The 57,671-nt window shown below is 46.6% G+C and carries 45 protein-coding genes and 1 pseudogene (2 of these 46 running past the window's edge); 15 read left to right on the top strand and 31 right to left on the bottom strand.

The window, feature by feature from the left end; genetic code table 11:
* Nucleotides 1-840, top strand: the 3' portion of a protein-coding gene (locus BN1360_RS07815) for a Gfo/Idh/MocA family protein (protein ID WP_068779318.1). It extends 267 nt beyond the left edge of the window; the window shows 840 of its 1,107 coding nt (coding positions 268-1,107); its start codon lies off the left edge, out of view; its stop codon occupies nt 838-840.
* An 88-nt stretch (nt 841-928) separates the two neighbouring features.
* Here the strand turns inward: BN1360_RS07815 and BN1360_RS07810 are convergent, their stop codons facing one another.
* Nucleotides 929-1,795, bottom strand: coding sequence for an EamA family transporter (locus BN1360_RS07810; protein ID WP_068779317.1), 867 nt, complete (start codon nt 1,793-1,795; stop codon nt 929-931).
* Between the two features lie 210 nt (nt 1,796-2,005).
* Between BN1360_RS07810 and BN1360_RS07805 the strand changes: the two genes are divergently transcribed.
* A complete protein-coding gene (locus BN1360_RS07805; protein WP_068779316.1) occupies nt 2,006-2,647 on the top strand; it encodes an HD domain-containing protein in 642 nt (213 codons plus the stop codon).
* A gap of 27 nt (nt 2,648-2,674) precedes the next feature.
* On the opposite strand, the gene BN1360_RS07800 is transcribed toward BN1360_RS07805, so the two are convergent.
* From BN1360_RS07800 to BN1360_RS07765, 8 genes are all read right to left on the bottom strand, one after another.
* Nucleotides 2,675-3,451, bottom strand: a complete 777-nt coding sequence (locus tag BN1360_RS07800) for a ChbG/HpnK family deacetylase (protein ID WP_068779315.1) — start codon at nt 3,449-3,451, stop codon at nt 2,675-2,677.
* Nucleotides 3,452-3,505: 54 nt separating this feature from the next.
* Nucleotides 3,506-4,342: a carbohydrate ABC transporter permease gene (locus BN1360_RS07795; protein WP_068779314.1), complete on the bottom strand. Its 837-nt coding sequence runs from the start codon at nt 4,340-4,342 to the stop codon at nt 3,506-3,508.
* Entirely contained in the window at nt 4,342-5,214 is an 873-nt protein-coding gene (locus BN1360_RS07790; protein WP_068779313.1) for a carbohydrate ABC transporter permease, read from the bottom strand. The genes BN1360_RS07795 and BN1360_RS07790 overlap by 1 nt, the downstream gene beginning before the upstream one ends.
* Before the next feature lie 176 nt (nt 5,215-5,390).
* The gene (locus BN1360_RS07785; protein ID WP_068779312.1) at nt 5,391-6,668 is read right to left on the bottom strand and encodes a sugar ABC transporter substrate-binding protein; all 1,278 of its coding nucleotides are present in this window, start codon (nt 6,666-6,668) and stop codon (nt 5,391-5,393) included.
* A gap of 215 nt (nt 6,669-6,883) precedes the next feature.
* Nucleotides 6,884-8,431, bottom strand: coding sequence for a response regulator (locus BN1360_RS07780; protein WP_068779311.1), 1,548 nt, complete (start codon nt 8,429-8,431; stop codon nt 6,884-6,886).
* A gap of 77 nt (nt 8,432-8,508) precedes the next feature.
* Complete coding sequence (locus BN1360_RS07775; protein WP_068779310.1) at nt 8,509-10,248, bottom strand: sensor histidine kinase; 1,740 nt, start codon at nt 10,246-10,248, stop codon at nt 8,509-8,511.
* A gap of 97 nt (nt 10,249-10,345) precedes the next feature.
* On the bottom strand, nt 10,346-12,253 hold the full coding sequence (locus BN1360_RS07770; RefSeq protein ID WP_068779309.1) for a TolB family protein: 1,908 nt from the start codon (nt 12,251-12,253) through the stop codon (nt 10,346-10,348).
* A gap of 3 nt (nt 12,254-12,256) precedes the next feature.
* Nucleotides 12,257-12,757, bottom strand: coding sequence for an RNA polymerase sigma factor (locus tag BN1360_RS07765; protein ID WP_068779308.1), 501 nt, complete (start codon nt 12,755-12,757; stop codon nt 12,257-12,259).
* A gap of 194 nt (nt 12,758-12,951) precedes the next feature.
* Here BN1360_RS07765 and BN1360_RS07760 point away from each other — a divergent pair, with 194 nt between their 5' ends.
* The gene (locus BN1360_RS07760; RefSeq protein ID WP_068779307.1) at nt 12,952-15,264 is read left to right on the top strand and encodes a helix-turn-helix domain-containing protein; all 2,313 of its coding nucleotides are present in this window, start codon (nt 12,952-12,954) and stop codon (nt 15,262-15,264) included.
* 108 nt (nt 15,265-15,372) lie between these two features.
* On the opposite strand, the gene BN1360_RS07755 is transcribed toward BN1360_RS07760, so the two are convergent.
* The 5 genes from BN1360_RS07755 to BN1360_RS07735 form a co-directional block, all read right to left on the bottom strand.
* Nucleotides 15,373-16,644, bottom strand: coding sequence for a Gfo/Idh/MocA family protein (locus tag BN1360_RS07755; RefSeq protein ID WP_068779306.1), 1,272 nt, complete (start codon nt 16,642-16,644; stop codon nt 15,373-15,375).
* 67 nt (nt 16,645-16,711) lie between these two features.
* Complete coding sequence (locus BN1360_RS07750) at nt 16,712-18,307, bottom strand: hypothetical protein (RefSeq protein ID WP_068779305.1); 1,596 nt, start codon at nt 18,305-18,307, stop codon at nt 16,712-16,714.
* Between the two features lie 34 nt (nt 18,308-18,341).
* Complete coding sequence (locus BN1360_RS07745; protein ID WP_229520903.1) at nt 18,342-20,009, bottom strand: extracellular solute-binding protein; 1,668 nt, start codon at nt 20,007-20,009, stop codon at nt 18,342-18,344.
* A gap of 33 nt (nt 20,010-20,042) precedes the next feature.
* Nucleotides 20,043-20,942, bottom strand: coding sequence for a carbohydrate ABC transporter permease (locus BN1360_RS07740; RefSeq protein ID WP_229520902.1), 900 nt, complete (start codon nt 20,940-20,942; stop codon nt 20,043-20,045).
* A gap of 12 nt (nt 20,943-20,954) precedes the next feature.
* The gene (locus tag BN1360_RS07735) at nt 20,955-21,920 is read right to left on the bottom strand and encodes an ABC transporter permease (RefSeq protein WP_068779472.1); all 966 of its coding nucleotides are present in this window, start codon (nt 21,918-21,920) and stop codon (nt 20,955-20,957) included.
* Between the two features lie 266 nt (nt 21,921-22,186).
* On the opposite strand from BN1360_RS07735, the gene BN1360_RS07730 reads away from it, so the two are divergent.
* Complete coding sequence (locus tag BN1360_RS07730; protein ID WP_195714242.1) at nt 22,187-23,134, top strand: hypothetical protein; 948 nt, start codon at nt 22,187-22,189, stop codon at nt 23,132-23,134.
* 34 nt (nt 23,135-23,168) lie between these two features.
* Here the strand turns inward: BN1360_RS07730 and BN1360_RS07725 are convergent, their stop codons facing one another.
* Complete coding sequence (locus tag BN1360_RS07725; RefSeq protein ID WP_068779471.1) at nt 23,169-24,152, bottom strand: AraC family transcriptional regulator; 984 nt, start codon at nt 24,150-24,152, stop codon at nt 23,169-23,171.
* 190 nt (nt 24,153-24,342) lie between these two features.
* Between BN1360_RS07725 and rhaB the strand changes: the two are divergent.
* The 3 genes and pseudogenes from rhaB (at nt 24,343) to rhaM (ending at nt 27,474) form a co-directional block, all read left to right on the top strand.
* Nucleotides 24,343-25,793, top strand: a pseudogene (rhaB, locus tag BN1360_RS07720) (rhamnulokinase).
* A gap of 16 nt (nt 25,794-25,809) precedes the next feature.
* A complete protein-coding gene (rhaA, locus tag BN1360_RS07715) occupies nt 25,810-27,063 on the top strand; it encodes an L-rhamnose isomerase (RefSeq protein WP_068779303.1) in 1,254 nt (417 codons plus the stop codon).
* A 96-nt stretch (nt 27,064-27,159) separates the two neighbouring features.
* Nucleotides 27,160-27,474, top strand: a complete 315-nt coding sequence (gene rhaM / locus BN1360_RS07710; protein ID WP_068779302.1) for an L-rhamnose mutarotase — start codon at nt 27,160-27,162, stop codon at nt 27,472-27,474.
* Nucleotides 27,475-28,220: 746 nt separating this feature from the next.
* Here the strand turns inward: rhaM and BN1360_RS07705 are convergent.
* The 4 genes from BN1360_RS07705 to BN1360_RS07690 all read right to left on the bottom strand — a co-directional run bounded on the left by BN1360_RS07705 (nt 28,221) and on the right by BN1360_RS07690 (nt 31,819).
* Nucleotides 28,221-29,237 (bottom strand): SPFH domain-containing protein, encoded by a 1,017-nt coding sequence (locus tag BN1360_RS07705; RefSeq protein ID WP_068779301.1) that lies wholly within the window; start codon nt 29,235-29,237, stop codon nt 28,221-28,223.
* Between the two features lie 129 nt (nt 29,238-29,366).
* A complete protein-coding gene (locus tag BN1360_RS07700) occupies nt 29,367-30,173 on the bottom strand; it encodes a TPM domain-containing protein (RefSeq protein WP_068779300.1) in 807 nt (268 codons plus the stop codon).
* On the bottom strand, nt 30,170-31,201 hold the full coding sequence (locus BN1360_RS07695) for a primosomal protein N' (protein WP_068779299.1): 1,032 nt from the start codon (nt 31,199-31,201) through the stop codon (nt 30,170-30,172). The genes BN1360_RS07700 and BN1360_RS07695 overlap by 4 nt, the downstream gene beginning before the upstream one ends.
* Before the next feature lie 39 nt (nt 31,202-31,240).
* Nucleotides 31,241-31,819, bottom strand: coding sequence for a PspA/IM30 family protein (locus BN1360_RS07690; protein ID WP_082789987.1), 579 nt, complete (start codon nt 31,817-31,819; stop codon nt 31,241-31,243).
* 258 nt (nt 31,820-32,077) lie between these two features.
* Here BN1360_RS07690 and BN1360_RS07685 point away from each other — a divergent pair, with 258 nt between their 5' ends.
* The 7 genes from BN1360_RS07685 to BN1360_RS07655 all read left to right on the top strand — a co-directional run bounded on the left by BN1360_RS07685 (nt 32,078) and on the right by BN1360_RS07655 (nt 41,417).
* Nucleotides 32,078-32,986: a helix-turn-helix domain-containing protein gene (locus BN1360_RS07685; protein WP_068779298.1), complete on the top strand. Its 909-nt coding sequence runs from the start codon at nt 32,078-32,080 to the stop codon at nt 32,984-32,986.
* A gap of 197 nt (nt 32,987-33,183) precedes the next feature.
* On the top strand, nt 33,184-35,010 hold the full coding sequence (locus BN1360_RS07680; protein ID WP_068779297.1) for a class I mannose-6-phosphate isomerase: 1,827 nt from the start codon (nt 33,184-33,186) through the stop codon (nt 35,008-35,010).
* Nucleotides 35,000-35,932 carry an ROK family protein gene (locus BN1360_RS07675; protein WP_068779296.1) on the top strand — a complete coding sequence of 311 codons (933 nt, stop codon included), beginning with the start codon at nt 35,000-35,002 and terminating at the stop codon, nt 35,930-35,932. Before BN1360_RS07680 ends, BN1360_RS07675 begins: the two co-directional genes overlap by 11 nt.
* A 13-nt stretch (nt 35,933-35,945) precedes the next feature.
* Nucleotides 35,946-38,393 (top strand): glycoside hydrolase family 38 N-terminal domain-containing protein, encoded by a 2,448-nt coding sequence (locus tag BN1360_RS07670; protein WP_068779295.1) that lies wholly within the window; start codon nt 35,946-35,948, stop codon nt 38,391-38,393.
* Nucleotides 38,394-38,584: 191 nt separating this feature from the next.
* Nucleotides 38,585-38,800: a heavy-metal-associated domain-containing protein gene (locus tag BN1360_RS07665; protein ID WP_068779294.1), complete on the top strand. Its 216-nt coding sequence runs from the start codon at nt 38,585-38,587 to the stop codon at nt 38,798-38,800.
* Between the two features lie 20 nt (nt 38,801-38,820).
* Nucleotides 38,821-40,686, top strand: a complete 1,866-nt coding sequence (locus BN1360_RS07660) for a heavy metal translocating P-type ATPase (protein WP_068779293.1) — start codon at nt 38,821-38,823, stop codon at nt 40,684-40,686.
* A 23-nt stretch (nt 40,687-40,709) separates the two neighbouring features.
* Entirely contained in the window at nt 40,710-41,417 is a 708-nt protein-coding gene (locus tag BN1360_RS07655) for a Crp/Fnr family transcriptional regulator (RefSeq protein WP_068779292.1), read from the top strand.
* 54 nt (nt 41,418-41,471) lie between these two features.
* On the opposite strand, the gene BN1360_RS07650 is transcribed toward BN1360_RS07655, so the two are convergent.
* From BN1360_RS07650 to BN1360_RS07620, 7 genes are all read right to left on the bottom strand, one after another.
* Nucleotides 41,472-42,671 (bottom strand): ABC transporter permease, encoded by a 1,200-nt coding sequence (locus BN1360_RS07650; protein ID WP_068779291.1) that lies wholly within the window; start codon nt 42,669-42,671, stop codon nt 41,472-41,474.
* The gene (locus BN1360_RS07645; protein ID WP_068779290.1) at nt 42,668-43,357 is read right to left on the bottom strand and encodes an ABC transporter ATP-binding protein; all 690 of its coding nucleotides are present in this window, start codon (nt 43,355-43,357) and stop codon (nt 42,668-42,670) included. Before BN1360_RS07645 ends, BN1360_RS07650 begins: the two co-directional genes overlap by 4 nt.
* Entirely contained in the window at nt 43,354-44,415 is a 1,062-nt protein-coding gene (locus BN1360_RS07640) for an efflux RND transporter periplasmic adaptor subunit (RefSeq protein ID WP_068779289.1), read from the bottom strand. The genes BN1360_RS07645 and BN1360_RS07640 overlap by 4 nt, the downstream gene beginning before the upstream one ends.
* 29 nt (nt 44,416-44,444) lie before the next feature.
* Nucleotides 44,445-45,083: a YIP1 family protein gene (locus BN1360_RS07635; protein ID WP_068779288.1), complete on the bottom strand. Its 639-nt coding sequence runs from the start codon at nt 45,081-45,083 to the stop codon at nt 44,445-44,447.
* Between the two features lie 249 nt (nt 45,084-45,332).
* Nucleotides 45,333-46,052: a 3-ketoacyl-ACP reductase gene (locus BN1360_RS07630; RefSeq protein WP_068779287.1), complete on the bottom strand. Its 720-nt coding sequence runs from the start codon at nt 46,050-46,052 to the stop codon at nt 45,333-45,335.
* Between the two features lie 150 nt (nt 46,053-46,202).
* Nucleotides 46,203-50,285, bottom strand: coding sequence for an NACHT domain-containing protein (locus tag BN1360_RS07625; protein WP_068779286.1), 4,083 nt, complete (start codon nt 50,283-50,285; stop codon nt 46,203-46,205).
* A 595-nt stretch (nt 50,286-50,880) separates the two neighbouring features.
* On the bottom strand, nt 50,881-51,174 hold the full coding sequence (locus BN1360_RS07620) for a DUF6809 family protein (protein ID WP_068779285.1): 294 nt from the start codon (nt 51,172-51,174) through the stop codon (nt 50,881-50,883).
* 167 nt (nt 51,175-51,341) lie between these two features.
* Between BN1360_RS07620 and BN1360_RS07615 the strand changes: the two genes are divergently transcribed.
* A complete protein-coding gene (locus BN1360_RS07615; protein ID WP_068779284.1) occupies nt 51,342-51,575 on the top strand; it encodes a helix-turn-helix domain-containing protein in 234 nt (77 codons plus the stop codon).
* A gap of 231 nt (nt 51,576-51,806) precedes the next feature.
* Here the strand turns inward: BN1360_RS07615 and BN1360_RS07610 are convergent, their stop codons facing one another.
* From BN1360_RS07610 to BN1360_RS07590, 5 genes are all read right to left on the bottom strand, one after another.
* The gene (locus tag BN1360_RS07610) at nt 51,807-52,748 is read right to left on the bottom strand and encodes a hypothetical protein (RefSeq protein WP_068779283.1); all 942 of its coding nucleotides are present in this window, start codon (nt 52,746-52,748) and stop codon (nt 51,807-51,809) included.
* 2 nt (nt 52,749-52,750) lie between these two features.
* Complete coding sequence (locus BN1360_RS07605) at nt 52,751-53,425, bottom strand: DNA-binding transcriptional response regulator (protein ID WP_068779282.1); 675 nt, start codon at nt 53,423-53,425, stop codon at nt 52,751-52,753.
* Nucleotides 53,426-53,429: 4 nt separating this feature from the next.
* Entirely contained in the window at nt 53,430-55,406 is a 1,977-nt protein-coding gene (locus BN1360_RS07600) for a sensor histidine kinase (protein ID WP_195714241.1), read from the bottom strand.
* A gap of 40 nt (nt 55,407-55,446) precedes the next feature.
* Complete coding sequence (locus BN1360_RS07595) at nt 55,447-56,703, bottom strand: DNA cytosine methyltransferase (protein ID WP_068779280.1); 1,257 nt, start codon at nt 56,701-56,703, stop codon at nt 55,447-55,449.
* A 678-nt stretch (nt 56,704-57,381) separates the two neighbouring features.
* Nucleotides 57,382-57,671, bottom strand: the final stretch of a protein-coding gene (locus BN1360_RS07590; protein WP_229520893.1) for a hypothetical protein. Its footprint extends 1,264 nt past the window's final position; only the last 290 of its 1,554 coding nucleotides appear in the window; its start codon lies off the right edge, out of view — the gene reads right to left on this strand; it ends in the stop codon at nt 57,382-57,384.

The raw sequence follows: 57,671 nt of genomic DNA, 5'->3' as shown, positions 1-57,671 counted from the left end.
ATCCGTGCCAATAAGCATATTTACTGTGAATGGCCTCTGGCTGTTACTGCGAGCGAAATCGACGAGATCATGGCGCAGCTCCATACCTCTCGGGTCAAGCATGCCATCGGTCTACAATCCCGTCAGGCCGACGAGGTACGCAGGGTTAAAGAAATGATCGATCGGCATGAAATCGGCAGAATACTGTCCGTTAATATCAAGTCCTCCACACAGGCCAAGGGCAATTGGACGGACTCCGGCAGCAGCTATATTCTGGATCGCAGCAATGGAGCGACACTACTGACAATCAACGGCGGTCACATTTTGGATATGGTCAGCTACCTGTTCGGGCATTTTACCGAAGTTCAGGCCAGCCACCATACGCACTATACCGAAGCCCGCTTCACGGATCAGAGTCGTACTATCGCAAAAAATATAGAAGATCAGTACATCATTCAAGGTAAAATCAACCGGGAAATCCCCCTTTCGGTCCATCTTCAGGGCGGAGCCTACCCTCAATTTATATTGGAGGTTCAGGGCGAACAGGGGATCATCCGCCTCTATCAGAACCGTTCTATCGGTCATCCGCAATACGGTGGTCTGAGTGTGTCCTTGGTAAAATACGAATCAAGTCAAGCAATTGCTTCGAGCCGGCCCGATGATTTCACATTGGTAATGGAGGATACGAAGGAGTTCCCCCTTACCAATGTAGCCCGAGCCCACCAGTCTTTTGCCGAAGACATACTTTCGAATTCAGATAATCCCAAGACGCCGGACTTTCATTATGCCGCTTACTTGCATCGATTGATTCGTGCTATAGAGGAATCGGCAAGAACCGGCAAGCGGATATATCTGAATTGAGGAGAATGCTTCTCCGCGAAATCAACTTCAATAAGGACACCTCCTGAGGTGTCCTTATTACGTAAGACATGGTCTGATGTCTCCTTCCCTAGAACAACAACAGTAGAGTCCCCCCTACGACGAGCAGCAGGCCAATAAAGGATCTGGCCGACAGCCTCTCTCTAAGAAATATGTACGAAAAGATCACGGTAACTACAATGCTCAGCTTGTCGATCGGCACCACGAGACTGGCCTTGCCATCCTGCAGAGCCCGGTAGTAGCATAACCAGGATAGGCCGGTTGCCAGGCCGGACAGACCGATGAACAGCCAGCTCTTCCTGTCGATCTCCCTCATCAGCGTATGCTTCTTCTGGAACAACACGATGCCCCAAGCGATGACTAATACAACAACCGTACGGATAGCGGTGCCCAGATTGGATTCGATATCCTGAATCCCTATTTTGCCAAGGATCGAAGTGAGAGCAGCGAAGATCGCGGATAACAGCGCATAGATCAGCCAGGTTCTTCGTCCCGAAGCAGAAGATCCCGCAGCCTCCGTCTTCTTCTCGATCATCAGATAGGTCCCCATCCCAAGCAGGATGATCCCGATTCCCATAAATAACGTCGGCACCTCTCCCAGGAATAAAAAAGCGAGCAAAATCGTAAGAATCGTGCTGCTCTTGTCGATCGGTGTAACTTGATTAACCGTGCCCAGTTGTAAAGCTCTGAAATAACATAACCAGGAAGCCCCGGTCGCAGCGCCGGACAGAATCAGAAATAAAAGCGTCCGGGCGGAGATGGAGTCTATCGTATTCTGTGAACCAACCACAAACACCATCACCCAGGAGAACAGCAGCACGATTATCGTGCGCAGCGCCGTAGCCAGATTGGAGTCCGTATTCTTAATGCCGATCTTGGCCAGAATGGAGGTCATGCCCGCAAATAAAGCCGATCCGCACGCATAAAGCAGCCACATAAATCCCACTTCCTTATGAACTATGAATGATATCGTTTCATGAATGGAGTCTAGGTTCAAGTATATTATAACTTTCCGCTATTTTCTCCCCCACGCTTAACAAATCGCCAATAATTCCAAGTTCGAGTTAACGATCCATTAACAAACCGGATGTATACTGTTCGTACAGCAAAGTAAAACACATCATTCGAAGAAAGGGATGTAAAAGAGATGGGAATCCATACGTACTTTCAGTCGTTAACGGATCTGGAGCGGATTATCCGTTGTCCGGGCAGATTCAAATTCCAGGAGCATAGCGTATCCGAACATTCCTGGAAGGTCGTGCAATACGCCAAGACGCTTGCGGACATCGAGGAAAGCCATGGAACCACTGTGGATTGGAAGAAGTTATACGAGATTACGAGCAGCCATGATTACGGCGAGATCTTCATCGGGGATATCAAGACACCTGTGAAGCACTATTCCTTGGAACTGCGGGCGATGCTGCAGAAGGTTGAAGAGGGAATGGTCGCTCATTTTATTGATGAGCATATACCTGAGGAATTTCAAGCTATCTTCCGCAGACAGCTGCGCGAAGGGAAGGACGATTCCGTTGAGGGGCAAATCCTTGAGGTGGCCGACAAGCTGGATCAGATCTATGAAGCATTTGCTGAGTTGCAACGGGGGAACACCGAGAAGGAGTTCATCACGATGTACCGGAGCGCTTTGATTAAGATCAAACAGATCAAGCTGCACTGTGTCGATTATTTCCTGCATCAAATTCTGCCGGATCTGGTTCGTGAAGGCTCACAATCCCCGGTCGACATTGAACAGATTACAAATGAAGCACTGGCCTCTGTCTCCCACACTTAACCCCCGCTTCAGCCTCAAATGACAATTTCAACCTGGATTCAGCTTAACTGCCTCATCATAGCGGATCGGCCTGATCCCTCTTTGCTTGTATTGGACGGATAGTCGCGGATTGGACCAGAACTGGCTGTCATATTGCCGGGTTCTGGCAATTTGCTGTCCCGACTCATAGGCATTGCCTAATGCTCTCATCTCCTCCGAGTCCACAGCCGGATGGGTAACCAGTAAATATCGCCCGGCCCCAAGGGCTTCAATCTGCTCAAGATGCTTGGTTACAACGTCGTCAGCCGCGCTAATGCTTATATTTTCGAATAAGTAGTCCCACCAATAGACCAGTCCTCGAGCAGTACACCAGGCACGGAGCTCATCTTCCAGACCAGGGATCGCTAACTCGGGTACCATATGCGTATCAACATAGGCGATACGGAAGCCCAACTCTGTTAGCTTGGCGAACTGAGCCTCAAGTTCGAGCATGACCTCCCTCATGAGGGGCGGATGCTCTTTGAAGTAATCAGGATGCGGACTGAACCAGCCATCTGCCTCAATTAAAGAAGGAACCGACGCAGGGTCCGCCATCGGACCCCATTTGATATCGTTCCATTCGGCATTCAGGACGAAATGCAGTCCGAAGCAGACGTCAGCCCTCCCTGCGAACATCTGCGCCGCTTCGCGGACGGCTGGACAGGTCGCCATAATGGAGACATTCTTCAACACGCCACCTTCCAGCGCTCTCTCAATACCCAGGTTCGCAGCATGGTTGCTTCCGCCATCGTCAGCTCTCGTGATGATGCAGATCTCTTTATCCATAGGTCACCTCCTGCGTTATTACGGAGCAAGCCTTTTTCGCTATTTCAGCCTCTATTACTTTACAGCCCCTTCGGCAATCCCCTTGATAATATACTTCTGGGCGATAGCATAGAAGATGACGACAGGAATAATGGTCAAGGTCAAACCCGCCATAGCCTGGTTCCAGACGATCGTGAACTCTCCGAAGAAGTAGAACGTCGACAGTTGAATCGTCCGCAGTCCCTTATCAGACAGCGTCAAGGAAGGCAGCAGGTAGTCATTCCACGTACTGATTACATCCAGTATTGCAACAGTAATCGTTATCGTCTTCAGCATCGGGAACACGATTCTCCAGAACACGCCAAACTTGCTGCAGCCGTCCAGCGTAGCGGCCTCCTCCAATGCAATCGGAATCGACTTTATAAATCCATGGTACAAAAATACGGCGATACTGGCATGGAAGCCGACATTCATGAAGATCAGACCGCCATGCGTATTCAGCATCGGAATATGAAGGTAGGTGCGAATCCAGTCCATTACTTGCATCAACGGCATCATCAGCGTCTGGAAAGGAATCAGCATCGTCGAGATAAAGGCCATGAACATCAATTTACTGAGTTTATTATCCGTTCTCACCAGCATCCATGCGGTCATGGAGGCAAGAACGACCACGAAGATCACGGTCAGCACGGTAACGAAGGTGGAGTTGCCCAGAACCGTCAGGAAATTCATCTTCTTCATCGCGGCTTCAAAATATTGAAGGCTGAAGGATTCCGGCAATGCCAGCGCATTATTATACAATTCCGCCCGCGTCTTGAAGGAGTTCACGAGCATAATGTAAATCGGCGACAGGAACAGGAGGGCAAGAAGGGCCAACAGAATGGAGCTGATTGCTCTGCTAGTTCGTCTCATTACATCTGCACCTCTTTCTTCTTCGTGATGATTACCTGCGTCAATGTCACCAGGGCCACGATCAAGAAGAACAGGATCGCCTTCGCCTGACCCACTCCATATCGTCCGTAACCGAAGATCTCATTAAAGATGTTCATCGCGAACATCTCTGTCGAGTGAACCGGTCCGCCGTTCGTCAAACTCAGGTTCACGTCATAAATCTTGAACGCACCGGATAACGTCATGAAGAAGCAGATTGTAAAGGATGGCATAAGCAGCGGGAAGGTAATCTTCGTCAGCCTGTGCCAGATATTCGCACCATCCACCTTGGCTGCCTCCAGCAGTTCATCAGGAATCCCTTGAATCCCGGCAATATAGATGATCATCGTATATCCGGCCATCTGCCAAGTAAATACGATAACCAGGGCATATAAAGCAAAATCAGGGTTGATCAGCCAGTTGAAGAAGATTCCTTCAAGCCCGGTCTTGCCACCGAGGAACTTGAAGGCATCTGTGAAGATAAACTTCCAGATGTAACCAAGGATCAATCCGCCAATCAGATTCGGCATAAAGAAGAACGTACGAGCCAGCTTGCTAGTACGCAGCCCGTTCGTAACCAGCAATGAAAAGGCTAAGCCCAGCAGATTCACACTAATGAGTGCCAGCAGTGTGAATTTAAGTGTATGCCCTGCGGAAGAGAAGAATCGCTCATCCTGGAATATCGTTACGTAGTTGTCCAGACCGACAAATACTTTCGGATTAGCCGAGATTCCATCCCAGCTAATGAATGAATAAGCAATCCCGATAATAAACGGAATAATGACGACGATCGTAAAAATGGTGAACAAGGGCATCGTAAATAACCCGAACCAAAGTTTGTCTTTTCTTTTCATTACCACACGCCCTCTCCAGTTCAGTCTAATTTGATACAGGGTTGATGAAACACAAAAGCCTAACACTAGGGAGTAGGCTAGGCTTTTTAGAAGGTGGTTCAAAAAGTCCGCTTTGGATAAGCAAACCGGCCTTTTTGAACGCACTTTTCATGTCTCATCCTCGATGTTCAAATCGATTATTTAGCGGCTTTTGCCCATGCATCATCCAGATTCTTCAGATACTGCTCTCCGGTTATACCATTATCCAGGAAGAATTCAGAGGTTACCGGTGTCAGATCGTTTACGATAATGCCTTGCGGGAAGTAGTTCATCGCCCACGGAATGGTATTGCCACTCTTCGTTGCCTCGAATACGGCTTGAGACAATGGGTCCAGTCCCTCTGCTTCAATATTGGTCATTGCCGGAATGAACTTGAATTTATTCACGATCGTATCCTTACCGGTCTCACTGTTATAGAGCCAATCCAGGAACGCGTTAGCCGCCTTGATCTCCTCTGGTTTCGCGCCGTTGTTGATCACCCAGCCGCCCGGAATATCGACGGACAGCTTGCTATTGCCAGCGATCGGCAGCGCCATCATGCCGATGTCGAGATCGCCATAATCGGCCAGCATGCCATAGCTCCAGTTGCCTTGGTGTACCATTGCCGTCTTGCCCGTAGCAAAGTCACCCATTTGCGTATCATAAGTAACTTCCATCGGATTCACAGAATTCTGTCTGATCACTTCCATAAACTTGGCGAACTCCTGGAATTCCTTCGTATCAGCCATCTTGACTTCGCCGTTATTCAGCTTATTGATATAATCAATCGGATCGGCCTGAAGGGCAAACGGTGTATTCAAAATATGTCCGATCAGGAAGTAAGCTTCCTGGGATAGGCTCAGCCCGTTAATTCCTTCAGCCTTCAAGCTCTCCATCTTGCTCGTAAAGGAAGCGAGATCGGTTACGTCCTTCGGATCAACCAGACTCTTGTTGTACACCAGACCGAAGCCTTCAACCCCGATCGGAACGCCAACAACCTTGCCGTCGACTTCCAGAGCCATATTCGGCGCGATATTTTTAACATAGCTCTCATTGCTCATGTCATAATAGTAAGACTTAAATTTCTCCGCTTCTGCCCCGGACGCAATACTGAAGATTGTAGGACCTTCCTTCGCGGCCAGCTTCGCTTGGAGTTGAGTGATATAGGCATCGCCAGCGGAGCCCCAAACCTCAACCTCGTTCCCGGTCTCTTCTTTGTATTTGTTGGCCAGCTCCTCCAATGCTTCAGCAATCTCAACCTTGCTCTGGAAGAGCGAGATTTTCGCTTGCTTCTCCGTGCCTCCGGATGTATTCGAAGAATTTGTGTCTGTGCCTGAATTTGCAGTATTTCCATTAGTCTTGCCGCCGCAAGCGACGAGAGATGCGATCAATACCATCATCGCCAGGAAACCAAATGCCTTTTTTGTCTTCTTCATGCTTTCGCCCCCGTTAGATATTTTTGACCAGATCGATTCATATTAAGCAGATTCCCTCAGAGATCATAGTCTGAAAATCTTGCCGCTTCAACTTGACAACGTTTTCAAACTATTATGCCCTTACTGCTGCTAAGTTAATTATATTTCGCCAAGATCTGTCTCCAATAGGGAAACTCTTCGCCAGTATAGGTAAAATCTGAATCATTCCGAGCCGTTCAACGTTCCTGCTGCTTCTTGCGATATTGAGAAGGAGATTCACCGACATGCTTCCTGAACACTTTGCCAAAGTAATTATCATCCTCATAGCCTACGATCCGGGAAATCTCGATAATGCTAATGTCCGAATGGCCCAGCAGCGATTTGGCCTTCTCCATCCGCAGCTGCGTAAGATAGCTCATGATCGTCGTATCATAGTTCTCCTTGAACTTCTTGGAGATATATTGCGGACTGAAATAGAATCTGTCAGCGAGTGAAGTCAGGCTGATATCCTCGCCAAGATGGGATTCAATATAATGCCGGATCGCATGAATACTGCGCAACGAGGCCAGATTCTCCCCCTCCGATTCAATCATCATCCAGAAGGTATGTGTCAGAGCCTTCTCCCACTCCTCCAAGTCGCTAAGCCACAGCGATAAAGGATCGATATGCGGCTCCAGCTCAAGCTGCCGAGAAATACGCATAATGAGCAAATTGGCCTCGATGGTGTAATGCTGCAATTCTTTTAACGATAAATAACCCCTGGCTCGCAGTTCCTGCACAAAGGAGCGGATCAATTCCCCCAAATACTCCTTGTCCTGCTTCTTCAACGCCTCCAGCACCAATAGTTCCCGATCCATGAGTCCAGGCATTTGCCGCTGATCATTCTCTATCCGCTGCCCATCCAGCATGTTGGATTTCAGAATTTCCCTCTTCGCCTCTTTCAATCCGGTCAGAATATCCCGGTAGCCAAGCTTCAGTCGGGACAACCCTGAGAAGGTCTCTATCCGGATGGTGGAAGCCCAGGATTCCTCCAGCTTCCGGCGATAATAATCCATCTCGGCGGCTGAAATATTCCCTGCTGTAAATACGCAGAGGAAGGATTCCATACGGAAGAAATAGTGATGGGTTAACGGATTTAGTACATCGCGCAAAATGTTCCTGACGGAGAACAAGAGCAATGACTCATCCCCCATAAAATGCCGATCCACGACCTCGCCGGCATTCCGGGGCAGGAAGAGCAGAATATAGAAGTCTTCCAACGGGAAGCCTTCCTCTGTGAGCAATTGCCGGACTCCTTCGTGATTCGCCGTCTCGCTCTGCAGATAAGTCGCCATCTTCTGTTCATTAAGCAGCGCTTGCGCCTCATTTACCTGATGGCTCCTTCTCCATTCCTCGCTTTTATTCTGCTTGCTCTCTACAATCGCTTCAACCGCCCGGGCAATCGCTTTATCCAGATCGTCGATTTTAAAGGGCTTCAGCAAATAATCCACACCATCAGCCAGCAGAGTAGCCCGGGCGTAACGGAATTCCTGGTACCCGCTCAATACGATAACTTTAGAATCCCAGCCCTCCTTGCGGAGTGCTTCAAGAAAGCCAATCCCATCCATCCGTGGCATGCTCATATCGCAAATAATCAATTCCGGAGTCTCCCGCCGGACGATGTCCAGCGCCTCGATTCCGTCACCAGCCATATATATCTCAGTAATGTCGTAATTGGCCCATTTGATGGACAGCTCTACACTCTCCCGAACAGGCTGTTCATCGTCTACAATCAGTACTTTCACTTTCTTCACACTCCTTGTTCTGTATAAGTTGAACTACAGATTGCACCGAGGAAGACGGCCGGGTGTTCTCTCTTAGTTCAACTCCCCTGCTGATATGGAATTTCCAGGGTTACCGTCGTGCGGACGTATGGCTCGCTTTCGATACTCCAGACGAAGCCCTCGCCACAATATAATTGCAGGCGCTTAAATACATTGATCAGACCGATCCTCGGTCGGGAGGCATGCTGGATCAACTGTTCCAAATACTGATCGCGAATCTCCCGGATCGTCTCTTCACTAAATCCGCGCCCATTATCAACAACACGAAGGATCAGCTTCTTAGCCGCCTCAATCTCTACATGGATCTCGCCGGTGCCTTCACCCCTCTCAATGCCATGCACGATGCTGTTCTCAACGAGCGGCTGCAGCACCATCTTGGGAACAGGGATGGCTAATGCTTCCTCCTGACAGCTCTGTTTGAACTGTATCCTATCTTGATATCTGCCAATCTGCAACGAAATATAGTAATTCAAGTGCTCCAGCTCATCCTGCAGACGAACCTCCTCCGTATCGATATCCATACTGTAGCGGAACATCGCCCCTAGCTCCGCCAGCTTATCGCTGACCTCCGGCACATTCTTCTTAATCGCGAGCGAACCGATCGATTGCAGCGTGTTGAACAGGAAATGAGGATTAATCTGCGCCTGCAGCATTTTCAGACGGGCCGTCGAGACCTCCAGCTGATAGCGGTACTGCTGATTCCAGAGGATATCAAGCTGCTTAATCATTTCCTGGAACCGATCCTCCAGAACCCCCAGCTCGTCAGAACTGGTCGATTTCGCCTGGATATCAAAGTTCCCCATCTGAATATGCTTAATATGCTTGAGAATCCGCTTAATCCGGAACAGCATGAAGTACGAGATCAGACCTGCCATCACCGTGATGAACACGGTTACAATCAATTGAATGGTGAAGGATTCATTGAGCGCCTGCTTTCCCGCCTGGTCAATAACCGCTTGTGGGATAAACCTTACCAGTGTAATCGGAAGATTATAGGCATCATCCTTATAGTAGATGTATATTCCCTTCGGATCATTAAGCAGCCCCTTGACCGCTCTGGGCTCCTCGCGCAGCCGCTTTATCCAGTCCTGATCTTCATCCGGACCCGGTGTCGCATACAATAGCTGCAGATCATCCTGGAGGAAAATATACGTCCTGCTATCTTCGTCTGTTCCTAAAGGATTGGCCAGCTGCTTCAATTCCGCGTCGCGTACGATCATCGTCGTCATCCCGAGCAGCTCCCGGTTCGACGTATCGATGAAGGTCTTGTTAATCCGCAGTCTCCTCTCTCCTCCCCACTCCACAACCGAATATTCCTGACTGAATTCACCGCCGTCCTCCACTGCCTGAGGCTGCCCGGCAAAGTCCGGCATCGGAATTCGCTCATTGAGATCGGATTTAACAATGAATGGCTTGTTCGTTAATGCACTTTTGTAGACGATCGACCTGATCTCCGGAAAAGCTGCATAATTTCGTCCTATTCTCTGCTTGATATATACGGATTCCGCTGGCGTCTGCGTCTCCCGCTTGGTCAGAAGCCGCATTAATTCAGGGTCTCCATAATACGTATAGGAGAGCAGCGATACGTCATGAATATACTTCGTGATGCCCGACATCTTGATCGCCATTGAGCTCTGGTTCAATTCGACCAGCTGCTCTTTGACGGCGCGCCCGATCGTATGATAGGACATATAATTGGTGATTAACAGGGGAACTGTTGTTGTAATCAGCATACTTAGCAGGATTTTGGCGAACAGACTCCGCTTCATCAAGAACATCCTAATCCTCTCCTATAACCAAATAAGTTACCTCTATTCTAAAACAAAAAAGATTCTCCCGTAACGGAAGAATCTTCTATTGCTATCAAACAATTACTTATTTCTGCGGTGTCTCTATATCCGCATTATAATTATAGAATACGTCTCGCTTGTTCCATTCCACGTAGAAGCTGAGACTCTTGCCCCTCCACAAACGGGTGCCTATAATCTGATCATGCTCCAGGCCCTGCAATTGGGCAGATAGATACCTCGGCTGGGAAGCGGCTTCTGTAAGCGGCAGCACCGCGATATCATTCTTATCTGCGCCCAGTGCAACATCGATGGCGGCCCATAACCCCGCTTCGTCAATTATCATCATCGACGACTCCGTTGCCCCGTCAAGAATACCTAGCAACGTGAACGTCCCCTTATCCCAATCGTAACGCATCAGGCGCATCCGATGATGGTCACCCTGCTGCTGTTTGACCAGAAACCAGATCGTTCGGCCGCCGCCCGATTCACGATAGACGATATTTCCGAAGCCGATATTTGACCAGCCACGATCCACCGGAACTTGATCAACACGGAAAATCAGTTGATCACGCTGATCATCCACCGTCGTTGTGACCATTTGGTCGTTCCAGTCCGTTATGCGGGTGCTGTCGATCTCCTCCATATTGTCGATCAAATATCCTCCACTTCCTCGCGAGAGGGAGAAGCGATAAGTATCAACCCGATAATACGGATCGTAATTGGAGTAATCAATCTTTGCCGTGACCACCGCCTTGCCGTCCGCTTCAGTTGTCGTATTCACAATGGTATAGCCGACCTGACGCGGAGATGTCCCTTTTAAATATCCGGGATCATTACTAAAAAACTCATGGGCATGCCGTTCGTCCCGGTAAATAAGCGCCTCGATCGCCTGTCCAACTACTTCTTCCGGATCGGCCTCCCGCTCTGCTAGCGTATACTGGACAAGCTGCCTCCACTCCATATTGGTCTCTGTAACCTGATACATAGCAACGCTCTGTCCATCGGTGCTCCAGACGAGACCCTCCAGGCTGTAGGAAGCCTGAACCTCCCCTTCCTTCGGTTGGCCCTTCTCCCATGCATCCATCGGGCGGTTACGGGTAATCATCTGCTCGGTCTGACGATCCAGATCGGATACCCAAGCATCCTCCAATTGGGGGACGCCGCCATCCTTCCGGATATAAAGCACATACTTGCCATCCGGAGAGATCACTGGCGAATATCCATCGCTCCATCGCTCCTCTGTACCGGATTCCAGATCAAGCGTGTAAATCTGCTCCTGCCGGGTATACAGTATTTTTTCCGCATTCGGAAAATAAGACGGAGAGCTTCCCTTGGTCAAATACCGCTGTTCGCCGGAGGATAGCTGCGCCTCCCAAATGGTATCCGTAGCCGGATCATGCCGCACGTAAGCAAGCCGCTTCCCATCCTGTGACCAGGCTAATTCGCCGAGCGACACCGGTGCTTCCAAGACCCGCTGCGTCTGTTTCGTATCCGTCTCCCAGATAAGAAGCTCATGTCCAGCCACATAAGCCAGCCGCTTCCCATCCGGGGAGATCGCAAGCTCCGACACTTTTCCCGCTATGATCTGTTCATAGCTAAATCCATGCTGACGGTAGACTCCCTCCGTAGGTATCGCATAATAAGTCGTGTCCTGATCGATCGCTACAGCTATACTTGTCTCCTGTCCGAGCTGCTGCACCGTATTAAATTGCAGCTTCAGCTTCAAGTCGGCGGCGTTAACACGCAGCATGTTCTGAACGGGCAGCAAGTTCCAAAGCAGCACTATTGTCGCAACCATTGCTGCGGCAGCGCCCCAAGCTAAATATTTTCGCCATCGCTTGTCTTGTGGACGCCTATAATGCCTAGCTTGCGGATAGCCTTGCCCTTCCTCCATAAGGGAGCGCCGCAGTTCCGCCTTGAAATTCTCATCAACCTGCAACCGATCATGAATCTTCTTCAGATCATCCACCCACTTCGGATTCTGCTCAGACATGATTCATCCCTCCTCCAGACAGCGATCAATGTCGACAGCAAGTCTCTTCCGTATCCGATGCATGCGCGTACGCAACCAACCTTCCGTCTTGTCCAGCATCCGGCTCATCTCATGGTAAGCGAAGCCAACCATATACTTCAGATGCACCATCTCGCGATCCTTATTTCCTAGCTGCAGCAGCGCTTCCTCCAAACATTCGTTCTGAACTGACGTCTCCTGGAACATCTTCCGGATATGCCCGTAGCCCCCCTGTTCCGGATCAACGCCGTAAGCGGTCTCCTTCCTGCGACGATAATGGTCAACAATCCGATTATGTGCAATGGCAAACAACCAGGCCCGGTCGTATTCCGGGATCGTTCCGCCATGCTTACAGCTGTATTCCAGCGCCTTGCGAAAAATATCGCTAACTAGATCGTCCGCGTCCCAGCGATTGCCAACCCGGAACAGCACATACCGGTACAAGTCGTCGAAATAGTCATCGTATATTTTCAGAAATGCGTCCACCCTTTCACTCCCTTTCCTCTCCTCATGGGAAGTAACGATAAAGCCTTTATATTTGTATCATTTAGAAAAAAAATATACTGCACCCTTAGCAGCATAGATGAATATAGACGATTTAACGCTTTGAAAACGCTTTAAAAGCGTGGTACGCTAAATTTGTTCTTGATTCTATCATTTTAACGCTAGGAAGTGAGCCATTGTTCCAATTCCGTAAGCCGAGACTCAAAAAGAAGAACAGCGTCTATATCATCTTTGTCTTGTCTTATATCTCCATCCTTGTTCTTACGCTCTCCAGCGCGTTCGTCTACTATGCTGAGATCAACCAGCGGATTACGAAGCAGACCGAGCTATCCACGGTAACCCTGTTGAATCAGCTTAAGACGGGAATCGAAGACGACCTTCTCTATATCAGCGAGCTGAGCAATGAGATTGTGTTTAATAAAAAGCTGGAACTCGCCGCCAAAGGGGCTACGGACAGCTACAGCGAGCTGATGAAGGACATGGCCAGCAAAAGAAAGCCCCGCGAGCTTCTGTTCGACTATTTCGTCTATATGAATCGTACAGATGAGATTGTTACGCCTAATATTCAAATGGATGCCCAGCGGTTCTTCCATCTGATGTATGAATTCAAGGATTTGGATTATGGCACCTTTGCCAAGGACTATTTACAAGGCAATCACTTTCAGGAATATATGGAAATCCAGACGATGAATCAATACGAGAGCAATACGATTGAAGTGCTGCCCTATATCCAGTCGTTCCCGATGACAACAAGCTCCCGGCCGCTGGGACAGGTCATCTTCTTCATCGATGCTAAGAATATGTTCACCCTCGTCAATCAGCTGCGCCAGGTGACTAATTCGGATGTGTATATCCTGGATGAGAACAACCACCTGATCATCAGCTCGGATAACGCGCCGGGCATCGATATGCAGAAGATAGACGGGCTGGTAAATGGCAGAAGCTCACATGAAGAAATTATTAATAAAGTTGTATCCGAGAAGAACGGATGGAAATATATCTCTTCTACACCAAAAGGCCTGTACTTCAAAGAGAATACAAAATACTTAATGAATTTTATCGCTATCTTCCTTATCTATCTGGTCGGAGGGCTGTTTATTGTCCGCTTCTTGGCTAAACGAAGCTATAAGCCGCTGAAGGAGATCCATGATCTGATCCAGTCGCATGCTCAAGCTCCGGGAGACAGCCGGAACGAATACGAGAATATTAAAAATACGCTGCTGGACCAAATCAAGAATGGCAAAGAGCTGAACGAGATCATTGAGAAGCAAATCCCCATCGTACGGCGCGATTATCTACTGAACTTAATTCGGGGCATGATGACGAATTATGATGAAGCCGCTCAGCAGATCGCTTCGATCGGCATCCATTTCGCCAGCGACACCTTCTTAATTGGCGCGCTGGAGATCGATATGGACAGCTCATTTTTTATGGACCATGTAAATTTGTCCGAGAAGAGCCTGTCCCTCACGCGCGTCGTAGCGGAAAATGTCGGCTGCGAGCTGATGAGCGAGTACTTCATATGCTATTTCCTCGACGCCGGTCGCAATCAATCGATCTACCTGCTTAATCTGCGGGAAGGTCGCAATCCTGCTGAAGCGGTTGCGTTGGCCAGGCAGCAGGCGAATACGTTGATCCAATTTGCCGCCAGGCATTATCGGCTGAATTTAAACCTGGGTATCAGTTCCCCTCATTCAAGGCTGATCAATCTGCAGAATTGCTATGACGAAGCCAAGAAAGCGCTGGAGTACAGCAAGCTGCGGGATATTTGCGAAACCGTCTGCTTCGGAGATCTGGGTCATCTGCATTTTGACTATTATTATTCGATGGAGACCGAACATCAGCTCATAGAACTGCTGAAGAGGGGGCAATACGAAGAGGCCAAGGAATTTTTGAATACGATCTTTGAGATTAATACGTCCAAAAATATCGGAGTCGGAGCAGCCAAGCTGCTGCTCTACGAGGTTGCTTCCACGCTGCTGAAGGTGATGAATTTCTCCCTTGTCACCAATGGAAATGATCCGGTGACCGATGAACGGATCATTGAGCAGATGATTGACCACGCTTCACTCGATGTGGCCAAGAGGCGCTTCCTCGAAATGATCGACAACATCGCTGAGCTGTCGGAGCATCGGGTGATCAGCAAAACGGAGAAGCTGGTTCAGCAGATTGCCGAATATATCGATCAGAACGCCGGAGAGCACTGGCTTGACCTGAACCGCTTGTCGCAGGAGTTCGAGGTAACGCCCCAGTACATCTCCAATGTATTCAAGAAGTATAAGCATGAAAATGTCAAAGATTATATCGCCAGGCATATGCTAGGCAGAGCGAAGGAACTGCTCGTAAAGACGGATTTGTCCATCAGGGAGATTGCCTTGCAATTGGGGTATGCAAGCGAGGTTGGCATTACCCGACTGTTCAAGAAATACGAGGGCGTAACGCCGGGCGATTATCGGCAGGAAAACAAAGAGAACCGGAATGGGTCATAGCTTTTCAAGGCTTGCATCTGTCTGTTGCTGCTGCCCAAAAAAGAGACCGCCATCTCTACATGTCAAGTGTAGAAATGGCGATCCTTTATGTTTCCGGAATAAACATAGCTACACACTCACTGGTTGGGCGTTCATCACCCGTTTCTCGAAATCAGCGATCTGTACGATTCTCCCGGTCAGGCGCGACTCCTCAACAGCAAAGGCCATCACATGGCTGTGAACCGATTGCTCGATCAGGTTGGTGTTATTCCTCTCCCCCTTAATCATTGCGACCAGCTCCTCCATGATGCCTTCGTCTCCGCCGCTGTGCTTGGCGCTGCCCGGATTGATCCTGTATTCATTCGTTGTACCGGTGGCAAATTCCGTAACCTCGATCACGTTCTTCTCCATCGAAGCCCGGATCTCCCCCTTCGTTCCCATGAATTTCATCGTCCTGTCGCAATCGTTCGTGAAGGCGCACATGGTGAAGGCAACGGTTACGCCGTTATCGAATAGCAGGGTCGCAACCTGGTGATCAACTACATCATTATCATTATGGAATACGCATTTGCCATAAGGCCCTTCCACCAAGGCCCGCTTCCTCGCTTCGTAGCTCATATCCGAGCCAAGACAGGAGGTCGGCCAGCTGGTATCTTCAGTCAGATAAATGTCAGGCGCATAATACGGGCAGGTGCCGCTATGACTGCATCCGTCGGTACAACGCTCCGGCGAGCCTTCGGGCGCGTTCTCCTTCTTGAAATACTTCAGATCGCCGAAGGAGGATACGGCGCTGCATTTTGAATCCAGCAGCCAAGCGAGGATGTCCATGTCATGGCAGCATTTGGCCAGAATCATCGGCGAAGAGTTGGCCGTCACATGCCAATTGCCTCGTACATAGCTATGCGCATAATGCCAATAGGCCACGTTCTCCGCATGGGTCACGGAGACGATGTCGCCGATGATCCGGCTGTCGATCAGCTCCTTCATTTTGCGGTAAAATTTCGTATAGCGCAGCACATGGCATACCACCACCGTCGTCCCGTATTGCTCCGCCATTCTCTGCAGCTCCAGGCATTCCTGCAATTTCGGAGATATCGGCTTCTCCAGCATAAGGATATAACCCTTGCGAATCGCCTGACAGGCGTAATCGAAATGCTGGTTATCCTGCGTGCAGATCAGCACCGCATCCGCCAGCTTCGGTTGGGCCAAGAGCTGCTCGCCTGAGGCGAACGCCATCTCATCCTTAATATGATATTCCTTCTGGAAGGACGCACGTCTGCCCGCATTGGGATCGGCCACCGCCACAAATTCAAGCTCATATTCATGTGTTCTGGCGTAAGGAGCATAAGAGAACTGCCCCCGTTCACCTGCTCCAACCAGAGCCAACGTAATTTTTGCCATGATGCAACCCTCTCCTCAAGTCCTGAAATGATTGATTCCTATTTAACAAGCATGAAGTTGCGCTGCTCTATAATTCATCCCGAACCCTAATTTTGTTCGTTACTGCCTGGGCCCCTTCGCGCGCAATTTCGATCCCGTCCGCGAAGGCACAGTCCTGTACGACATTTGGACGCCGGGAACGCGAACTCCGCTGCGTAAAAATCAGCTTATCGGCGGTGCAGCCGCGGATTTGCACGCCATCGGTATTAATCAGCATCGTACCGCACTGGGGATAATTCTTCGTCTTCACGATGTGCACATCCTCGAGCGTCAGGTCAGAGACCTTGGAGCGGGCAATCATCCAGCAGCCGGAGTGCCGCTTCACAGCAATCCTTCTGGCGCTCTCCCCCCAGGTTGGCCCGCTGTTGGCAAAGGAAATCAGGCCGGAATTTCCGATATAGGTCAAATCGTGCTCGAACTGGCCGTGCGTGACAAAGGCGCCATGATAGTCGCCGTCGCCGTGGCAGTTCTCGACCATACAATAGGCGCTGCCAGTAAAGTCGTTCAGATGGCGCGCATTGCTGGTCGTACAGTCACGTACCTTGCCATACAAACAATGAATTTGCTGCGTTAAATAACCCGTGCCGCCTACGATCACCTCCACGGGATTAACAAGCGTGCAGCCCTCGGTCACATAATGGGTATTGTGCCTGCGCATAATGACAGGCCAATAGGTATGATAAGCCTTAAGCCCGGAGGCGTTGCATTCCACCGCATACTCGAAGGCTAAGGGCTGGGCGCCTTGCTGCTCGCCTCCAGCATTTCCCCAGAACACCATATTGCGCACATGGATCTGGCGCACAGGCTGGGCTTTCTGATAAGTAAGCAGGCGTCCTTCAGCAAGCTCCCAGCCCATTTTATAGTTAAACCGGACATGTGTCGCATCGATAATCTCCGTCACCATCAGCAGCTTGTCGATCTCCTTTTCTTCCTTGCCGGCCAAAGGATTTACCGTCACCACCCACCATTCGTATAGCCGGAAGGCGCTGCTGTCCGCAACCTCGAAGATATCCTCCAGCTCCCGCAGCGGTTCGGTCAGTGTTAACTGCTGTGTGCTCCCGGTAAGTCTGCCGCAGAAATGCATAATAGCGCCAAAAGGATCATTAGGCTGTGCGGGCTCGATGCCATCCGCAGTAACCGTGCAGTTGTTGAAGTCCAGCTCCAGCCCGCTGCGGTGAAATTTGTGCCGCTTCGTAAAGCGCAGATCCGTATAGCCCTCAATCCGCTTGATCTCCGGATCGTTCACCATCGCCTCAAGCGCCTGATCTGCAGGCCGCTCGGGGCCAAAGATACCAAAGTAGCGAAAATCGCCTACGCCGCCATGCAGCAGCCGCCATCTTCCAGGAGGCAACGGGGCGCTCACCTCACCTGGAGACACGCCGGGGATCCTGGCGGCCCCCTGTCCCGCAAGCCCGGCTTCGTCAGCACGCCGCATGTCCTCAGGCGCGATCACCGTGCCGCCGTTATGGCTTAGCATACAATCCGGCTGCCACTCCAGCCTTGCAGCGATTCCCCCTGACCCCACGTGCTCAGGCAAGCAGGACAGAACGGCGGTATCGCCGTTCTGCAGCTCCTCCATCGGCAGAGCCATTAACTCATCAATCGAATCGATATGATAGATCACAAGTATCCCTCCGTTCGCCCGATAGAAGGCAACGTTATTTTATCGCTTCGTTCCATCTTTGCAGCGCCGCCGTTTTAATTTCCATCAGCTCCGGCAGCCCCATTTTGTCCAGTGTCCCAATATAGCTGTTGAAGTTATCCAGGCTCTCCTCGCCAATAATGAACTTCGTCGTCATCAGATTGACATATGAGAACAGATCGTTCTCAATGACATTTCCTCTCTCCGATTCCTTCGTTGTGTAGCGGGCATTCACCGGATACGCATCCCGGTAATACGGAACCTGATTCTGGTTGACCTGATTCACCTTCATCTCCATGAGAGGGTAGTTCGCCGGGATAGCCATGAAATCCAGCAGCCCAGGCAGCTCCATATTGACGGAGACCGATTTGTTAATATCCCCGAAGCCCGTAATCGGTGGAATCCATTCATATTGGGCCTTGCTGTCGTCTGTATATTTCCAATGCTCGCCTTCATAACCCAGGAAGACTGTATTGCCATAGAAGCCGTCTACCGCGTTCTCCTCTGTCGCGTAGAACATATCGAGCAGCCGGATCGCAGCCTCCGGATATTTGCATTTATCCGTGATAACAGCACGGCTGGTGTATAGATTATCCGGCGTCTTCACAACCCGCTTATCATTCGTCGGAGAGGTGAGCGGAACCAGGCTAAGCTGCTCCGTTTTGGTCGTCTCAGGGTCAAGCAGGGTTGGAGAAGCGTTGTATACGCCCACCAATCCGCCCTTCACCTTGGCTTGCCACTGCTGTGAGGTTTGAGTGGAGAACTCCCGGTCGATCAGGCCCTCTTTATACAGCTTGTTGGCGTAAGCCAGAAACTCCTTATACTCAGGCATCGCCGGCACATAGACAACTTCGCCCGCATCGTTAACATCAAAGCCGATGCCGCCGGTCATTCCGGTAAACGCAGGAATCAGCAGGTTCTGCATGGCGATCAGGCCAACGCCGGAGAACGGAATCTCGTCATTCGGATCGCCGTTGCCGTTCGCATCCTGCTCCTTGAACGCCTTCAGCATCGTATAGAGCTCATCCGTCGTCGTTGGAGGAGTCTCGATACCGACATTCTTCATCCACTGCTCATCAAAAAAGCTAAGATGCCCCTGTGTAGTCGCCGTCTTGAAGTAGTAAGGCAGACCGTAGATTTTCCCATCCATCGAAGTTACAGCAGCTCGGACAGACGGCTCCTTAGCAAGCAGCGCCTTAATATTCGGCGCATACTTATCGATCAGATCGGTTAGGTCAAGGAAAATCCCCTGTGGGCCATAGGTCTCTTCATCGGTCTTCTCCGCGCCCCTCAGGATAATGTCGGCATATTCCCCGCCAACCAGCGCGATATTCTTCTTCTCATTAAAGGTGTCGCCCTCAGCCAGCTCGAACTTCAGATCAATGTTGGTCTTCTCCGCCAACCGTTTGAAGATCTCCAGCTCGCTCCATTCGGTGCCGCCCGGGTCCTTCTTGCCCATCACCGTCAACGTAATTCGGTCCTTTGTAATCGGATATTCGCCAACCGGATTCATATAATCCGGCCCTGCACCCGCCGGCCCTTCGTTGTTCGAGGCCGAGGAATTATTCTTCGTCCCTGTACCCGAATTCGAGTTGGATGATGCAGAACAGCCCATCATTGAGGCGAACATCAGAATCAGAACCATAAACCCTGCGAAGCTTCTTGCTTTTACCCCTCTTTTCATTCCCTTGCTCCTCCTTTATTTAGGTTTATATTGTCAGCCCTTGACCGATCCAAGCGTGACCCCTTTGACAAAATACTTCTGGACAAAAGGGTACATCGCCATCACCGGCAAAGACGCAATGACGATCAGGGCATACTTGATCTGCTCCGCCGCCCACAGCTCCTCCTGCAGCAATCCTGCCGTATCGCCGCCCTGCTGCAGCAGATTGGCGTTGAATTGACTCTTCAGCAGCGTCTCACGCAGCACAATCTGCAGCGGCTGCCACTGCTCATCCCGAATGTAGATCAGAGCGGTGAAGTAGCCGTTCCAGTGAGCGACGGCGCTGAACAAGGCCATAACGGCCACGATGGCCGAGGATAGCGGGAGCACGACCTGCAGGAACAAGCGAATGTTGGAGCAGCCGTCAATCTGCGCCGCCTCCTGAACCTCCGTCGGGATCGTTGTCTGAAAGAAAGTCCTTGTAATAATGATGTTAGTCATGGATGTAGCCCCCAGAATGACCATCACCCAGGGTGAGTTGTATAACCCTACGCTCTTCACCGTCATAAACGTCGGAATAAGTCCGCCGGAGAAGAACATCGTGATGAGGAACATAATGGTAAAAAATTTGCCCCCTACAAAATCCTTGCGCGATAGCGCATACCCCGCCAGCACGGTCACCATAACATTGATTGCCGTTCCGCCAGCCGTATAGAGAATCGTGTTGAAGTATCCTCTGAGTATGCTGTTATCATGGAAAATGCTCTTATAGCCGGCGAAGGAAATATCCTTGGGCCATAGCAGCATTTTGCCGGAATTGACCAGGTCCGGATTACTAATCGAAGCGCTTACAATAAACCATAACGGATACAGCGTGAGCAGCAAAATAGCAACCAGGATAACCATGTTCGTTGTATTAAAAAGCTTATCGGCCTTCGTCTCTTGTACTTGCACAAAAACTCCTCCTTACCACAATGAGGTCTCGCCGACTTTGCGGGCGATTCTATTAACCATGATGAGCAGAGCCAGATTGATGAGGTTGTTGAACAGGCCGACCGCGGACGATAAGCTGTATTGCGCCTTCTGAATCCCCAGCTTGTACACATAGGTGGAAATGACCTCCGAGCTGGCGATATTGATATCCTTCTGCATCAGCAGCACCTTCTCGAAGCTCAGGTTCATAATCCCGCCGACACTGATAATCAGCATAATAATGATCGTCGGCATGATCGCCGGAATATTGACGTGGATGACCCGCTGGAGGCGTGTCGCTCCATCGATCGTAGCTGCCTCATGCAGCTCGGGCGATACTCCGGCCAGCGCCGCAAAATAGATGACCGAACCGTACCCTGTCGCCTGCCATACGCCTGACCATACATACATATGATCGAATAACGCTTCCTTTTGCAGAAATAATACCGGTTCGAGGCCAAATAATCCTGTCAGTTGGTTGACCAGCCCCGAGTTGGAGAAGAACAGATCGATCATGCCTACCAGAACAACGGTGGAGATGAAGTAGGGCATATAAGTAATATTCTGCACCAGCTTCTTGAACCGGGTACCGCGAACCTCGTTGATCATCAGCGCCAGTATAATCGGAGCCGGAAAGCTGATAAGCAAATAATACAGGGAGATCCGGATGGTATTCCAGAAGATTTCACCGAACCGCACCGAGCTAAAGAAGGTTATAAAGTGCTTCAATAGGGGATCGGCCCACGGACTGCCTCCAAAGCCCTTCGTAGCGATAAAATCCTTGAACGCGATCTGCACGCCGTACATTGGAATATAAGCAAATATAAAAAAGTACAAAAATGCCGGTAGTATAAATAAGTATAACGCCTTGTTGCGTTTCACCATCAGCCATTTATAATTCCTGCCCGCTGCCGTCCTTGTATGGGTTGCACCCGCAGGAGCCCGCTGCTTCTTGGCTATTAACAAATTGTTCCCCTCCTGTTGTAAATGAATGAGGCTGCTATCCGTCGACGATAACCTGCCCTAATCATAAGAGGAGCCTACCCATCCGTAAATCGCCGTTATTTAATTCCGACACTCAAAATTTATAATCTTAAAAAATGAATGCCCAGCTTAAATGATGATCGTTTACGAACAGAGACCCTCCGCATATACTGTCCTTACTGTGTAAGCCGGGCTGTGGATAGTTCGTTACGTCAAGAGCAATCCCCGGCTTGCTGATTACTGTGAGATTGTTGCTGGGGGGGCTGGAGTTGAACATTCTGCTTATTATTGTCGCCATTCTGCTGTTCGCAGGGCAGACGCTGTCGATGAAGCTGATCAGGGCACAGCATTTACGAGACAGATTACTGATCAATGCCGGGTTTACACTAATCGCATCTGCGGGATTGCTGTTGTTCAGTCTCGTTCAGCCCGATATTCGGCAAATTAGTGTTAATACGTGGGTGTTAGGAAGCTTGTTTGGCCTTTGCTTCACGCTGACGATCATTTTCTATAATCTGGCGATCAGCACAGGGCCGCTCTCTTACACGGCCTTCTACTTCTCGGCAAGCATGATTATCCCGGCGCTCACCGGCATAGCTGCTTTTGGCGAAGCGCTGAAGCTTACCGTCGTCGTGGCGGTGCTGCTGTTCCTGGCCGCCTTTTATTTCATTAGTAAAAATCCCGATAATAGCGAGCCAAGGGGCCATGCAGATCCAGTGAGGAATGGGAGTCGATCAAGGTGGAAATTGTACTGCCTGTTAACCTTCTTGAGCAACGGCATGTTAGCGGTTATTCAGCGGTTCCATCAATTCAGAATGGAGGGCACCGAGTCCAAGGGGCTGATGCTGGTTGGCTTCTTATTTGCCTGTCTGTTTTATACATTGACTTATACAGTACTGGCCGTTAGGGGGAATAAAAAAGAACGCCTCTCCCTATCCCGGGAAAGCGCTCTGCTGTATCAAAATATATTGCCGCTCCTACTGCTGGCAGCTACTTCGCTAATGGGCAATCTAATCCTCACCTATTTGGCCGGAGTGGTCCCCAGCTCCTATTTGTTCCCGCTCGTGCAAGGAAGCATGATCGTGTCGATTACCCTATGTTCGATGTTTATCTTCCGCGAGAAGCTCAGCCGCCTGGGCCGGATCGGCATCTCGCTTGGTGTGCTGGCGATTGTGGTCATCAACTTATAAAAAAATATACGACCTCGTGACCGATTGCTGCAGCTCAGACGCCAGCTCGCTTCTGCAGCGGAAGCATTCGATATTCCCTCTTATATAAAACATAGAAGTGTGTTTTATTCTGAAAGCCCACCTGTTCGATGATGTCATTCACCGGCATTTGAGTTGATTCTATGAGCAGGTTGGCGGCCAGAATCTTTTGCTTATTCACTAATTCCGTAAAGGTGGAGCCCGTCTTCTTCTTGATGATATTGCTCAAGTAATTTTTGTTATAGCCCAGCTTTTGTGCCGCCGTGCTCAACGTAATATCGCGATATTCCTGTTCGATGAGCTGCAGCGTGTTAAGCGCTACGTTATGGGTCTCTGAATAGATGCTCTGGACCTCATCAGACAGATATGTGTCGCACTTGCGAACCAGCTCGGTGAAAAGAATAGGCAGGTACAGCGTGATAATCCTGGTAGAAAACTCCTCATCCCGGAAATATTCGGTGATGATTTGTTCCAGGATTCGCCGGATATGCGGAATACTCGCACTCTTGAAAATAATATATTTCTTCATCGGATTGCCATCAACCGCTGATCGCAACAGGAAATCAAAGACCAGACTATTCTTCTTCTTGATTCCCGTAAGCCATTCCAGATTGATATTCTGATCACGGAACAAAATGTTGATAAGAATATCATCCTCCCCCAGCGCCTGAATCGAATGACTGGAGCTTGTATCAAGCAGCAGCAATTCGCCCTCCTGCAGCAGTTCCTCCTTGCCCTCAATGACCTGACAGCAATTCCCCTGCAGCATATAGTTCAGCTCCAGAAATTGATGCGAGTGAAGAGGGTAATCGGCAAAACGATTATGCCGGCTAACATAAATATCCTTGTTCCTGAAAAAATACTCATTCAGCAAATTCATATGGCCATCTTCTTTGGAGAACGAGTAGTGCGGGTAGTCCATAATGAACTGGCCGGTTCCTTTCTGCTGTCTCTCTATGCTGTTGATCTGGTAGATCTGTCTCCTGATCGCCTCATCCATCCCGATCACAACCTGTAAATTTGATACTTTTATCATAATCTCCCGTCATTGTAAACGCAATTTCCCAAACATATATTGGTGGTAATCACTTTAATAAACGTGAATATGCGTTATTACGCTGCGGTGATCCTGGCACATGAGTGGACAACGGGTCAAAAGAACCGCTTTACCAAGAGGGGACGGGATTGACATGAAGAGCTACCTTGCAGTGGATATCGGCGCTTCCAGCGGACGGCTTATGCTTGGCAACGTGGTGGAAGGCAAGCTGCGGGTTCGCGAGGTGCATCGCTTCAAGAATAGCTTCTCCCTTCGCGACGGGCATGAGCGCTGGGATATCGACGGACTTATTGGCGGGATCTTCACCGGATTAGAGAAGCTGCGGCAAGAAGGCCTCACAGAATGCACGTTAGGCATCGATACCTGGGCGGTGGATTACGTGCTTGTTGGGCCGAATAGCGAGAAGCTGGCCGACCCGATCAGCTATCGGGACCGCCGCACCGCCGGCAAAATCACCGAGCTGACCGCAAAAATACCGAAGCAAGATATTTACGAGAGAACCGGCATCCAATTTCTTGAGCTCAACACGTTGTACCAGTTGTATGCAGAGGAGCCGGAACGCATCAGGCAAGCGGAGCAAATTCTGCTCATCCCCGATTATATCGGCTACGTGCTGACCGGCAGAAGAGTTGCTGAGGCGACCAATGCTTCCACCATGCAAATGCTGAATTTACGCGAACAGAACTTCGATCGGGAGTTATTGAATTTTCTAAAAATAGATCGCAATCAATTTGCGGAGCTTACCGATGCAGGCACCTATCTGGGGAGCTCCAATCAAAATGGCATGAGAGGTACGATATCCCCGCTTGCCATGTAATTACAGTGGCTACTCATGATACCGCCTCTGCGGTAGTTGGAACCCCGGCTCTGGGCAAGAACTGGGCCTTCCTGAGCAGCGGCACCTGGTCGTTGATTGGAATGGAGCTGCCCGAGCCCGTGTGTGAGCCGATAGCTTTTGCAGAGAACTATACCAATGAATGGGGCGCATACGGCACCTATCGCTTCCTGAAGAACATTATGGGGTTATGGATGGTGCAGGAGATCGCCAGAAATACGGATTACAAATACAGCTTCGCGGAAATGGCCGACCAGGCCAGCCAATATCCGCCCTTCAGGCAGTTGATTGACGTTAATGATCCGCGCTTCAACCATCCGGGTCATATGATCACCGAGATTCAGGACTACTGCCGCGAGACGGGCCAGGAGATTCCCGGGTCAATCGGTGAATTGACCCATTGCGTGTACGGCAGTCTGGCGCTGCGTTATGCCAAGGAGCTGGAACAAATGAAGCGAATGACCGGGCGTGAAATCGATTCGCTCTACATCGTTGGCGGCGGCAGCCATGTGGCGATGCTTAACCAATGGACCGCCAATCTGGCAGGGATCACGGTCTACGCCGGCCCTTCCGAAGCGACAGCAATCGGAAACCTATGCGTGCAAATGATTGCTGACCATGAGCTGGGGAATGTGCGGGAAGCGCGTGAGCTGATTCGGAATTCTTGTGCCATCGAAGAGTACCCACCACAACAAGGGGATACATCCCTTATCCTAAAAGCCTATAACGAGATCATCAGCAATAAATAAATGGGAGGCCATATTGATGAGTCAAGTTGAAGCATGTTATCAAGCAGCGAAGGAACGTTATGCAGCCATCGGAGTCGACACGGACCAAGCGCTGGAGAAGCTGCAAAAGGTTAAGATTTCAGTACATTGTTGGCAGGGGGATGATGTGAAGGGCTTCATGAACCCCCGCGGCGATTTGACGGGCGGTATTATGGCCACCGGTCATTATCCCGGCGCAGCCAGAACAGCGGAGGAGCTGCGCGCCGACCTGGAGCAAGCCTTCTCCCTCATTCCAGGCAAGCACAAAGTGAACCTGCATGCGATCTATAGGGATACCTCCGAGAAAGTGGACCTGAATGAGCTGGAGCCCAAGCATTTTGCAACTTGGGTTGATTGGGCGAAGAAGCAAGGGCTGGGGCTCGACTTCAACCCAACATTCTTTTCTCATCCGATGTTTAAAGATAACTACACCCTAGCCTCCCCGGACAAAAGCGTTCGCGATTTCTGGGTGGAGCACGGCAAACGTACCCGTAAGATCGCTGCGTATTTCGGTAAAGAGCTTGGCCAGACAAGCATCAACAATTTCTGGGTTCCCGATGGGATGAAGGATAATCCGATCGACCGCCTGGCGCCGCGTCAACGCCTGATGGATGCTCTGGACGAAATATTTGCCGAGAAGCTGGATGAAGCCTATACGCAGGAATCGGTCGAAAGCAAGCTGTTTGGTATCGGTGCCGAAGCTTATACAGTCGGATCGCATGAATTTTATATGGGCTACGGTATTACGCGCAATAAGCTGATCTGTCTGGATGCCGGACACTTCCATCCGACGGAGGTTATCTCCAATAAGCTCTCTTCACTGGCGCTGTTCAGCAAGGGAATTATGCTGCATGTCAGCCGTCCGGTTCGCTGGGATAGCGACCATGTCGTATTGATGGATGACGAGCTAATGGAGATCGGGCGTGAGCTGGTGCGCAACGATCTGCTGAAGGTTACCCATATCGGACTCGATTTCTTCGATGCCACGATCAACCGTGTAGCGGCCTGGGTAGTCGGCACGCGCAACACGCAGAAGGCTCTGCTAAGGGCCTTCCTGGAGCCAACCGAAGAACTGAAGAAGCTGGAACTGGCGAACGACTTCACCGCACGAATGGTCATCACTGAGGAATTGAAGGATTTCCCTTATGGCGATATATGGAACCATTTTTGTGAAATTAATGGCGTACCTGTAGGTCTGGAGTGGTTCAAGAAAGCACAAGCTTACGAAGAAGGGGTACTTCTGAAGCGATAGAGTCATTAAATATAGAAGTTGAACGCTCCGGCTGCTTGGCTCTGGATCTTTACCCGTTCAACGAGAAATCGCACCGAGAGGAGGACATCATCCGTCATGGAAAGAATCGCATGCATCATGTATTTACTTCCGGGGAATCAATTTGAATATCACAAACGCCATAATCAGCTATGGTCGGACATGAAGCAGGCCCTGAAGGAACACGGCGCTTCCAACTACTCGATCTTCCTCGATCAGGAGTCCGATACCCTGTTCGCTTATCTGGAGGTTGAGAGTCAAGCCGATTTCGATAAAATCGCAGAGACAGACATCTGCAAAAAATGGTGGGCTTATATGGCCCCCATTATGAAGTCCAATCCCGACAACAGCCCTGTGACGAAAAACCTGAAGCAAGTGTTCTACTTGCCATGAATCAAAAAGGAGCCGCAGACCTGCGGCTCCTTTTCACTATTCGCAAAACATCCGTTATTCCATAGCACGCCGCTTCAGCGCTCACTAATGTGTGTTCTAATTGAGCACTGCATAACGATCTCTAACGAAACGTAGTATCGTTATTTGCACCAAATCGGCCCGCTTGGAATTTTAACGAATCCGTTATTCCAAGCACGCCGCTTCAGCGTTCACTAATGCGTGTTCTAATTGAGCACTGCATAACGATCTCTAACGAAACGTGGTATCGCTATTTGCACCAAATCGGCCCGCTTGGAATTTTAACGAAACAGGATATCGTTATTGAGCCAAATAAGCAGCTTTTACCCCTTTTTTTGTCCGAATAATGATATGGTGTTTCGTTAGATTTTATTCACGTCTGTTTTGGCCCTAATAGCGATATGGTGTTTCGTTAGAAGACGGAATAAGGAGCAAACGGCCGCATGTCCACATAAAGGTGCTCTTCGATGGAGGTAACGAGTGGTCCTTCTATGTTCTTCACTATGTTCTTATTGTACTCACACGCTTTCCGGCAGCAGCGGATAAAGGAATCGAGAAAGGTTACTGGAATCTAAGGCAATCCACGATCCTACTTACGTCTTACGTCATCCCCCAGACAAACATCAATGAAAAACCGCAGGATGCAAGCTCGGTCAGTTATGCACGCTCTGCGGTAAACTTTTTTCTTCAGATTATCTTCTATACCTTCTATATATACTATCCTCTAATTAGCCCAGCTTTTGACCGCAATTCGGACAGAAATTAGCACCTTCGTTCTTCGCGCCGCAGTTTGGACAGAAGTTCGGTTTAGCGCCGCCTGCTTGTGGAGCCGAAGGGGTGTTGACGGGCTGCTGGGATGGGCTCCCGGCGGCTGACTGCGGATTCTCACCTTGATTTGTACCTTGATTCATATTTTTCATCATTTCATTCGCCATGTTCATTCCCATCATCATCCCGGCCATATCCGAAGCTGCGCCACCGCCCTGCAATTTACCGGAGGCCATGGCATCGGTGATGCTGACTTGCTGATATTTCTGCAAGTTGCCGATCATTTCATGGGATGCCGTCTTCGTGATCATATCCTGAATTTCTTGTGGATAATTGAAGCTCATCACCTGGAAGCCTGTGATTGTCATACCATTCGCCATAACTTCCATATCCAGATCCTCGCGAATCCCCTTGGCGATGTCGGAGGCATTAGCCTGCAGATTGAACATGTCCTTGCCTTCGCGACTGATCCACTTCATTAATAGCTGATCCAGTATGGAAGTGATGCGGATCTTGACGTCCTCAACAAGGTAGCTCTCCTTCATTCCGGCGATTCGATCGATCAGCGTCACATAATCATTGACTTTAAAATTGAACGTACCGTTCGCACGAATCGGCATGCCGCCTGGAAGCTGCGCAGTCGGGATCAGAATCGGATTCTGGGTCCCCCATCTCACAGTAAATTCCTTCGTGTTCACGAAGAGGACTTCCACCCTCATACCGCTGTTAAAGCCAAACTTGAAGCCTTTTAGCGTAGATAAGAACGGAATGATCTCGGATTCGATGTTATACTCTCCGTCTTCCTGGAAAATCCCCTCGATCTTGCCGCCATTCATAAAAATAGCGTCCTGACCTGCACGGATAATCAGCTTACTGCCCTTCTTGATCTCCCGGTTGCTCCACTTCCAGAAGATCATATCATCACGGAACTCTTCCCATTCTACAACGTTGGCAAATTGATTCTTAAAAAATCCCATCTAAATCCCCTCCCAAAATTTCTTATCGTTTTTGTTTAAAAAACCGGTCTATCCGCACCGTAGCCATAGCATGTACTTTCGATATGGCGCTTCAGTGAATTCAGCGGGCATTTTGAGCTCCCCTGATATTCAGAACGAGCCTCTGCTGCCGCTGTGCGAGTGTCCCCCGCCGGTAATTCCGCCACCGCCGCCTCCACCGGAACTGCTGGAGCTGCCGGAGCTTTTCTCGATCTTTTGCTTCGTGACCGTTGTCCGAATGTACCGATCCTCCTTGCCCACGATCCCTGACGTACTGCCATCCTCATAGGTTTGCCGGCTCACCGTGACACGTCCGCCAGTACGAGCAGCCATAGTACCAACTACTATGGCTCCAATCGCCAAGGCCAGGGCCAATTGGAACCAAATATTAAACATAATATTGTCCGGGTTCACCCCGGGCTTGAAGCCTAAATATTTATAGGACGTTCTGATATATTTCTCGAATCCTTGCCCATAATTGCCCTCGGAGAAATCCGGTGTTATCTTGCCGCGGATCTTATCTAGTCTATCATCGCCCAAATAATCCTTTGCTTTATAGAATCCGGCCAGATACACCTCGCGATTCCTCATATCCAGTGTTAGAAGGACCGCATTGCCATGCGGCTTATCGTACCCCGGTGCCTGAGTATCATAGAACTTTTCCGTAATCGCTACGACATCCAGGTTCTGATCATTATGGGTGGTAATAATTATAATGTCCGTGTCTCTTTTGGCTCCTAATTCATTAGCCAGCTTATTCAGCTTAAGATATTCATCCTCTGTAAGCAGATTCGCTTTATCGAAGATTAATTTTTTCGTCTCTTCAGCTGCAGCAAATGGAGCCGGGCCAAACAGATATCCGGCCAGAAGCAGCAGAACGGCCGCTAAACCTAGTAATGCACCACCACGTTTCTTCATAGAAACCCTCCCCCCATCGCCCAAGAGATAAGCTTAAGTGCCAGGAAGGAAAAGCTGGTAACACCGGCAAACCATGCTGCCACCTTCCCCATGCTAAGCGGGGGCTTGCCTACCACTTTGCCTGTCTGGCCATTCATCGCGAAGGTGTAGCTCTTGCGGTTAAAGTCGTATTGGAACATCCAGACCGGCACCATACAGCACTCTGCATTCCTCATTTTCGTATCAATCTGCCTATCGGTAAAATGGAAGGTCGTATATCCCGATACGGATGAAGAGATTGACTCTTCGATATACTGCCTGATCTTATCCTTAGCCCGTGGCAGCAGATCCGTCTCGGTATAGCTGTACTTCTCCGCTGCATAACCGGCCAAATAAGGAGTCTTGAAGCTCTTAAGTTGTTCATAGGGAAAGGGCTCCAGGCGATCCATCAGCTTATCATCCATCTTCTTCGAGGCATCGATCGGTACGCGTAAATAGTTCAGACGCAACCCCCGATAGATATCAAAATGCTTCGTTTCCGTGTAGCGGTAATCCCCCATGGTATACGTCCGCACCTTCGTCGCATGTCCATGGGCATCCACCTTGTTATGTAATTCATACAACCAGAAGGGGATATACACTCCTGTCATCCCTTTGATCCGATTGGCGGCCATAAATCCGCTTGGGGTCAGCAGGCCATTTCTGCACCATTTCTTGAAAGCCTGCGTCGCCTGCTCCTTACTGATCGAGAAGGGAATCACTAACGAGGGGGCGAGCCTCCCGCTCAAGCGATCGCCAAGAACGACAGCGGAACCACAGAAATTACACGTCGTAGCCGCTGTGTCCACATCTGCAATAATGACCGCACCGCAGCTTGTGCAATGGTATTCCTGCACTTCTCCTGCCTGGATTGTCTGCTGGCCAAGAGGATCCTGGCTCTGCTCGATATTATCCTGTCTGCCGCAGCTATGGCAGGTCAGTGTTCCTTTCTCCGAATCAAAGACCATACCGCCGCCGCAATTCGGACACTTGTACTCAATTACGTTCATCTGCTCACCTCAATCACATTAAAATAACCAAAAACAAGATTACTTGTTATTCGGATCATCCTTCCGAAGCTCGGCCAGCGCTTCCGCCTCATGGATCGCCCGTGTCATCCGCTCTTCAATGTCCCGGAACGAGGCCTGACCGGAGGATAGACCGTCAGAACTCAATTCCTGTTGGAGTCTGGTTTCAGCCAGCTTTCCCTTCAGTTCGATTCGTCTCTGCTCCAGCGCTGCCAGATCCGCTATCAGTCTATCCTGAACCTGCTTCATGCTGGCCGCCTTTGAAGCAGCCAGATTGTAGGCATTCTGCAGGTCATTTAGCCTCTCGCCAAGCTTCCCTGCTTGCTCCAGAAACTTCCGCGATTCAGCCTCATTGCCTGCTTCTACCGATTTATCTGCATATCGCTGCATTTTTATGATTTCGGCACAGCACTCGTCCAGCGCGTTCTTTGCCCTTCGCTCCTCCGCGAGCAAAGAAGCCGTCTCTGCTTTCACTTTCCCCAGATCACTGTTTAAGCTGCGCATATACTCGTCCATCGACTTTCCAGGATCATCCGATTGATCTCTCCAAGAGTTTACATTGGCTCTCGTCATATTCTTCAGTCTTGAAAAAATCCCCACCAATTACCGCTCCCTTCCTAGAAGTACATCTTCCATATAATACAGCAGTTCCAGGCAAAAAGTTTCAATCGGGGGCAATACAATATATAACATACCTTCATTGCTTCCCGGCATCAAGGTAAATTCGCACCCCGAAATTGGCTTCATAAGTGCTAATTATGCAGGCTCATAATAACCTGATTTGAGTCTGCCTTGGTGAAGTCGGAATATATTTGCTAGAATCAAAAATAATACTTTATGTCTAATCGGAGGGTACCCATGTCTTATGAAGCCTTCAGAAGAGCGAACTCCCTTCTTAACCAACATATCTCACGAATTAGCGGGAATCAGGCAGGTTTCAAAATTCACTATTGGGGCTTCATGCCTCTTCATTACAACAACTCTCTGCACCGGCACTCCTTTTTTGAAATTTGCTACGTGTTGGAGGGCGCCGGCGAGTACACAGACAACGGTGTCGATTATCCATTGCAGACTGGAACTTTATTCTGTTCTAAGCCCGGGGTATGGCATCAAATTCGCAGTGAACAGGGCCTTGCTTTGTTTTTTGTAGCTTTTGAAGTCGATGAATCGCAGACCTCTGAAGCTTATACAAGAGGCTTCCGCAGCATAGCTCACCATGGCAAGATTATCGCCAGCCCGGAAGACGCTCAGATCACAGCGCAGATTTGGCAGACGATTCTAGACCTGATCGGGAGTACACGGCCTATCCCTGGAGACATGCTGCAGCACCTTGTCCTCTCGCTATTTCTATCCTTTCTGCATGGACTCTCTTCCGCGCCGAATATAAATGACGATGCTCTAAATGAGGACACCGAAGAGCATCGTCAGTGGAGACGAGCCAAGCTTTATATAGAGGATAATCTCTCTTCACCTTTACGAATGGAGCAGGTCTCTCAAGAGCTTGGTATTTCCTCGCGGCACTTATCCAGGCTGTTCCGCACCCAGTTAGGCCAAACCTTTGTGCATTATGTGCAGGAACGAAGGGTACAAAAGGCCAAAGAATGGCTGCTTAATAGTGACTTAGCTATCAAGGATATCGCTGAACGCGCCGGGTTTGAATCGGTCCATTATTTTACCCGTGTATTTACAAGAAAGCTGGGCGTTGCCCCGGCCAAGTTCCGAAAAGCTCAATTTACGGATGGACGGCAAAATAGAAAGCAGACCTGACTCGGTTTTCCACACCGCGCGCAGCTCCCAGCGCGCGGTGCTTCGCTGCATGACGGCGGTCGGTCAACCACATATCCTCTCACTCGCTCTCACTCGCAATGTCCGAATTGTACAAAAAACAGGGGCCTGTTTCTAAAGATTTACGTCTTAATTCTCCTTACAATGAAGCTAATCATTTGTATAGGAGTGTGGCTTGAATGTTTCAAAAAAAGCCTGTCAACCCCGTTCGTTCTTATCCGATCCAGCCTGATTCGGCGATACCTTATGCTAAGGCTGGCTTGCAGCAAGGATATGAAGCGATATCCGCCCCATTGATCTCTCTGGCCGAGCAGGCTCGGCCTGACCTCATTCACATCGCTCTTGATGGAACTCATGGAGCCCAGTTCCAGCCGGTTCTGCACAGCATGATCGAAGCGCTTGAGCAACAGGGCTACTCCACTCTTGTCTTGGATACAAGCCGCTTTATCAAGACAAGTGAGGTCCTGCGTCAGCATTTTCAGCAGAATATTACGGATAACCGCGCCTTCGGCTATTTCACAGGAGGGACGATTGAAGATTATTTTCGGCCCAACGCCAAGCAGGAGGCCATCAGTACCCTACATGATGCGAGAACAGCCGCTCATTCTTCCAGACCACTTTGTGTCATCACCTATGGTCCTGGTGCTTATTGGCTGGGCGACGGTAATTTCGACATTGCCTACTTCCTGGATATCTCACGCGAGCATCAGCAAATCGAGTACAAGCAGCAGCTGTTGAATTTCGGATTCGATAAGAACGAAGATGACACAGAGAAGTACAAAATAGCGCTGTTTGTGGAATGGCCTATTTTTGAAACCTATCGCAAGCAGATTTTGAACGCTGTCCACTACTATATCGATATGAATCAACCTGAGGCTCCCGTGATGACAACAACCTGTACGCTGCGTCAAATGATCTCCAGTATCGCTCAGGCGCCTATGCGTGTGAAGCCGTTTTTTGCGCCAGGGGTTTGGGGTGGTCAGTACCTCAAAAAAATCGCCGATCTGCCCGCAGATTGGGTCAACTGCGCGTGGAGCTTTGAACCGATCGCTCCGGAGAACTCTATCATCATGGAATATGAAGGCAAGCAGATCGAAGTTCCCTTTCTCCTGATCATGCACTATGAACATGCCTCGATTCTCGGAGAACGGCTCGTTAAGCTATTTGGCGATTATTTTCCGATTCGCTTTGACTATCTGGATACGATGGATGGCAGTAATTTGTCCTGTCAGGTTCATCCGAAGCAGGAATATATCCGTAACCAGTTCAACGAGTTCATGGCGCAGCAGGAGTCCTATTATATTATGGAGAATAAGGGCAGCTCCGAGGTGTACCTGGGGCTGACGGAGTCCTGTACCAAAGAGGGCTTCTATACCGCTGTCCAAACCGCTCAAGAGACTGGAATCCCGATGGAGATCACGGATTATGTTAACTCTTATCCTGCGAAGAAGGGCGATCTCTTCCTTATCCCAACTGGAACAGTACACGCCTCGGGCAAAGATAATCTAGTGCTTGAAATCTCATCTACTACATGGTGGTTCACCTTCAAAATCTATGATTATCTGCGTCAGGGCCTGGACGGAAAACCACGCCCCATCAATATCGATCATGCGTTTGAGAATATCGACTTCTTCAAGAAGACGAACTGGGTTGAGGAGCATCTTATTCCATCCCCAACCCTGCTGCGGTCGCAGAACGGTAACGAGGAGTATTTATTAGGTCAGCATGCTGATTTACTGTTTTATGTCCATCGAGTGCATTTGCATGATACATGGGAGGATCATACGAACGCTGAAATGGTGATGTACAATCTCGTCGAGGGCGAACAGGTACGGATCATATCATGCGCGGATGAATCTGTGCAGGTTGAGTTGAAATATGCTGAATCCTATATTCTGCCTGCCCACTTCGGAGCTTACCGAATCGTTAATCTTGGCAATGGGCCATGCAAACTGATTAAAGCAGGCGTATCCCAGACCTGGGATGTGAGTCTCATTGAAGCGTAACATCGTTATTGCGCTTGATGTAGGGGGAAGCTATATCAAAAGCTGCATCCTGCTGAACCATGTCCCTATAACCGCTAGCCAGAAGGAATTTCCCTCGTTGGCAGACCAAGACCAGGAGACGATTATCGAGCAATTGATTCATATTTTTAAATACCAGGCGGATTTTTACCATTCGCAATTCATAGAACAAGACGGTCATTGGCGGATCGGTTTGGCCTTTCCCGGCCCCTTTGATTATAAGCAAGGCATTTGCTACGTTCAGGGATTGGATAAATTCGAATCGCTTTACGGATATCATGTAAAAGAGGCCTTATATGAGCGGCTGGCACAAGAACAAGGCTCCTGGGCGCGACCGCTTCAATCGGCAGAGATCAGGTTTGAGAATGATGCCAGATTATTTGCGTTAGGCTTTAGCACGAATTATCCGCAGGCTCGCTTCATGGCGCTAACTTTAGGCACCGGACTGGGCTCTGCTTATATCGACAAATCCACCATCATGGATCATTCCCAGGGCATTCCGGCCAACGGCTGGCTGTACAATCAACCTTACCGTGATGGAATCGTGGATGATGCTTTCTCCAAGCGGGGAATCCTCCAGCTCGCCCGCAGTCTGGGGGTGATGAAGCCTGATCTCGATGTGAAGGAGCTGGCTGAAGATGCTATAGCCGGTGATCGTTTATCCCAAGAGGTTTTTATGGAGTTTGGCCATCGCCTGGCTGATATGCTTATTCCGTACATTCAGGCCTATCAACCCGATCTTCTCGTATTTGGAGGACAGCTCTCCAAAAGCTTTCATTTATTCAGCGGGGCCCTGCAAAGCTTCGCCGATCAGCATCGCATTCAAATACACACCTCAGAACGGATGCTAGAAAACACATTCCTGGGTATTTCACATATGTTCCGCTTTTGTCACAAACTTTAAAGGAGAGATCTACATGCCAAGTCAAAAACCGTGGAAAATTTACGCCATACATCATTCTCATACGGATATCGGGTATACGGAACGCCAAGAGAAAATCCAGCAATACCATGTAAATTTCATACGTCAGGCCCTGCAAATTTTACGTGAAATTCGTTCAGGTCGCCACCCGGAATGGGCAGGCTTTAAATGGGTATGTGAGACATTTTGGCCGGTTGAATCCTTTATGAAGAGAGCAAGCGAGCAGGAAAAGGCGGAATTTGCAGCGGCAGTTCGCCACGGTGAGATCGGTCTCTCCGGAACCTACCTCAATATGAGCGAATTGATGGACAAGGAGCTGCTAGAGTCAATGATCGGACGCATTCAAAGCTATGGGAAGTCTATTGAGGCTCCGGTTACATCCGCCATGACAGCCGATATTACCGGCTTTGGCTGGGGATATGGCCAGGTCCTGCTCGATGCCGGCATTCAAAACCTGATGACCTGTATTCATACGCACCATTCCATGTACCCCCTATGGAAGAAGCAGCAGCCCTTCTGGTGGGAAATGCCCAGCGGCGAACGGCTGTTAACCTGGAATGGCGAGCACTATATGTTCGGCAATGATCTCGGATTGATCCCGGGCATCGGCGGCTCCTATACTATCAAGGATGAACTCGACACCAGCCAAGGCGTGACCTTCGAGATCGCAGAGACGCGAATCCAGCGTTATATTCAACGCTTGGAGCAGGATGGCTATGCGTTCCGCTTCGCTCCGGTCATGTTCTCCGGCTTGCCGACGGACAATGGCTCTCCTAATCCACAAGTCATGGAGTTCATCCAGCAGTGGAACGCCAAGCATGGGGAACAGATCATGATCGTATCGTCGACTTTAGAGGAATTCTTCACGGAAGTCCGGGAACATGCGGCAAACCATCCCGAGGATATCCCGGTCCATCGCGGCGATTGGCCGGATTGGTGGACGGATGGCGTAGGATCAACGCCAAAGCATGTGCAGGTCTACCGCGAAGCTGTACGTGCGTATCACAAGGTGAAGAGATTAGATCCATATTGCCAGACCGTATCCCCGGATACCATGAGGGATATCGAATATCAACTTGCCTTGTTTGCAGAGCATACGTGGGGATACCATTCCTCGGTCACCGAGCCGTGGAATCCATTTGTTCAGGAATTAGGCGTGCGCAAAGAAGCCTTTGCGGCAAATGCGAGCGCTGCGGCACATCGCGCGCTCTATGACATTCTGGAGCATAAGGGAGAGGCACTTCTATCTCCACATCGACCGATGAAATTCAAGCTATTCAATCCCTTCGACTTCGTTCAGGAGGATTTTGCCCAGCTTATAATGGAGAGCTGGCACTACAGCTTGATTAAAGATGGATTTGAGGTGCGAGATGTAGACACTGGCGAATTGTACCCTTCACAGCTCCGGCTCGCCTCGCGTGGCGTCATTATAAGCATTCCCGTTACCCTTCAGCCCGGGGAGGAGAAAACCGTCCATATTCAGGCCGTTCCATCCAGTAAATTCAGAACCGCCTACCGCAACGACTATGTTGGAGCTGACCGAATGATGGATCTCGATGTGACGAGTGATGTACGGGCATTCAAGGTGACCTCGACCTATATAGACACCCCGTTTGTCCACATCACATGGGCCAAAGGAGATGGCATTACCTCCTGGGTCGATAAACGCATGGACAAGGAAATGCTGCGTCAGGATCGCCATCACCACGCCTTTACACCCGTATATGATGTAACCCGGGCAGCCAAGGTCGAGGATCAGTACGAGGTGCGGCGCAAAATGGGGCGTAATCGCAAAGGCTCTGATGCTGTTACTTCAACGGGAGTACTCACGAAAGCCGAAGTCATCACCGAAGGCGATGTGTACGGCACCGTGGAATTAACCTTCGAGGTAGCCGGCTGCTCTCATTATTCGCTGCTTGTTACAGCTTACGCCCAGCATCCTCGGGTGGATGTCGCGGCTCGTATCCACAAGGATAGCATCTGGGATCCGGAGAACTTATATATCTCTCTGCCTTTTGGAAGTCCAGCTGTAAGTAAAACCGAGGAGCTATGGATCGATAAAATGAATGCCCTGACTCGTCCGCGCAAAGACCAATTGACAGGCAGCTTGGCGGATTACTATTGCGTAGGCGAAGGTGCTGCTTATGTATCGGCTGATCATGGCACCGCGATAGCCATGCCGGATACGCCGCTCATTCAACTCGGTTCATTGAATCATCAGTTTCGCCTGCTCCACGGCGACACCAAGCTGCAGCAAGACCCCGCTCATTTATATGCCTGGCCGATGAATAATTATTGGGAGACCAACTTCGCGGCGACCTTGGGCGGATTTTACGAATTTCGCTATCTTGTAGCTTGGGGAGAGCAATACCAGACTCAGGAAGCCGCCATGGATGCGTGTCGCAGCATGAATGCCGGTATTCTGACCTGGAGGGTTCGCTAATCTGCTGAATTTGCAAGGCATATTATTAGTAAATCGTTGTTTACAGAGCGTCGATCGCTTGATCGATGCTCTTTGCTATTTTCTCCAGCATATACTTTGCAGTTTTTGACCTCCGTCAAAGTAACGCTTCGAAATATCACTTACACTAAAGCCATGAAAGGAAATCCATTCAAATCAGGAGGCCGTTGAAAATGACAACCAAAACTTATCAATTAGAAACAGTAACATGCCCCAGCTGCATCGCAAAAATCGAAGGAATGCTCAAGAAGCTCAGCGGTATCCATACCTCCGAGGTCATGTTCAACTCTTCAAAGGTCAAGGTGAGCTTTAATGAATCCATAACTTCTTCAGAAGTTATCAAGGGGAGTATCGAAAAATTAGGCTATAAGGTTCTCGCAGAAAAATAAGAGAAATGGAGCGTCTTGTTATGAAAATCACTAAAGGTCAGACGGCATTGCTCTCGGGTTCACTGGCGACTGCGTCGTTACTGCTAAAAGAACTGCTGGGATATCAAGCAATTACAGTTATTCTTATGTTAGCGACTACCGTAGTAGCGGGGGCTCCTATTATTAAAAGGGCTGTCGGAGCCTTAAGATACAAGATAGTAGGGATTGATACGCTTGTAACCATAGCAGTCATCGGGGCCATCTTGATCGGGGAATACTGGGAGGCTGCAGCAGTCACCTTCTTATTTATGCTGGGAGACTATTTGGAATCAAGAACCATCGACAAGACTCGCTCCTCGATCAAATCGCTCCTTAATCTGGCACCGGATAGAACCAGAGTGATCAGAAACGGCATGGAAGTGGAACTTCCGCCTGAGGAAGTCGCCCCGGGCGAGATCGTCCTGGTGAAGCCGGGCGAGAAAATATCGATCGACGGTACGATTATCGAGGGTTCAGCTTATATCAATCAGGCCGCGATTACCGGCGAATCGATCCCGGTTAACCGCAGTGTGGAAGAGAATGTCTTTTCAGGAACTGTTATTGAAGCGGGCTATTTAATGATCAGAGCGGAAAAAGTCGGGGATGATACGACCTTCGCCAGAATTTTGCAAATGGTTGAGGAAGCCCAGGATAAAAAAGCGAACACGCAGAAATTTCTGGAGAAGTTCTCTCGATACTATACACCGTCCATTATTTTGTTAACTATAATTATGTTTCTCATTACAAGGGATATCCATCTGTCCCTGACCTTGTTAGTCATCGCGTGCCCAGGCGCGCTTGTGATCTCGACCCCGGTCTCCATAGTCGCAGGAATCGGAAATGGCGCCAAGCATGGGGTACTAGTCAAAGGCGGGGAAATCATGGAGAAGCTGGGTACCGTTAAGGCCGTAGCCTTCGATAAAACCGGAACCTTAACCGTTGGCAAACCAAGTGTCACCCGGATGAAAGCCTATGGAACCAGTGAAGATGAGCTATTGCGAATAGCCGCAGTGGGTGAAGCTTATTCAGAGCACCCGCTAGCAAGGGCCATCCTCTCCAAAGCCGCTGACAAGCTCGGCCCCGTTACGGAAATATCGGAGAATGCGGAAATGCTTACAGGGCGAGGCATTAAATTTACACTTAATAATGAAGAGTACTATATAGGCAACAGAAGGTTGTTTGAGGACCACGGCATAAGCCTGGCTATGCAGGAGGATGATTTTGTAGCCGAGGAGACCAAGGGGCAAACCGTAGTTATCGTAGGTTGCAATAAAAGAGTTATTGGTATAATAGCCATAGCAGATACAGTTCGTGAGGAAGCGAGAAGCTTAGTATCCAACCTTAAAGCTTTAGGCGTCAAAAAGGTAATTATGCTGACGGGTGATAATCAGAATGCTGCTAAGGCTATCGCTGCAGAGGTTGGACTGGATGAATATTATAGTGAGCTTCTTCCTGAAGACAAGGTTGCTGTTCTGAATCAGCTTCAAGAGAAATATGGAAAGGTCGCCATGATTGGCGACGGGGTCAATGACGCGCCTGCGCTGGCTAAAGCGGACCTGGGCATTGCGATTGGCGGCGCCGGTGCAGATGTGGCCATGGAGACGGCTGATGTCGTGCTCATGTCCCAGGAGATCAAGAGGCTCTCTTATGCGATGGGATTAAGTCGCGCGACTGTGCGCAATATGAAACAGAATATTGCTTTCGCGATTGGGGTAGCAGGCTTGTTACTGGCAGGCATATTCATCAAGACCGTGAACCTTTCCTTCGGTATGCTTGTACATGAGGCGTCGGTATTATTAGTTATTATCAATGCTACTCGACTATTGCGATTCGGAAAATCAAAAACCAAGACCAATATAGCGATATAACGATGTTACTGGAGGATTCTTATATGGATAACTGCTCCCACACGCAGAACCACGCAAATTGTATTGAAAATGTACCGATATTTAGCGGCTTGAATGACAAGGAGATGCTGGAAATTGCCCATATCACCACCGCGCAAACCTTTAAAAAAGGGGAAATGCTGTATTTAGCCGGAGATATGAGCGGAAAGCTATATGTTTTGCATACCGGCAAGGTAAAGGTAGCCCGCTTTAATCCAAATGGCAAGGAACAGGTGATTCGCCTGATCGGCCCGGGAGAATTTATGGGTGAGCTCTCTTTGTTCAGCTCTGTTCCGTTAACAGACAATGCGGAGGCATTAGAAACCTCGACCCTGTGCATTATTGAAGGCTCCAAATTAATGGAGCGGATGGGGAAATATCCTACCATCGCTTTTAAAGTCATGGATGTGCTGAGCAAACGTCTGGAAAAGGCAGAGAACCTGATCGAGGAGATCAGTCTTACTTCCGTAGAACAACGTATAGCCGGAGCTTTATTAAGCTCAGCCGATGCGTCGGGGAATATTGTTCTGGGCATGAAAAAAGGGGACTTTGCTTCACAGCTAGGCATGAGCCAGGAGACACTAAGCAGAAAATTGGCTGCCTTTCAAGAGGAAGGGCTGATTGAACTAAGTGGCCCTAGGAAAATGAAAATTGTCGATATCGCCGGGTTATCCAGCAAAAGAGACACCGCGATGAACGATGTCTCTTCATAATATTTTATAGAAAATACTTGATTGATCTGGCCTTGTTATTGATATTTGCTTACCTTATTCATACCGCAGCGATTCAATCGGGTGCAGCTTGGAGGCTTTATTGGCCGGGTATAGACCAAAGAAGATTCCTACTGCAGCGGAGAAGCCAAAGGCTAATGCCATTGCCCAAATGCTCACCACAAATGGCCAGCCGGTGACCATAGCAAATAGGAAAGCAATAAACAGCCCTAACAATGCCCCAAGCGCCCCGCCGATAAAGGACAAAATGATCGCCTCGATCATAAATTGCACCATAATGGTGCCCGGCGTAGCGCCGATCGCTTTGCGAATCCCGATTTCCCTTGTGCGTTCAGTTACCGAGACCAGCATAATGTTCATGACCCCGATACCGCCAACCAGCAGAGAAATGCCGGCAATGGAGCCAATGATCGTCTGCAAAATGCTAAAGGTGCTGGACACCATCTGCTCCGCTTCTTTCCCGGTCTGAGAGAGATACTGTCCGACATCCGCATTGTTCTTCTTGGCGAACCACTCCTTCACGTCCTTCACCGTCTGGTCCATATTTTCGGGTGACGAGGCGAGAACCTCAATCACACCCAGACGTATATTATCCCCATCCTCGCCCCTTGGCATCGTGGTAATGGGAGCATAACCCGTATAACGCTCCCCCTCCATTCCGCTCAGAATGCTCTCCTGCGGCTTGTATACGCCGATAATACGATAGGTTCCCGTCGAGGTGACCAGCTTTCTCCCCACCGCACCTGCTTCAGAGCCAAACGCCTTGATTGCGTATTTGCTATCCACAATGATTACCTTCTGACGCCCTCTCTCTTCCTGCGCGCTGAAGAATCGGCCAGCCACCATATCGAGATTCATCATCTTCGTCATGTCCGACTTCGTTGCAGTGATGGAGAATCTAAGCTCCTCATTCTTCAGCTTCGTTGCCAGTGAATATGTAATCGAAGAAGAGACATATCTGACCCCTGGCAGCTTGGCAACCTCATTTAAATCCCTAAGACGAATCTCCGCATCCGCCCCGGATGGTGCGCTGGAGTAATTGTTATAGACGACAAAATATCCATCTTTATAGCTCGAAACGGTAGAAATAATCGATTTCTGACCCGCCTGTCCGATCGATACGACAGTAACGACCGCGGCGACGCCAAATACGATCCCGATCATGGTCAGAAAAGAACGCAGCTTATTAATGCGAAGATTGTCCAGTGCAACAAGAATACTCTCCCAAATACTCATGGACTCACACTTCCTTTGCGCGTATCCTTGAGCAGCTTGCCATCGCCGAAGAGAAGCACACGGTCAGCATGTTCCGCAATATCAGGCTCATGGGTGACAAGTACAATCGTCGTCCCATCCGCATGGATTTGCTTAAACAATTCCATAATCTCATAGGATGATTTCGTATCCAGATTACCGGTCGGTTCGTCGGCTAATAGAATCGGCGCCTTCATCGTTAACGCGCGGGCAATAGCGACGCGCTGCTTCTGGCCGCCGGAGAGCTCTGTCGGACGATGCTTTACGCGATCAGCCAGACCCACCTTAGCCAGCAGCTCCAGCGCTCTCTCATGCCTTGTCTCTCTGGGAATACCGGCATACATCATCGGGAGCATCACATTTTGCAATACCGTCTGACGTCCAAGCAGATTAAAGCTTTGAAATACAAAGCCGATCTTCTGGTTCCGCACTCTGGACAACTGATCTTCATTTAATGTATGGACTTCCTGCCCATCAAGCGCGTAGCTGCCAGACGTCGGGACATCCAGGCAACCGATAATGTTCATCAGCGTAGACTTGCCCGAGCCCGAAGAGCCCATAATCGCTATGAATTCTCCACGCTCCACCTGTAAAGTAACCGGGCTGAGCGCCTGAACCTCGAGCAAGCCATTTTTATATACCTTGGTGATGTCCGTCAAAGTAATCATTCGACCTTCACCTTGTCGCCATCGTGAAGTTGATCTGCGCCCCCTACGACAACTCGGTCACCCTTGGAGACTCCTGTCACGATCTCGACCTGATCGCCTCCCTCTTTGCCGATTTTTATCACTGATTTGACAGCTCTGTCTTCTTCAATTTTAAAAACATAGGCTTCCTCGCCCTCATACTTTACAGCTTCGATCGGGACGAGAAGTCGGGGCTTGTCCGGTATTTCCATCTCAAGGGCCACATTATATCCGGGACGCAGCTCCGCGGCTTGATCCTGGAGCGTGACCTCCATTTCAACAGAGGCATCCTTCGAAGCCGCATCGTTCAGCACAGCGGTCGGGGATAGATAAGTAACCTCTCCATGATATGTACCCGAGATCGATTCACCGGTCACTACGGCCTTCATCCCCGCAGCTACCTTGCCTGCATCCAGCTCTGTCAGATTGGCTTTAACCTTATAGGAGGACAAATCGGCCAAGGTTGCAAGCGGACTGCCTTCAGCCATAAGCTGGCCCTCTTTGACCGATAGCTGCGTTACTACCCCACCTGCCGAGGCGTATACCGTGCTGTTGTTCAACTGCTGCTCCAGGGAAGAAATCGTCAATTGACTGCTGCGAATTCTTAAATCGTAGGAGGTTAAGTCGAGCTCTTCGACCGTTTGCTCAGGGTCCTCAGCCATCTGCTGCTTGAACTTGGCAAAATGCTGCCTCTTCGCAGCAAGCCTCTCGGCTTCGGTCAACTCCAGACTGAGCTTCTCCTTCTCCAGCTGCTCCTTCACGGTGTCCATCTTAAGTGTCAGCAGCGCTTGACCTTCGGTAACCGTATCCCCTGTCTTGATATTAAGCGCTTGGACCACACCGCCCACCGGCGAGAAAATCTCAACGGACTTGACCGGTTCAAGCCGGCCATTCGTATAGACCTGCTCCAAAATCTCACCTTCCGTAGCCTCTGCTACTCTTACACTTTCTGTACGATTTAACCCTCTCAGATTGACCAGCACAAGCACGATCAGCACCAGGCCAAATATAACACCCCATACCCACTTCTTCTTCAACAAAAGATCTCACTCCCATCCTCTATCTGTCATTAGGCCAATAGCAATGAACCGAAAGAAAGAACTAACCAGGCAAGGACAATCCATATTGCCACTTGCTTTTTAGGGCGGTTCATCATGACAGCCGCACCGATAATGTACAGGACCAAGGTCCAGATACTGAACGGGTTAATGACCGACAGAACTCTGAATAAGTCGCTGCCTTTATCCTGAACGAACGCTCCCAAGCTGATCGATATATCACTTATGGCCTGGGCATTCGTTACCTTTAGCAAGATTGCGGTTAAGACCCCGTCAATCATTCCAGGCAGGGAAGCAAACGCGGCAACCGTAACCAATTGCATATACTTCGCTTCACCGCGAACCACTAAATTCAGCAGCAAAAACAGAAGACCACTAATAAATAACGTAGCTACGGAAGTAATAACAACAACGACATAAGAAATAGTCCTGTTTCCGTCCATCACGGTATCATAACTCTCCGGTGAAATCTGCGGATTACTCTTCAGACTATCCAGCACCGTTTGTTCAATCATCGGCATTTCCACGTAAATCACGGCAAATGAAATGACCAACAGGACAATCAGGCAAATGAGCCAAGCCAGCTTGCTGCTTTTGAGTCTCTCAAAAGTCATTTCCGGAGAAGAAAAAATCGTAAAAAAATTTCCCAAATAGAACCCTCCTCAAATTTAAGGTTGCCGGTCTCTCTATGTATGTATTTGTTACATTCTTACTATATGTACGATGATACCATCCCCAGGGATTCATGTATTGGATATTTTTCTCATAGAGAAGCCTTCGGAGCTGGAGAACATGACGCTATTATCCTGCTGATAATAAAAGCTGTCGACATTGTTGAATGCCGACAGCCTGACCTAACCAATAGAAGTGGGATTTTGATATTTAGTTATCCATGCTTCTTACTGCGGGTTAGTCGTCCAAATGCCTGCAGTTTTGATAAACACACGGGGAGGCAATTTCAAGGTAGCCAGTGCCAGCTCTGCAACATCCTCTGGTTGCATCATCCGATCTTCGTCCCCAATTTTTAATCCAGCATTAACTGCTAAATCCGTAGCAACTGTACTAGGTGTTAGTGCTACCACCCGGATGTTCGATTTGCGAACTTCCTGTAATAGAGACTCCGTTAAGCCGAGAAGGCCGAACTTAGACGCACAATAAGCGGAACCCGTGGCAAAACCACGCTCACCCGCAGTGGAAGCTACGTTGATGATATCTCCCCTATTTTGCTCCAGCATGAACGGAAGTGCAGCACGAGTTACATAGTAAGTTCCCATCAGGTTCACTTGAATAATTCGTTCCCATGTACTTGGTTCCATATCCATCAATGTGCCAAACTGCGCGATTCCCGCATTGTTGATTAGAATATCTACCGAACCAAGCTGCTCCTGGAGTTTCAGCACGGCAGCTTCAGCTTCTTGCTGAATGGAAATATCCGCTGTTGCCATAAATACTTTTACGGAATACTCCGTCTGCAAAGAATTTTGCAATGATTCGAGATCAGTGGCTGTGCGCGCAATGAGGCCAAGGTTTACGCCTTCCTTCGCCAAAGCGATTGCGATTGACCTCCCGATCCCTTTTCCTGCTCCAGTAATAATGGCCGTTTTATTGGTAAGCTGCATCTCTAATTCCCTCCATATCTGCTTCTAATCATTAAGTTTACCTATTTATTCTATATTATATTTGGGGTAGATTGTAAGGGCAGAGGTAGTATGCAATTAGCAATTTATTGTCCTGTTTAGGTTATCCCGAATCTCATTTTTACAAAATCCTTAATCGATTCGGTACTGTAGCCCATCAAAAATGATCATTCTAGTTACCCCGCCATTTATAACAGGCCAACCTATCACCTTGTCTGAACGTATTAGGTATCTGGTTACTTTATCCTTCCTCAATAGAAGGATGTCGTTGTAATTGCGTTCATATAACTGTAGGCTTGCTAGTTCTCCATCCTCATCGACCAATTCAAAGACATGGCTGCCTATCGAAAGCTTTAATTCCGCAAGCATCAACGGGGATAAAATACTGAATTCAAAATAGTTGTTCATGGCACCATCGCTGATATCCCATAAATAAGTATCAATGATCCTCATATCATACCATTTACCGCAGTTTCTTGGATTCATTTCATTTAACAGGCTCTTATAAGCCTCTGACCAATAAATTTCTCCTACATATAGATCCTCAAACGGTTTCTGCTGCAGATTATCAGGATTTTGTATATAACGCTTAAATGATTCTATATCGCTATTATTGATCAGAAAAGGTTTTGTACTGTGAAGTTCATTATTCACCTTATACCTAATCCGATTCACGGATATCCAATCGATCTGATTTAATGATTTCTCCGCATACGAACGAAAATGACTCAATAAATCCTCACTTGTCATTGTTGTCCTTTTATACTGATAATCCCGTGTGTCAAAAGGGCTATAATAGTCGATACTTGGATCCATTTTCCTGAAAAATGTAAACTGCCAGACCCCCTCGAACTTCACCGGACAGTCATCGGAAAATCTCTGGCATATATATTGCTTGCTGTCCAAATAAATAGTGAGAACTTTATTTAGGGCTATCCATTCATATTTCTGTCCTAAGCTGTCCATCTGGTTATTATCAGCACTTAAGTCAAATTGTCCGAATTTAATAAAATTGTAGCCCATCTGAAAAATTTCCTTGATCACCATTCGAACGAAATTTTCCCTGCATTCTGGCAAGATCTGATCGATGATTTCTACTGATTGAAAATGGATTCTATCCCCGTATTGAATAGGAACGTTAGTATAACAGGCTTGAAGATCATCAATAATGCTGGTTTGATATGTAAAATACATATTTAAATCTAGCACACGGCCACTGTAGGAATCATACGGATCCAGCCTGCTAATTTCTGCATCAGAAGGCTCTATTCTAAGATCGTCAACTACATCCTGCTTGACTTCATTGAATTCATACCGGTTCTTAAACGGCGGTTTGATGTCCTCGGCTTGAATATCTCCGCAAAGCCCCTTAGACGAAGCAAACTCCAGGATCCCCGTCAAATAGTTGCGAATCATGGCATGAGGAATAACTTCTTTCCCGTCAAAAAACTCCTCATAGAGATATAAGGCCAAGCCTTCTGCTTGATCCATGTCTCGCGTATTCATCACACATCCATAGGCAGCACAAAATAGCGCTTCTAATATATAGGCATCATTAACCCTTTCAAACTTCTTGATAATATCTGTCAAAATATCGATCCGGTTCGTAAAGAGCCTCACCATGGCTTTAATAGAAACATCTCTTACGCGATCATATGTGCTTGCCATAAACCAGGTAATATTCATCCCTAATAACTGTACGGATTCATCATCCAGCTGAGACTGGTCCGTATGCTCTTTCCATGCCCACTTCATGATCGTCTTGAAGCTGTCATTCTGAGCAAAGCGTTTACTGACATAAACCGTCCAGAAAGCGTTAAATTCATCAAGCTTAAGTTCAATTAATTGTCTGTACAGAAAATTCGCATTATAGTAATGATCTTTTACAATCGTATATTTTAGTACTTCATCCCAGAATTCATACATATGATATGGATCAATATAGCTCCTATATAGAGATTCATTTAATATATACGAATGCGATATTCCATTGATTCCTCCCGGTCTTCTCCAAGTAAGACTATTATAGTAGGCCGCTTTAAAGTCAATCTCCTTGTACTTCAGTATGCGTTTCGGCCAATTAAACATTTCGAACTCCTCTGTATACTCAGTGGACAACGTATCTGGTATCTGCACGGCTAGTGCTTCAAATATTCCTTGATTCGAGCGCCGATCGGAAAGCAAATGAAAATAGCGGTTTTGATCCGAGAAGAAATCTTCTAGATCCCTTGCTTTAGTATAGGTATGAACCTCATTCGCTTCAATAATCTTCTTGGCGGTGATGTACTCTTCAAATAATTCAAAAGCGATATAGACGATATTTTTTTCTTCCCCGTTTGGGGTTATGGTGTTCACTGTAATGATCTTCTCATTAATTAACTCGTCAAAGAAATGGATACCTAGTCCATGGTGCATCATAGCCTGATTTACTTCCCTGGAAGCCACTCCGTATAAAAGGTAGGATTCGCTCCCCTTATGCTTAAGCTTGGAATCGATAAAATAGTACAAAGCTTCAACGACCAAATTCTCGTACTTCGGGTAGTTCTCGATCCTTAATTTTAAGTCTTGATTGATCTTCTTGAAATAGTTATTAAAAATACCTTCAATGCTCTCCGTGCCAGATATACTAACCTTGTCGAATGCCCTGCAGTACATTTTCAAGAATAGAGGATTCTTGAATTCATATTTCAGATAGTCATTTAAATTTAGCGGCACTTGATAGTAATTAAAGAACTCCTGAATGGCTTGATCTAGATCATCGAACCCTTCAAATATATATTTGTTCACGTTATTTCTTTTATAGAATCCCTCAGGTATGATGTCATTCTCATAGGTATCTCGCACACTCATAACTAAGGCCATGTTGTTAAGTTTTCTTAGCCTCTCGACGAAGCCGCCAAGCGAATTCAGCCAATAATGTTTGCCTTTCCCCTCGTTAAGAGCATCGATGAAAATAACGACGCGCTCCCCCTTAGCCACCCCGTAATCATTAAAAACTTCAAATACAGCTTCCATCTCTTCATCACTTGCAATGACTAATTGCTTTCTGATTTGTGACAGAATGGTATCCTCTGAATGAAATAACTGACCTAACAGAAAAATGCTCATCTTATTAGCGTTTATTCTCTTCAGTACCTCATCCGCCATGTAGTGAGATTTACCTATGCCTGCCTCTCCAGATACTACTACGAAAGGATTCAACGCGATTCGAAGAAGGCTGCTGTCACTGTCCACGTACTCGGAGTAGAAGTCGTTGACCTCGTATCTTAAGGGCCCGCCGCCGATACTATACGGATTATCATCAAGATAACTTTTCAAGTCCTTAACGCATTGTTCCAATTGCGGCAGGCATACTTTCAGATCTTTAAGCGATTCAATGTCCCGCTTTATTTCTTTTATTTTCTCCAGACTTGTAATGATCACTTGGTCTACCTGGTCTATATTCCGGGAAGAGTTGCCTGCTAATATGCTGTCACACTTCTCTATAATATGGCCCCTGAATTTATCATTCAGTTCGATCGCATCGATCATTAACGATGCCTGTACTTCCACATTTAAATCCTCAGAGTAACGCTCGCCCATATTCTTTATGTTTTCTCTAGCTTTGCCTTCAAACCATCTCGGAGTATACCGCTTTTTTCGGTCTTCCAATTTGTCATGAAGCAGTTCATACATTTGATTCTGTCTAGCTGCTATCTTATCTTGTTTGGACTCCATCCTATCCTGCTTATCGGATAACGACTTGATTCCCTCATGATTTGCCGTCTTCATCTCTTCTATTTGATGCAGTATCTCCAGAAACTCCGGGCTCCAATGCGTTTTTTTATAGTGTTCTAAACGGTCAAGTATTAATTCGAAGAAAGGGTAGATATGGTCCTGATACCTTGGAAAGGACTCCATATACGCTGTCGTATTAAGCCTGCTCTTATCCATCTGCCCAGGCCTTACGCCTTCAAGAATCCAACGGAAAACTTCATCGCGATTGACAGAATCCTCAAGCAAATCGCAAAACAACTCATCGGGCAGCTTCACATCATCTTTCGCATCGATAACCGCTGCCTTAAATATTTTTACTGTTTCGTCGTGGTAGTTATCTGTGACCCACTTTTCCTTCAGATCACGAACAACCTTTGATTGCATTATTTTATCTTTTACAAGGTCTGCAAGCGACTTGCCCAGACCGTTAACGATTCCCTCAATAATGATATCCTTCATAATCTATGGCTTCCCCCGTTTACTTTTAGAGGTTGTTCAAAAAGTCCGCTTTTGATAAGAAAACTGATCGAAGTCATTCAAGGATGAGCGACCGCGATCCAGATGTAGGTTTTCTTGCGATATAGAATTGCATCAGCTACGCTGATAACTTATAAATTCTATATCTAACACGAAGTAGATCAGGAAGCTATTCGGCATCGAATCTTGAATTCAGCCGGGCCAAGCGTATGCTTACGAAGTATGTTTCCTCCGGAAACATTTCAGGTGCTCACGTACAAACTACGTACGCTCCGCTCCTCAGTCCCTAGCTTCATCCAACCTTCTCGGTGCTGAAAACCAGACTTTTTGAACACTCACTTTTAGCGAAGTGTAATTCATCAATGCCTAACTTACTTATGTATCCGAAGCTCTAGTCTTTGAGGGCAATTTTCGACAAATAATTAGGGAAATCCTTCCTACCTCTGTTTCTGGATTTATCATGCAGATTTCATAGCAGCTGATATGTAAAGGATCGAGATTATTTTGTGATAAAAACAAAAAAATGCCCGAAAGGTGTCAAAGCACCCGGGCATTTTGATAATTAAATCAATCTATTCTACGATTTGTCCCCCTGCTCCACCCCGTCCCCGAAGTGTACCTCAATCAGCATGGCCGCTCCTAGCCTAAAGCCGTATCTAAAAGCCGCCGTCATCTCCATCCCCTGAATTTTATACTGCAAATTCATAAGGGCCTCCAATTCGGTAAAATCCTCAGCGGATAACTTCTTCTTCAATGCTTCCATGGCCTCAGACAGTTCTCTCCTGTTCTGACGATATTCCGGATCTTTAGGGACCACCTGCTCCTCCGGATTCAGATGGCCATAGTATAGGGATTCTAGTAGGGATGGCATGGGGGTGGGCCTCCTTTTTAATGCAGATTCGTTGGACAAATATTATGTAGTTATCGCTTCAATAAACATGTATATGTTACGCATTTACGTACCACTTATAAAATTATTATACGTTACGCTTATGCGTATAGTCAAGCTGGGAATGATTTGAATTGGAGGTGATTAAAATGGGGAAGAAAGTTGTCGTTAAAATCGGGGAACTAACCAAAAAACATAAAATATCCTTGAGGGAATTATCCAGGCTTTCCGATGTTCGACATGCAGCACTAAGTGAGCTCGCTAACGGCAAACGCGAGAGCATCAGCTTCAGTCATATTGAAAGAATAGCGGAGGCGCTAGAGATTAGTGATATTCGGGAGATTATTGAGTTGAGGGAGGAGAACGGGAAGGTAAACAACTAGGTAATCTTACACCTTTTATTAATACTATTTATTCAAAAAAGTTTCCAAAATGATACCACTTTCTATTCATCTTACATCAAAAGAAGCGGTAACTTTAAACAGGATATTCACGGTGAGTAGTAAGTATATTAAACGAAAAAAGTGGCCTCGCTACTAAAGTAGGAAACCACTTAATCTCAAATTATGATAGTCAAAGTCATATCAATTCAACAAGTTAATTGCTTAGGTTTACTAAGACACATTATCTCGTTCTATCTCTTCATGACTAAAAGAGAAGTTACGCAAAGGCTCATATTCTGGAAAAAGCCTTGAAGCTTCTTGAAAATACTTTACTGCTTTACTTTGATTTCCAAGTTTATAATTTATTAAAGTGAGGAGAAAGAATCTGTAATATTCATTCTCAGGAGCATACTCGGTATTTTCTAGTTTTTTTTCTATTAATCTCAGTTTAATCACATCATCACCAATGAATGACCAAGGAATGAATTTCCCTTCACCATGAACAATTATCCTTGATCTTACCGAATCTATTGTTGTTAATAAATCGCTATGCAGCTTTTTTATAAACTTGAAGTTAGACGCTCTCCCAAGATTAACATTATATCTTTTACATAATTCCTCACAGTTCATAGATAAAATTGTAACATAAGCTCTCTTTAGGTTTAGTGATATCAATTTTGCAAATTGATCGACGGAATAATTATTTTGAAGAAATTCATCAAATGATTTTTTTAAAGCCTCATTATAAATTTGTTTTAATATTTTGGAAAACTCTTCATTGAAGGATTTCTCTCGTGTATCTACTACTAAATCAATAATATCGTTGAATCCAAGATATGATATTGTATTATGTTTCCTGCACAATTCTTTACCTAAATCTCCTGTAGAACATGAAAACGCAAATACAAAAGAATTTCTTAAAAATTCCAAAGAATCAATTGTTAGTCGAGTTTCTTGCCCTTTTATTTTATCACCAATAATATAATTACGATCCCCATGAGCCGTAAACACCACTATATCAGTATGATTTTCTCTTATATTCAACTCTTTATATAAATCTTCAGACTTATTTATATATTTATAATTACTGTCGTAAGTTTCAGTTAAGTGCTTTCTAAATCCCCTTAAAAAACTAATTCCATTAGAATTCGGATAGAAGTGTATTATTTTCATTTTCATTCACCTGAAAGTATATTATGTATAATCATAGATTCTGCCAAATTACTCTTATATATTCTCCCCGTTTCTTCATCCCTTTTAATTAAAGTTATTATTTCCTCAATTGTATATTTTTTGCCCTTAACCCTTATTCGCTCATCAACGATAATATCACTGTATTCCGCAAAATACCTTTCTAAACTGACTTGAACAAAATCAATATTTTTAATAGCATCAATTATCGTTTCCACTCTAACTTGTAATTCACTTTGTCCATATGATTGTGCAGCATTAGATCTAGTATCTTTCGACAAAAAGCGGTAAATCCCTTCATTAAAAAGGTTTATCAAGTCATTTCTATCTGGAAAAACTTCAACTAAATCACCCATGGAATAAAATATGATTTTGCAATGTTTATTGATTCTTTCACGTATCTCTTTAACTAGATCACTCCCATATTTTTCATTTCCCGCTTGTCTTAGATCATAATCAATAATCAACACATCAAATGTACATTCTTCACCCTCTAACACTTTAATAGCCTGTTCATATTTTTTTACCGAGTGAAAAACTATATTGTAATCTAACTGCTGTTCTTCTTTAATTTTCCCAAAAATATGTTTGTATTGTTTTATCTCTGAATCTAAATTCTTTGAGTCATCTACAATTAGAATATGTCTTGTTAAGTCCATTTTACTAGTCCCCCAGATTAAAACTAAGTTGAAAAGCAGCACCTATATCAGTTTTCATCAAATTTATTTCTCCATTATTCCCTTTTACTAATTCATCAACAATAGGTAAACCCATTCCAAAGCCACTTTCTGTTGTTGTATAAAAGGGATTAAAGATGTGAGGAATTACCTCTTCATCAATTCCAACTCCATTATCTTTAAAGAAAATGTTTAATTTAGTAACTGACACTTCATAACTTATCTTAATTTCTCTTTCCCTTTCATCAACTTTTCTAAGTGATTTTATTGAATTTGATACCATGTTTTCGATAATGACTTTTAAATCATTCAGATCAATTTTGAACATAACCTGTTTTGAACCATCTATTATAAATTTAATTTTTTCGTTTATTAAAGTTGTTTCGAATCCCCCCATTATCCTGTTCATCTGTTCATATAAGTTTATGTTAATTTTCTCCTTTTTCTTCAATAAATAATTTCTCGCATCTAGTAGATACGCTTTGATTTCTTCTGCTGTTCCGAGTATGAATTTTTCATTATCTTCAATAACTTTTAATATTTCATCAATTCCCTCTAAATCCTCTAAATCAATTTTTTGATTCCAGACTGCGGTTTCAATGTTTTGTAACCTTATCAACACTTGATGGATAATACCTTGTAGCAATGTCTCCTTGCTTGAAAGTCTTTTATATACCTCAACAAGTTGTTTCTGACTCCTAATTATCTTGTCTTGTTCTTGATTATTACTGCGAATTATTTTTGACAGATCTACTACTTGACGAGCTATTTCCGGTGAAAACTTATGTATGTCTCTTGCTACAGTAGTCAATTGTTTAGTTGCTTCTGTGATTTTAACTCTATGTTCTATATGTTGGCCATCGTCCAATTTGTGCTTTTTCAAAAAAAAGTACTCTTCGAGTTTAGCCATAACTTCGTCTTTAACAAAATTCCTCAAATCGTCTAATGACTGATTTTCTTCAAGTCCTTGTCTATTAGTTGCATCGATAAATAAGGGATTATACTCACGATATATTTGAATATATCCAATAATATCTCTAACCCCCAAAAAACGAAAATGTCCCTGAGACTTTCTTACTTCTAGATCAAGCCAATCATTTTGGGCTTCACCATAAGGATATATTTGAAAAAAATCCCTATATATTCTTACATTACCATAATCTTTTACATTTTCCTTAAATCTATGATAGAAGGACTGCTTATCACCCTTATCAAAAGAGTAAATTATCACTTTGACAGGTCCAAAATTATACTTATTGGGATATATATTTTCTTCAATAAGCGCTCCATTTCTATAAACTTCAGAAATGATTTCATTTTCTTTTTCTCTATTTATATTCATTTCGACCCATAATGAGCTAATTTCATTAAGTTTATAAGGTTCTAGAACTTTATTGTTGTAACCAAACTTTTTACAATCGAGAATAATTTTAAACGGATGATTTTCTAAATCAGAGAATGGAGAAAGCATTCCCTTAAGCCGCTTTTCTAATGTTATTACCTCTTTGTCAGTCCATACATCTCTTAACCCCGAAATGTTTAATGTAACACCCTTCTTCTTACGTAGAACTTTATTAATGGAGTAATCAATTTCAATCTCGTCGATGAGCGTATTCTCTTGCTCCTCAAATATCTCCCAATCAAAATCCAAGGATACGCTCTTATTAGATTTCTCCTTTAACGTCAACAAATTCAATTTTTTACCCAATCTGTCAACCGAAAACCTTCCTATACCTTTTTCACCATTTATAGGTCTACCTTTTGGTGTTAAATTTTCCCCTTTTTTATTATCAGTCCCTATTACCATCCATTTTTCTTTTATGTCATTTAGATCCATGCCTGTTCCATCATCACTAATTATTAACAAATCAGCATCAGGATCAATTATTACCTTTACTTCATCTGCATCTGCATCAAAGGAGTTTTTTACCAATTCGAATATGGCAGAGATTTTATTAGTCACTAATCTTCTTCCTACCAAGTCCTTAAGATTGGTTGATGAACTAAAGTGCAAGACTGGCATATGTCTCACCCTTCTCATTTTCTTTTTTAGTTAAAGCATTCATTATCTCTAATGCAATAGCTTTTGCGAATAAAGGTGGAACAGCATTTCCTACTTGAGTATATTGAGGTGTCTCAAATTTTCGCCTATAACCACCAGTAGTTCTATTTCCCAAAAACTGAAATGAATCATCGAATGATTGAAGTCGTGCAAGTTCCCTTACAGTAAGAATTCTGGGGTTATTTGGGTCATAGTGAACAATGTCATCCGGTAAAGTAAGGATAGTTGGAGCTACTTTAGATTTATGTAATTTTGCACATCTATATTTTCTCGTGTAATATTTTTCTTTTTCATCTTCATCTAAACGTGACAATAGTTGAGCAATGCTTTCGCTCTGTCGCAACATCTTAAAGCGTTCCACCACATTCTCTCCATGCTTCGAGGCATCATGGTTAGATAAACGAAGCGATTCTATTGGAAACCCATTTATATTTGGAGTGAGGCCTCCCCTGAGATTACTTTGATATTCAGATAGTTTATATCTTTTGTTATACTGTGTTGAAGACTGACCATTCTTTAAAAACCTCAAATCAGAAATAGCTTCTTCTACCGTAATAATATAATTATGCTCCTGAGGAAAATTAGGTGGTGGTACAAGGTCGATAACCTTTTGATTAATCTTCGTTACCTGATGCCCTAAGAATATAACTCGCGGTCGATTTTGAGGCACTCCATAATTTTTTGCATTCAATAATTTATATCTAACACAATATCCAAATTTCTCTGCTTCGCGAACTATTATTTCTGGTACTGTAATATTTTCATAAACTGTCCCACTAACTGCTTTTACCCTATCAACTGTAAAAGATAGTATCCCTTCTACATTCTCCATTACAAAATATTTAGGCTTTACCATTTTCACTATTTTCAGATAATCTAAGAATAAGTAATTACGAGGATCTTTTTTATCCCTCTTCCCTGTCAAACTAAATCCTTGACAAGGTGGACCACCAACGACAACTGATATAGGGTTACCATTTAAAAAGTCTCGAAGGAAATCAGATTTAGTTAATTCTTTTATATCCCCTTGATGAAATATCGAATTAGTATATCCAAGTTGTTTATGTCGAAATTGATATGTTTCAGATGCCTCTTTACTATAATCGCAGGCATTGGGAACCTTAAACCCTGCTTGCAAAAATCCTTCTGCCATTCCCCCAGCACCAGAGAATAAATCAAGTATATTATGATTAGCCATAAATAGATCACCTAGCTCTTTTTGTTCCAGGATACCATATATATAGATTTCATTCTAGAGGTGTTCGTTATTCTAATTATTGTACAACATCTATATACAAATATGTGGAATAAATTAAACTCTTGATTTAGTTACCTATGATACTAAGCCTAATTATTCCTTAAATACAAAATTCAATTTCAAATGACTTAAGAAAAATCAATTCTCCTCAGATTATTTTTTCATAATTATTCTTTAACTTATATTGGCGCTAGAATTAAATAGCCTTTACAAAATACTTCAAGACTGTGCTTAAGATGAATTTGTTTTCTCTATTCGTGGCAACCTTTTCATACTTTATTCCACTTTATTCGTCCTTCCATAAAACTTCAAAACTCGGTATAACATTATTGCTGATTTGCGACATGCTAGGAAGCAACCATTACTTTTGTTAGAGATGTTAATTGGTAAGTTAAGATAACATTCAAGTTCATCGTTCGATAATGATTTTCTACAAACTTATCTTTTGCATTGTTGATATCGCTATGGTGGATCAGCATAGATAACGTTGTATTTCATTTTCTATCACTCCAGAGTTTTTAACGCCATCCGTCAGTAAAATACCGTTTAAATGACGCTAGAAAAGACTATAACTATTTATTCGTTTCTACATGACATGAATGTTCTTATTATAAATAATTAAAAATTAGGGTTCCAAAAATACTCAATATTACCCTCTTTTGAATGGGATAAATGGCGAAAGAATTGGTTTTTTATGGGGAATTGTTTAGATAGATCATATTGTATTACTGCAATAAAGTTTCTATTACTAGGGTATAAGGCTCTTTCCTTACCATGCCTAACTTCGTTGCGATATAGTTGTAGATAAATTATATCCGCAGGCATTGAACCATGTTTTACTTTATTATTTGAAAAACCATAATTTTTGATTTTGAGTAAATCTTGAATGATTGAATTTATGATCCTTT

The sequence above is a fragment of the Paenibacillus sp. GM2 genome (assembly GCF_900069005.2).
GTDB lineage: Bacteria > Bacillota > Bacilli > Paenibacillales > Paenibacillaceae > Fontibacillus.
This window is presented reverse-complemented; position numbering and strand designations above follow the sequence as displayed.

Coding starts and splice junctions, on each gene's coding strand:
- BN1360_RS07810 (WP_068779317.1), bottom strand. CDS start 1,795: ATGTGGCTGCTTTATGCGTGCGGATCGGCTTTATTTGCGGGCATGACC.
- BN1360_RS07805 (WP_068779316.1), top strand. CDS start 2,006: ATGGGAATCCATACGTACTTTCAGTCGTTAACGGATCTGGAGCGGATT.
- BN1360_RS07800 (WP_068779315.1), bottom strand. CDS start 3,451: ATGGATAAAGAGATCTGCATCATCACGAGAGCTGACGATGGCGGAAGC.
- BN1360_RS07795 (WP_068779314.1), bottom strand. CDS start 4,342: ATGAGACGAACTAGCAGAGCAATCAGCTCCATTCTGTTGGCCCTTCTT.
- BN1360_RS07790 (WP_068779313.1), bottom strand. CDS start 5,214: ATGAAAAGAAAAGACAAACTTTGGTTCGGGTTATTTACGATGCCCTTG.
- BN1360_RS07785 (WP_068779312.1), bottom strand. CDS start 6,668: ATGAAGAAGACAAAAAAGGCATTTGGTTTCCTGGCGATGATGGTATTG.
- BN1360_RS07775 (WP_068779310.1), bottom strand. CDS start 10,248: ATGTTCTTGATGAAGCGGAGTCTGTTCGCCAAAATCCTGCTAAGTATG.
- BN1360_RS07770 (WP_068779309.1), bottom strand. CDS start 12,253: ATGTCTGAGCAGAATCCGAAGTGGGTGGATGATCTGAAGAAGATTCAT.
- BN1360_RS07755 (WP_068779306.1), bottom strand. CDS start 16,644: ATGGCAAAAATTACGTTGGCTCTGGTTGGAGCAGGTGAACGGGGGCAG.
- BN1360_RS07745 (WP_229520903.1), bottom strand. CDS start 20,009: ATGAAAAGAGGGGTAAAAGCAAGAAGCTTCGCAGGGTTTATGGTTCTG.
- BN1360_RS07725 (WP_068779471.1), bottom strand. CDS start 24,152: ATGGATGAGGCGATCAGGAGACAGATCTACCAGATCAACAGCATAGAG.
- rhaA (WP_068779303.1), top strand. CDS start 25,810: ATGAGTCAAGTTGAAGCATGTTATCAAGCAGCGAAGGAACGTTATGCA.
- rhaM (WP_068779302.1), top strand. CDS start 27,160: ATGGAAAGAATCGCATGCATCATGTATTTACTTCCGGGGAATCAATTT.
- BN1360_RS07705 (WP_068779301.1), bottom strand. CDS start 29,237: ATGGGATTTTTTAAGAATCAATTTGCCAACGTTGTAGAATGGGAAGAG.
- BN1360_RS07700 (WP_068779300.1), bottom strand. CDS start 30,173: ATGAAGAAACGTGGTGGTGCATTACTAGGTTTAGCGGCCGTTCTGCTG.
- BN1360_RS07695 (WP_068779299.1), bottom strand. CDS start 31,201: ATGAACGTAATTGAGTACAAGTGTCCGAATTGCGGCGGCGGTATGGTC.
- BN1360_RS07685 (WP_068779298.1), top strand. CDS start 32,078: ATGTCTTATGAAGCCTTCAGAAGAGCGAACTCCCTTCTTAACCAACAT.
- BN1360_RS07680 (WP_068779297.1), top strand. CDS start 33,184: ATGTTTCAAAAAAAGCCTGTCAACCCCGTTCGTTCTTATCCGATCCAG.
- BN1360_RS07670 (WP_068779295.1), top strand. CDS start 35,946: ATGCCAAGTCAAAAACCGTGGAAAATTTACGCCATACATCATTCTCAT.
- BN1360_RS07665 (WP_068779294.1), top strand. CDS start 38,585: ATGACAACCAAAACTTATCAATTAGAAACAGTAACATGCCCCAGCTGC.
- BN1360_RS07660 (WP_068779293.1), top strand. CDS start 38,821: ATGAAAATCACTAAAGGTCAGACGGCATTGCTCTCGGGTTCACTGGCG.
- BN1360_RS07655 (WP_068779292.1), top strand. CDS start 40,710: ATGGATAACTGCTCCCACACGCAGAACCACGCAAATTGTATTGAAAAT.
- BN1360_RS07650 (WP_068779291.1), bottom strand. CDS start 42,671: ATGAGTATTTGGGAGAGTATTCTTGTTGCACTGGACAATCTTCGCATT.
- BN1360_RS07645 (WP_068779290.1), bottom strand. CDS start 43,357: ATGATTACTTTGACGGACATCACCAAGGTATATAAAAATGGCTTGCTC.
- BN1360_RS07630 (WP_068779287.1), bottom strand. CDS start 46,052: ATGCAGCTTACCAATAAAACGGCCATTATTACTGGAGCAGGAAAAGGG.
- BN1360_RS07625 (WP_068779286.1), bottom strand. CDS start 50,285: ATGAAGGATATCATTATTGAGGGAATCGTTAACGGTCTGGGCAAGTCG.
- BN1360_RS07620 (WP_068779285.1), bottom strand. CDS start 51,174: ATGCCATCCCTACTAGAATCCCTATACTATGGCCATCTGAATCCGGAG.
- BN1360_RS07615 (WP_068779284.1), top strand. CDS start 51,342: ATGGGGAAGAAAGTTGTCGTTAAAATCGGGGAACTAACCAAAAAACAT.
- BN1360_RS07610 (WP_068779283.1), bottom strand. CDS start 52,748: ATGAAAATAATACACTTCTATCCGAATTCTAATGGAATTAGTTTTTTA.
- BN1360_RS07605 (WP_068779282.1), bottom strand. CDS start 53,425: ATGGACTTAACAAGACATATTCTAATTGTAGATGACTCAAAGAATTTA.
- BN1360_RS07595 (WP_068779280.1), bottom strand. CDS start 56,703: ATGGCTAATCATAATATACTTGATTTATTCTCTGGTGCTGGGGGAATG.